Annotated in this window: 49 protein-coding genes (2 of these 49 running past the window's edge); 28 read left to right on the forward strand and 21 right to left on the reverse strand. The window is 65.4% G+C overall.

What is annotated here, in order from left to right; genetic code table 11:
* The 4 genes in view from AXYL_RS03145 to AXYL_RS03160 are tightly spaced (at most 16 nt apart) and all read left to right on the forward strand, a layout consistent with a single transcriptional unit that may run on beyond the window.
* Positions 1-753: the 3' portion of a D-alanyl-lipoteichoic acid biosynthesis protein DltD gene (locus AXYL_RS03145; RefSeq protein WP_013391383.1), read on the forward strand. The gene continues 435 nt to the left of window position 1, outside the view; 753 of the gene's 1,188 nt are visible here — the last part of the coding sequence; its start codon lies off the left edge, out of view; the stop codon is at positions 751-753.
* Complete coding sequence (locus AXYL_RS35140) at positions 750-959, forward strand: hypothetical protein (protein WP_013391384.1); 210 nt, start codon at positions 750-752, stop codon at positions 957-959. Before AXYL_RS03145 ends, AXYL_RS35140 begins: the two co-directional genes overlap by 4 nt.
* Positions 960-966: 7 nt before the next feature.
* Positions 967-2,094 carry a membrane-bound O-acyltransferase gene (locus AXYL_RS03155; protein ID WP_013391385.1) on the forward strand — a complete coding sequence of 376 codons (1,128 nt, stop codon included), beginning with the start codon at positions 967-969 and terminating at the stop codon, positions 2,092-2,094.
* A gap of 16 nt (positions 2,095-2,110) precedes the next feature.
* Complete coding sequence (locus tag AXYL_RS03160) at positions 2,111-3,556, forward strand: D-alanine--poly(phosphoribitol) ligase (protein ID WP_013391386.1); 1,446 nt, start codon at positions 2,111-2,113, stop codon at positions 3,554-3,556.
* Positions 3,557-3,588: 32 nt separating this feature from the next.
* Here the strand turns inward: AXYL_RS03160 and AXYL_RS03165 are convergent, their stop codons facing one another.
* The 5 genes from AXYL_RS03165 to AXYL_RS03185 form a co-directional block, all read right to left on the reverse strand.
* Positions 3,589-4,149 (reverse strand): YggT family protein, encoded by a 561-nt coding sequence (locus AXYL_RS03165; RefSeq protein ID WP_013391387.1) that lies wholly within the window; start codon positions 4,147-4,149, stop codon positions 3,589-3,591.
* Between the two features lie 182 nt (positions 4,150-4,331).
* Positions 4,332-4,997, reverse strand: coding sequence for a histone H1-like DNA-binding protein (locus AXYL_RS03170; RefSeq protein WP_013391388.1), 666 nt, complete (start codon positions 4,995-4,997; stop codon positions 4,332-4,334).
* Positions 4,998-5,417: 420 nt separating this feature from the next.
* Positions 5,418-6,617, reverse strand: coding sequence for a ribonucleotide-diphosphate reductase subunit beta (locus AXYL_RS03175; protein ID WP_013391389.1), 1,200 nt, complete (start codon positions 6,615-6,617; stop codon positions 5,418-5,420).
* 20 nt (positions 6,618-6,637) lie between these two features.
* On the reverse strand, positions 6,638-9,568 hold the full coding sequence (locus AXYL_RS03180) for a ribonucleoside-diphosphate reductase subunit alpha (RefSeq protein ID WP_013391390.1): 2,931 nt from the start codon (positions 9,566-9,568) through the stop codon (positions 6,638-6,640).
* A gap of 303 nt (positions 9,569-9,871) precedes the next feature.
* Positions 9,872-13,378, reverse strand: coding sequence for an indolepyruvate ferredoxin oxidoreductase family protein (locus AXYL_RS03185; RefSeq protein WP_013391391.1), 3,507 nt, complete (start codon positions 13,376-13,378; stop codon positions 9,872-9,874).
* 129 nt (positions 13,379-13,507) lie between these two features.
* On the opposite strand from AXYL_RS03185, the gene AXYL_RS03190 reads away from it, so the two are divergent.
* Positions 13,508-13,957, forward strand: coding sequence for an Lrp/AsnC family transcriptional regulator (locus AXYL_RS03190; protein ID WP_008159001.1), 450 nt, complete (start codon positions 13,508-13,510; stop codon positions 13,955-13,957).
* A gap of 45 nt (positions 13,958-14,002) precedes the next feature.
* Here AXYL_RS03190 and AXYL_RS03195 read toward each other — a convergent pair whose 3' ends face one another.
* Both AXYL_RS03195 and AXYL_RS03200 read right to left on the reverse strand, forming a co-directional pair.
* Positions 14,003-14,968 (reverse strand): Bug family tripartite tricarboxylate transporter substrate binding protein, encoded by a 966-nt coding sequence (locus AXYL_RS03195; RefSeq protein ID WP_013391392.1) that lies wholly within the window; start codon positions 14,966-14,968, stop codon positions 14,003-14,005.
* 60 nt (positions 14,969-15,028) lie between these two features.
* Entirely contained in the window at positions 15,029-15,874 is an 846-nt protein-coding gene (locus tag AXYL_RS03200; RefSeq protein ID WP_013391393.1) for an alpha/beta fold hydrolase, read from the reverse strand.
* Between the two features lie 85 nt (positions 15,875-15,959).
* On the opposite strand from AXYL_RS03200, the gene AXYL_RS03205 reads away from it, so the two are divergent.
* The 3 genes from AXYL_RS03205 to AXYL_RS03215 all read left to right on the forward strand — a co-directional run bounded on the left by AXYL_RS03205 (position 15,960) and on the right by AXYL_RS03215 (position 18,853).
* Positions 15,960-16,859: a LysR substrate-binding domain-containing protein gene (locus AXYL_RS03205; protein ID WP_413772866.1), complete on the forward strand. Its 900-nt coding sequence runs from the start codon at positions 15,960-15,962 to the stop codon at positions 16,857-16,859.
* A 189-nt stretch (positions 16,860-17,048) separates the two neighbouring features.
* A complete protein-coding gene (locus tag AXYL_RS03210; protein ID WP_013391395.1) occupies positions 17,049-17,555 on the forward strand; it encodes a hypothetical protein in 507 nt (168 codons plus the stop codon).
* Between the two features lie 98 nt (positions 17,556-17,653).
* The gene (locus tag AXYL_RS03215) at positions 17,654-18,853 is read left to right on the forward strand and encodes an MFS transporter (protein ID WP_013391396.1); all 1,200 of its coding nucleotides are present in this window, start codon (positions 17,654-17,656) and stop codon (positions 18,851-18,853) included.
* 105 nt (positions 18,854-18,958) lie between these two features.
* On the opposite strand, the gene gltX is transcribed toward AXYL_RS03215, so the two are convergent.
* Entirely contained in the window at positions 18,959-20,365 is a 1,407-nt protein-coding gene (gene gltX, locus AXYL_RS03220; RefSeq protein WP_013391397.1) for a glutamate--tRNA ligase, read from the reverse strand.
* Positions 20,366-20,485: 120 nt separating this feature from the next.
* Here gltX and AXYL_RS03225 point away from each other — a divergent pair, with 120 nt between their 5' ends.
* Positions 20,486-22,927: a GNAT family N-acetyltransferase gene (locus AXYL_RS03225; RefSeq protein WP_041652161.1), complete on the forward strand. Its 2,442-nt coding sequence runs from the start codon at positions 20,486-20,488 to the stop codon at positions 22,925-22,927.
* A 12-nt stretch (positions 22,928-22,939) separates the two neighbouring features.
* On the opposite strand, the gene AXYL_RS03230 is transcribed toward AXYL_RS03225, so the two are convergent.
* The 6 genes from AXYL_RS03230 to yjgA form a co-directional block, all read right to left on the reverse strand.
* Complete coding sequence (locus AXYL_RS03230) at positions 22,940-23,632, reverse strand: isochorismatase family cysteine hydrolase (RefSeq protein ID WP_013391399.1); 693 nt, start codon at positions 23,630-23,632, stop codon at positions 22,940-22,942.
* 9 nt (positions 23,633-23,641) lie between these two features.
* Positions 23,642-24,478: an ABC transporter permease gene (locus AXYL_RS03235; RefSeq protein WP_013391400.1), complete on the reverse strand. Its 837-nt coding sequence runs from the start codon at positions 24,476-24,478 to the stop codon at positions 23,642-23,644.
* Between the two features lie 3 nt (positions 24,479-24,481).
* Positions 24,482-25,294: an ABC transporter ATP-binding protein gene (locus AXYL_RS03240; protein ID WP_041654829.1), complete on the reverse strand. Its 813-nt coding sequence runs from the start codon at positions 25,292-25,294 to the stop codon at positions 24,482-24,484.
* The gene (locus AXYL_RS03245; protein WP_013391402.1) at positions 25,294-26,298 is read right to left on the reverse strand and encodes an ABC transporter substrate-binding protein; all 1,005 of its coding nucleotides are present in this window, start codon (positions 26,296-26,298) and stop codon (positions 25,294-25,296) included. The genes AXYL_RS03240 and AXYL_RS03245 overlap by 1 nt, the downstream gene beginning before the upstream one ends.
* A 335-nt stretch (positions 26,299-26,633) precedes the next feature.
* Entirely contained in the window at positions 26,634-27,311 is a 678-nt protein-coding gene (locus tag AXYL_RS03250) for an alpha/beta hydrolase (RefSeq protein WP_013391403.1), read from the reverse strand.
* A 19-nt stretch (positions 27,312-27,330) separates the two neighbouring features.
* Positions 27,331-27,882 carry a ribosome biogenesis factor YjgA gene (gene yjgA / locus AXYL_RS03255; protein ID WP_013391404.1) on the reverse strand — a complete coding sequence of 184 codons (552 nt, stop codon included), beginning with the start codon at positions 27,880-27,882 and terminating at the stop codon, positions 27,331-27,333.
* Between the two features lie 58 nt (positions 27,883-27,940).
* Here yjgA and pmbA point away from each other — a divergent pair, with 58 nt between their 5' ends.
* The 12 genes from pmbA (at position 27,941) to erpA (ending at position 39,056) form a co-directional block, all read left to right on the forward strand.
* Positions 27,941-29,305: a metalloprotease PmbA gene (pmbA, locus tag AXYL_RS03260; RefSeq protein WP_013391405.1), complete on the forward strand. Its 1,365-nt coding sequence runs from the start codon at positions 27,941-27,943 to the stop codon at positions 29,303-29,305.
* Between the two features lie 172 nt (positions 29,306-29,477).
* Positions 29,478-30,575 (forward strand): TRAP transporter substrate-binding protein, encoded by a 1,098-nt coding sequence (locus AXYL_RS03265; RefSeq protein WP_013391406.1) that lies wholly within the window; start codon positions 29,478-29,480, stop codon positions 30,573-30,575.
* Positions 30,576-30,830: 255 nt separating this feature from the next.
* Positions 30,831-31,985: an ABC transporter substrate-binding protein gene (locus AXYL_RS03270; RefSeq protein WP_013391407.1), complete on the forward strand. Its 1,155-nt coding sequence runs from the start codon at positions 30,831-30,833 to the stop codon at positions 31,983-31,985.
* A 169-nt stretch (positions 31,986-32,154) separates the two neighbouring features.
* A complete protein-coding gene (locus AXYL_RS03275; protein ID WP_041652165.1) occupies positions 32,155-33,036 on the forward strand; it encodes a branched-chain amino acid ABC transporter permease in 882 nt (293 codons plus the stop codon).
* 3 nt (positions 33,037-33,039) lie between these two features.
* Positions 33,040-33,915, forward strand: a complete 876-nt coding sequence (locus AXYL_RS03280; protein ID WP_013391409.1) for a branched-chain amino acid ABC transporter permease — start codon at positions 33,040-33,042, stop codon at positions 33,913-33,915.
* Positions 33,908-34,696, forward strand: a complete 789-nt coding sequence (locus tag AXYL_RS03285; protein ID WP_013391410.1) for an ABC transporter ATP-binding protein — start codon at positions 33,908-33,910, stop codon at positions 34,694-34,696. Before AXYL_RS03280 ends, AXYL_RS03285 begins: the two co-directional genes overlap by 8 nt.
* Positions 34,693-35,403 (forward strand): ABC transporter ATP-binding protein, encoded by a 711-nt coding sequence (locus AXYL_RS03290; protein ID WP_013391411.1) that lies wholly within the window; start codon positions 34,693-34,695, stop codon positions 35,401-35,403. Before AXYL_RS03285 ends, AXYL_RS03290 begins: the two co-directional genes overlap by 4 nt.
* Positions 35,404-35,702: 299 nt before the next feature.
* Positions 35,703-36,131, forward strand: a complete 429-nt coding sequence (gene rplM, locus AXYL_RS03295; protein ID WP_013391412.1) for a 50S ribosomal protein L13 — start codon at positions 35,703-35,705, stop codon at positions 36,129-36,131.
* 9 nt (positions 36,132-36,140) lie between these two features.
* A complete protein-coding gene (gene rpsI / locus AXYL_RS03300) occupies positions 36,141-36,533 on the forward strand; it encodes a 30S ribosomal protein S9 (RefSeq protein ID WP_006217310.1) in 393 nt (130 codons plus the stop codon).
* A gap of 210 nt (positions 36,534-36,743) precedes the next feature.
* Positions 36,744-37,808: an N-acetyl-gamma-glutamyl-phosphate reductase gene (gene argC / locus AXYL_RS03305; protein WP_013391413.1), complete on the forward strand. Its 1,065-nt coding sequence runs from the start codon at positions 36,744-36,746 to the stop codon at positions 37,806-37,808.
* Positions 37,809-37,851: 43 nt separating this feature from the next.
* Positions 37,852-38,598 carry a DUF6776 family protein gene (locus tag AXYL_RS03310; RefSeq protein ID WP_041654831.1) on the forward strand — a complete coding sequence of 249 codons (747 nt, stop codon included), beginning with the start codon at positions 37,852-37,854 and terminating at the stop codon, positions 38,596-38,598.
* Between the two features lie 86 nt (positions 38,599-38,684).
* The gene (erpA, locus tag AXYL_RS03315; RefSeq protein ID WP_013391415.1) at positions 38,685-39,056 is read left to right on the forward strand and encodes an iron-sulfur cluster insertion protein ErpA; all 372 of its coding nucleotides are present in this window, start codon (positions 38,685-38,687) and stop codon (positions 39,054-39,056) included.
* Positions 39,057-39,122: 66 nt separating this feature from the next.
* Here erpA and AXYL_RS03320 read toward each other — a convergent pair whose 3' ends face one another.
* Together AXYL_RS03320 and AXYL_RS03325 are read right to left on the reverse strand one after the other, a co-directional pair.
* Positions 39,123-40,202 carry an anhydro-N-acetylmuramic acid kinase gene (locus AXYL_RS03320; protein WP_237710013.1) on the reverse strand — a complete coding sequence of 360 codons (1,080 nt, stop codon included), beginning with the start codon at positions 40,200-40,202 and terminating at the stop codon, positions 39,123-39,125.
* A 128-nt stretch (positions 40,203-40,330) separates the two neighbouring features.
* Positions 40,331-41,740, reverse strand: a complete 1,410-nt coding sequence (locus tag AXYL_RS03325) for a M23 family metallopeptidase (RefSeq protein ID WP_013391417.1) — start codon at positions 41,738-41,740, stop codon at positions 40,331-40,333.
* Between the two features lie 257 nt (positions 41,741-41,997).
* Here AXYL_RS03325 and tyrS point away from each other — a divergent pair, with 257 nt between their 5' ends.
* Positions 41,998-43,227, forward strand: coding sequence for a tyrosine--tRNA ligase (gene tyrS, locus AXYL_RS03330; RefSeq protein WP_013391418.1), 1,230 nt, complete (start codon positions 41,998-42,000; stop codon positions 43,225-43,227).
* A gap of 72 nt (positions 43,228-43,299) precedes the next feature.
* Positions 43,300-43,953, forward strand: a complete 654-nt coding sequence (locus tag AXYL_RS03335) for a YbhB/YbcL family Raf kinase inhibitor-like protein (RefSeq protein ID WP_013391419.1) — start codon at positions 43,300-43,302, stop codon at positions 43,951-43,953.
* 63 nt (positions 43,954-44,016) lie between these two features.
* On the opposite strand, the gene AXYL_RS03340 is transcribed toward AXYL_RS03335, so the two are convergent.
* On the reverse strand, positions 44,017-44,652 hold the full coding sequence (locus tag AXYL_RS03340) for a LysE family translocator (RefSeq protein WP_013391420.1): 636 nt from the start codon (positions 44,650-44,652) through the stop codon (positions 44,017-44,019).
* Between the two features lie 204 nt (positions 44,653-44,856).
* Here AXYL_RS03340 and glyA point away from each other — a divergent pair, with 204 nt between their 5' ends.
* Both glyA and nrdR read left to right on the forward strand, forming a co-directional pair.
* Positions 44,857-46,107: a serine hydroxymethyltransferase gene (glyA, locus tag AXYL_RS03345; protein WP_041652173.1), complete on the forward strand. Its 1,251-nt coding sequence runs from the start codon at positions 44,857-44,859 to the stop codon at positions 46,105-46,107.
* 197 nt (positions 46,108-46,304) lie between these two features.
* Positions 46,305-46,784, forward strand: coding sequence for a transcriptional regulator NrdR (nrdR, locus tag AXYL_RS03350; protein WP_013391422.1), 480 nt, complete (start codon positions 46,305-46,307; stop codon positions 46,782-46,784).
* A 73-nt stretch (positions 46,785-46,857) separates the two neighbouring features.
* On the opposite strand, the gene AXYL_RS03355 is transcribed toward nrdR, so the two are convergent.
* Positions 46,858-47,823: a GlxA family transcriptional regulator gene (locus AXYL_RS03355; RefSeq protein ID WP_013391423.1), complete on the reverse strand. Its 966-nt coding sequence runs from the start codon at positions 47,821-47,823 to the stop codon at positions 46,858-46,860.
* A 17-nt stretch (positions 47,824-47,840) separates the two neighbouring features.
* Entirely contained in the window at positions 47,841-48,404 is a 564-nt protein-coding gene (locus AXYL_RS03360) for a cysteine hydrolase family protein (RefSeq protein ID WP_013391424.1), read from the reverse strand.
* Positions 48,405-48,618: 214 nt separating this feature from the next.
* Between AXYL_RS03360 and ribD the strand changes: the two genes are divergently transcribed.
* The gene (gene ribD / locus AXYL_RS03365; RefSeq protein ID WP_085947830.1) at positions 48,619-49,734 is read left to right on the forward strand and encodes a bifunctional diaminohydroxyphosphoribosylaminopyrimidine deaminase/5-amino-6-(5-phosphoribosylamino)uracil reductase RibD; all 1,116 of its coding nucleotides are present in this window, start codon (positions 48,619-48,621) and stop codon (positions 49,732-49,734) included.
* A gap of 55 nt (positions 49,735-49,789) precedes the next feature.
* Here the strand turns inward: ribD and AXYL_RS03370 are convergent, their stop codons facing one another.
* Together AXYL_RS03370 and AXYL_RS03375 are read right to left on the reverse strand one after the other, a co-directional pair.
* Positions 49,790-52,261, reverse strand: a complete 2,472-nt coding sequence (locus AXYL_RS03370) for a hypothetical protein (RefSeq protein WP_013391426.1) — start codon at positions 52,259-52,261, stop codon at positions 49,790-49,792.
* On the reverse strand, positions 52,248-53,453 hold the full coding sequence (locus AXYL_RS03375; protein ID WP_148260576.1) for a DUF3142 domain-containing protein: 1,206 nt from the start codon (positions 53,451-53,453) through the stop codon (positions 52,248-52,250). Before AXYL_RS03375 ends, AXYL_RS03370 begins: the two co-directional genes overlap by 14 nt.
* A gap of 850 nt (positions 53,454-54,303) precedes the next feature.
* Here AXYL_RS03375 and AXYL_RS03380 point away from each other — a divergent pair.
* Positions 54,304-56,220, forward strand: coding sequence for a PrkA family serine protein kinase (locus tag AXYL_RS03380; protein WP_371819061.1), 1,917 nt, complete (start codon positions 54,304-54,306; stop codon positions 56,218-56,220).
* Positions 56,221-56,232: 12 nt separating this feature from the next.
* Positions 56,233-56,416, forward strand: partial view of a YeaH/YhbH family protein gene (locus AXYL_RS03385; protein WP_013391429.1) — the start only. Its footprint extends 1,076 nt past the window's final position; only the first 184 of its 1,260 coding nucleotides appear in the window; it begins with the start codon at positions 56,233-56,235; its stop codon lies beyond the right edge, outside the window.

Here is a 56,416-nt window from a genome sequence, read left to right on the forward strand (position 1 = left end):
CTGTCGCCGGCCTGGTTTGCCTCGGGCGGCCAGTTGCCGCGCAGCGCGTTCGCCGAGCACGTCACCGGACCGGTCTGGGACCGGCTTTGGGACCAGCCCAGCACGCGCGAGCAGATGCAGACCTGGATCAGCGACAACGCCAACTGGGGCCTGCTGTGGCTCATCGCCAATGGCCAGGTCGCGGAGCTGAAGGACAAGCTGGCGCTCTGGTGGCATGCGCGCAAGGAACCGGCGCCCGATCGTCCCCGCAGCAAGTTGTCCGTGCCCGCGCACCGCTATGTGTCCTGGCCGGCGGCCGCGCGCCTCGATCAGGGCCAGTGGGGGCGTCTGACGCATCAGGCGCGCGCGGTCGAGCAGGACCTGGGCGGGCACAATCCCTACGACGTGCGCGACGATTACTACAAGCAGTACCTGGCGCCGCTGTATTCGCCGGCCCGCAACGAATTCGCCGACGTCGATCCGATCACCCGCGCGGAACTCGGCGATCTGTCGCGCGTGATGGCCCTGCTGCAGAAGCGTAAGGTGCACGCCTACTTCGTCATCCAGCCCTTCAATCCCAAGCTCATTCTGGATGTAGAGCGCTTCGACCCGGTGGTGGCCGCCATCACCGGCATGTGCGAGCGCTACCAGATGGGCTGCCTGGATCTCTACAGCATCCCGTTCGAGCCGGGCATGCTGCGCGACGACATGCATCTGGCCGAACTCGGCTGGGCCATGGCCGATCAAGGCATTGCGGAGTACTTTTCCCGATGAACAAGACTCTTCCCGCGGCCGCGCCTGAAGCGGGCCGTGCCGACGACGCGCAGGATTCCCGCAAGGCGGCTGCCGCCTGGGGGCGCCGCTTCTTCTGGCATCTGTGCCTATATATCGGCTTGATCCTGGTGTTCGTGCTGCAGGCGCAGCCCACCACGGGCAGCGGCGGACCGATAAAAGTCGAATTCCAGTACCAACAGTTCTGAGCCCGCCATGGAATTGTTCGCAAGCTTGAGCTTTTTCGGCGGCGCCCTGTGCGGCGGCCTGGGCCTGCTGGCCTACCGCTCCTTCGGCATGCCGTTCCGCATCGGCTATCGCCACATCATCGGCGTGATCTGCCTTGGGGTGTGGATGGCGGTGTTCTGGGCGCGTCCCTACCAGCCCATCGCCTTGCTCGCCATTTCGGGCAGCGCGCTGTGGGCCATGCGCCGCAACTACATCCCCACCTGGCTGGCCGTGATCATCACCATGACGCCGCTGCTGCTGGTGAAGACGGGCGTTTCGCACCTGGGCGCCATGCTGGGGCTGTCCTTCGCCACGTTCCGCGCCATCGACGTGCTGCTGTTCGCGCAACGCAATGAACGCGTGTCGCCGCTGGACTACTTCATCTACCTGTTCTTTCCGCTCACGCTCCTGGCCGGTCCCATGTACCGCTGGCGCAATTTCCAGGCAGACCTGAAGCGCGGCTATGAAGGCGTGAACCTGAACACCTGGCTCAGCGGCCTGGAGCTCATCATGCTGGGCGTGATCCAGAAGTTCGGCGTGGCCGAACTGATCTGGCGCTACGGCCTGGCGACGCTGGACGCGCACGACTACTCCTTCACCGGGGTGGCGCTCAACGCCTCGCTCTACAGCGCTTATCTGTTCTTCGACTTTGCCGGCTATTCCACGATGGCGATCGGGATCGGCATGCTGTTCGGCTTCACCTTGCCGATCAACTTCCGCAATCCCCTGGCCACGCTCAACCCGCAGGATTTCTGGCGCCGCTGGCACATCAGCCTGTCGGAGTGGCTGCGCGACGTGGTGTTCATGCCCATCTATAAGGCGCTGAGCAAGACCAAGTTCTTCGGACGCCATCGCATGGCGGCGCAGAACATCGGCATCTTCGCGACTTTGCTGGCCATGGGCGTCTGGAACGGCCTGTCGCTGCACTACATCGTCAGCGGGCTTATGTTCGGCGCGTATTCGGTGGGCCACAACCTGCTGATCAACGCCGCCCGCACCCGTCCGGGCCTGCAGGCCGCGCTGGCGCAACCGGTCATGCGCTTTCTCGGGCGCGTGCTCACCCTGATTCTTGCTGCGCTGGCGCTTTACGTGTTCAGTGGCCGCAGCCCCATCTGACGCCGGGAGTTTCGGCATGCGTTTCGATCTGAAGTCTTTCCAGTTCATCGATTGCGAGCGCGCGCCCGATGCGCCCGCTGTCGTCGCCGCCGACCGCAGCCTGAGCTGGGCGCAACTGCGCGACGAGGCCGGCGCCTGGGCTGAAGAGGCGCGCAGGCATGGCGCGGCGCCGGATGTGCCGGTGACCATCTACGGTCACAAGGAAGCCTCGTTCTTCGTCGCCATGGTCGGCGCCCTGTTGATCGGGGCGCCGTTCGTGCCGGTGGACACGATCTATCCGCAGGAGCGCCTGCGCCGCATTGTCGAGATCGTGCGTGCCGCCGCCGTGTTCGATGCCGCCAGCGGCAGCTTCACGCCGGGCGAGGGCGCCATGCTGGCCGAGCGCGGCCTGGCTTACGTCATGTTCACGTCCGGCAGCACCGGCGATCCGAAGGGCGTGCAGATCGGCCGCGAAAGCGTCGGCCTGCTGGGCGACTGGATGCTGGGCAGCTTCGGCTTGGGCGAGGCGCCCGTGTTCATGAACCAGGCGCCGTTCAGCTTCGACCTGTCCATGTACGAAGTGTTCGCCACCCTGGCCGCAGGAGGCTGCTGCGTGCTGAATGCGCGTGAGCAGATCGCCGCGCCGGCAACCTGGATGGCCCGCCTGGCCGAGCACGGCGTTACCGCCTGGGTGTCCACGCCGTCATTCGCGCACCAGCAACTGGCCAACCGCGATTTCTCGCCAGCCGCCTTGCCCACGCTGCGCACCTTCCTGTTTTGCGGCGAACCGTTGCCGTCGGCGCTGGCCAAGAAACTGCGCCAGCGCTTCCCGGAGGCCGTCATTCTGAATACCTACGGCCCCACGGAAGCCACCGTGGCGACCACCTGGATCGAGGTCACCGACGCGGTCCTGGCCGCGCACGATCCGCTGCCGGTGGGGCATGCCAAGCCCGACAGCGTGCTGATCGTGGACGAGGGCGAGATCTGCATCGTGGGCGACCACGTCATGCGCGGCTATCTGAACCGCCCCGACCTGAACCAGGCCAAGCTCTACACCTACGCCGACGGCCGTCGCGCTTTTCGCACGGGGGACCTGGGCCAGATGGAGGGCGACGGCCTGCTGTTCTGCCGCGGCCGCATGGATGACCAGATCAAGCTGAACGGCTATCGCATCGAACTGGCCGAGATCGATGAAGCGCTGCACGGTCTGCCGGGCGTGGAGGGCGGCGCCTGCGCGGTGCTGCGCAGGCCTGACGGCACGGCGGTGCGATTGATCGGATTCGTGGCGGGGGTGGAGGCCGGGCAGGCGCCGTGCATGCTGGCGCCGGACGCGTTGGCGGGCTGGAAGGAGCGGCTGGCGCAGCGTCTGCCGCCTTACATGGTGCCGTCCGAGCTGGTGGCTTGTCCGGCGCTTCCCATGTCGAACAACCACAAGATCGACCGCAAGAAACTGGTCGAGATCTACGCCGGCATTTCGGCGTAAGCGCTTGCGGGGCCGCGTGCGGCCCCGCTGCTTTACAGGCCCATCATGCGCTGGCTGATGTTGGACAGCACCATCAGCAGCACCTGCGCGACGATCAGCAGCACCAGCGGCGAAAAGTCGATCGCGGTGCGCGGCAGCAGGCGGCGGATGGGGTCCAGCATGGGCGCGGTCAGCGCCTGCAGCAGCGGCATCATGGGCGCCATCGGGTTGACCCACGACAGCACGGCCTGGATCAGCGTCAGCCACACCACCAGATTCAGCGCCCATTTGATGGCCATGATCAAGGCCGAGCCCATGGCCTTGGGCAGGTATTCCACCGGAATCAGCGCGCCGATCGCCACCAGCCAGACCAGCACCAGATAGATCAGCGCGGACAGCCACACGGCGACCAGGCTGGTCCAGTCGATCTTGTTGCTGGCGGGAATGATCTTGCGCAGGGGCAGCACCAGCCAGTTGGTGACCTGGTAGATGAAGCGCGACAAGGGGTTGAAGGGGTGCAGCCGTATCGCGTGCATCCAGGCGCGGGCAATCAGCGCCGCGCCGAACAGCGTGAACACGATTTCGAGAAGGAAGCGCAAGATTTCATCGAGCATGGACACGGTCACCCTGAAAAAGAGGAGTCAATTGTCGCACGCCCAAGCGAAAAATCGCCGGCAGGCAGCGCGTGCTCGACGTCTGGGGGAGAGGCTGGCCGATTGCGGACCGGGCGGACATGAAAAAGCCGCCCGGCCTAGGCCAGGCGGCTCTGCGAAGCTAGCGCTTCGAACCGTCCGGATTAGGGACGGCCACCCGTCGGGAACGGCCACGACGCGGCGGGGTTCAGCGCGGTCTTCGCGCCCGGAGCGGCAGCCGTGGACGGCGGCGTTACGGGCTTCTTCGGAGCGGCTTTCTTCGCAGCGGGCTTCTTGGCGGCGGCAGGCTTCTTGGCAGCAGCAGGCTTGGCAGCAGCGGGAGCCTTCTTGGCAGCAGGCGCCTTCTTGGCGACGGCCTTCTTGGCAACCGCCTTCTTGGCAGCAGGCGCCTTCTTGGCGACGGCCTTCTTGGCTACCGCTTTCTTGGCGACGGCCTTCTTGGCGACGACTTTCTTGGCTACGGCTTTCTTGGCGACGGCCTTCTTGGCAACCGCCTTCTTGGCGACGGCTTTCTTGGCCACGGCCTTCTTGGCGACAACCTTCTTGGCTACCGCTTTCTTGGCCACGGCCTTCTTGGCGACGGCCTTCTTGGCTACCGCTTTCTTGGCTACCGCTTTCTTGGCGGCGACCTTCTTGACTGCCGGCTTCTTGGCGGCAACCTTCTTCACTGCCTGCTTCTTGGCAGCGACTTTCTTGACGGCTACCTTCTTGACGGCAGCTTTCTTGGCCGGTGCGGCCTTCTTCGCTACTGCCTTCTTGGCGGCGGGCTTCTTCACCGCTTTCTTTACGGCTTTCTTGGCTGTTGCCATGGTCATGCTCCTTAGGTTCAGGGGTCCCAGAACTTAAACCCGTGCCCCGATCCGCCAACGGCGCATCGTGCCCGGGCTATTCATCGGCGCAAGCCGCTGTTCTGTGCGAGCAACAGCTACTACGGTTTGCGCTAATGAATTCGGCACAGCCATTTGATATGGCCCCCGCTCCTATGGCGCGAGCCATTTCAAATGGCGCCGGCAGGCGACCTGATCACAGGCCGCCGACCGCTTGTTCTACGTGTTCGAAATGCCTCCACGCCGCGCCTTCGGCTCGCTGCCCCCGAGGGGGTGCGCTTTTCCTTGAGACGGCCCGGCGGCAAAACACCCTGACCAGGGAGAGCGTCATCAAGCCTGTTGCGAACGCGACGCTCCTTGCTTCTGGAGCGTGCCCGCGCCGGGCCTGATGACGTACTGCTTTTACTCCCAGCTCAGCGTGCCACCGGTTTGGTATTCGATCACGCGAGTTTCAAAAAAGTTGCGTTCCTTTTTAAGATCGATCATTTCCGCCATCCACGGGAAGGGGTTTTCTTCCTGGGGGTACAGCGGTTCGATACCGATTTGCTGGCAACGACGGTTGGCGATGAAGCGCAGATAGGATTTGAACATAGGTGCGTTCAAGCCCAACACGCCGCGCGGCATCGTGTCTTCGGCGTAAGCGTATTCGAGTTCGACCGCTTTGCGGAAGAGTTCTCGAATTTCTTCGCGGAATTCCGGCGTCCACAGATGCGGATTTTCCAGTTTGACGGTGTTGATCAGGTCGATGCCGAAATTGCAGTGCATGGATTCATCGCGCAGGATGTACATGTACTGTTCGGCGGCGCCGGTCATCTTGTTCTGGCGGCCCAGCGCCAGGATCTGCGTGAAGCCAACGTAGAAGAACAGGCCTTCCATCAGGCAAGCGAAGACGATCAGCGACTTCAGCAGCGTCTGGTCGGCTTCGGGAGTGCCCGTCTTGAAGTTGGGGTCCGCGATCGCGTCGATGAACGGGATCAGGAACTCGTCCTTGGCGCGGATGGACGGCACTTCGTTGTAAGCGTTGAAGATCTCCGCTTCGTCCAGGTCCAGGCTTTCGACGATGTATTGATAGGCGTGCGTGTGGATCGCTTCTTCAAACGCCTGGCGCAGCAGGAACTGGCGGCACTCGGGCGCCGTGATGTGGCGGTAGGTGCCCAGCACGATGTTGTTCGCGGCCAGCGAGTCGGCGGTGACGAAGAAACCCAGGTTGCGCTTGACGATGCGGCGCTCGTCCTCGGTGAGCCCGTTCGGGTTCTTCCAGAGGGCGATGTCGCGCGACATGTTGATCTCTTGCGGCATCCAGTGGTTGGCGCAAGTGGCCAGGTACTTTTCCCACGCCCACTTGTACTTGAACGGTACGAGCTGGTTGACGTCGGTCTGGCCGTTGATGATGCGCTTGTCGGCAACCTTCACGCGTTGCGAGGTGGCGGCGCCGCTGGCGGCCAGGCCGGCCGCGTGTTCAGGCGCGGCGGGCGTGGGCATGGCGGTGTCGCCGAAAACACCGGTCGCCGCCCGGACTTCGGGCGCAGCCTGCCCACCGGCCGCGGGTGCGGGCGATTGAGCAGCTTGCGTGGCGATGGTGTCGTCTTCCCAATTAATCATGATTCATTCTCCGGAGGCGGTTATTGGCAGGCTTCGCACTCTTCGAAGCCGGGGTCGCCCGGCCGCATGGTGCAAACCGCCCCGAGAACTTCGGGTTCCGGCAAAACAGGTGCAGCAGCGACAGCGGCGGACGTGGACTGGCCTCCTGCGGAAACGGCGTTCAATTCGCCGCCGCGTCCCGTGGACTTCTCGGCGCTGGTGGCGCCCAGGGTACGCAGGTAGTAGGTCGTCTTCAGGCCGCGCTTCCAAGCCAGCTTGTAGGTGTCGTCCAGTTTCTTGCCCGACGCGCCGGCCATGTAGATGTTCAGCGACTGTGCTTGATCGATCCACTTCTGGCGGCGCGACGCGCATTCAACCAGCCAGCTCGGTTCGACTTCGAACGCAGTGGCGTAGAGGTCGCGGAGTTCGGAAGGTACGCGATCGATGCGGGACAGGCTGCCGTCGAAGTACTTGAGGTCGGCGACCATGACTTCGTCCCAGAGACCGAGTTTCTTCAGGTCACGCACGAGGTAATCGTTAACGACCGTGAACTCGCCGGAGAGATTCGATTTGACGTACAAGTTCTGGAAAGTGGGTTCGATGCACGCAGATACGCCAATGATATTGGAAATAGTCGCGGTTGGGGCGATTGCGATGCAATTGGAGTTGCGCATGCCATGTTTTTTGATGCGCGCGCGCAACGTATCCCAATCGAGCGTGCTCGACTCATCAACTTCAACATGACCACCGCGTTCATCGCGCAGCATCTTCAACGTGTCTTGCGGCAAGATGCCGCGCGACCACAGCGAGCCTTCATACGATTGATAGCGGCCGCGCTCTTCAGCGAGCAGGCTCGAGGCCCAGTACGCGTGATAGCACACGGCTTCCATCGAACGGTCGGCGAATTCGACGGCGGACTGCGATGCGTAAGGCACGCGCATCATCTGCAGGCAATCCTGGAAGCCCATGATGCCCATGCCCACCGGACGATGGCGCGCGTTGGAATTGCGAGCCTTGTCGACGGCGTAGTAGTTGATGTCGATCACGTTGTCGAGCATGCGCATGGCGATGCTGACGGTGCGCTTGATCTTGTCGTGGTCGAGTTCGAAACCGCCGCCGGCAGCCGGCTTCATGTGCGCGACCAGGTTCACGGAACCCAGGTTGCACACCGCGATTTCGGATTCGTTGGTGTTCAGCGTGATCTCGGTGCACAGGTTCGAGCTGTGGACCACGCCCACGTGCTGCTGCGGCGAACGGATGTTGCAAGGATCCTTGAACGTGATCCAGGGGTGGCCGGTTTCGAACAGCATCGACAGCATCTTGCGCCACAGGTTCAGCGCCGGCATCTTCTTGAAGAGCTTGAGCTCGCCGCTGGCCACGCGCGCTTCGTAGCCCACGTAGGCTTCTTCAAAGGCGCGGCCGTACTTGTCGTGCAGGTCGGGGCAGTCGGACGGCGAGAACAGCGTCCACTCGCCGCCTTCCATGACGCGCTTCATGAACAGGTCGGGAATCCAGTTCGCCGTGTTCATGTCGTGCGTGCGGCGGCGCTCGTCGCCGGTGTTCTTGCGCAGTTCCAGGAATTCTTCGATGTCCAGGTGCCACGATTCCAGGTACGTGCAGACAGCGCCCTTGCGCTTGCCGCCCTGGTTGACCGCGACGGCGGTGTCGTTGACGACCTTCAGGAACGGCACGACGCCTTGGCTTTCGCCGTTGGTGCCCTTGATGTGGCTGCGCAGCGCGCGCACCGGGGTCCAGTCGTTGCCCAGGCCGCCGGCGTACTTGGCCAGCAGCGCGTTTTCCTTGATGGCGTCGTAGATGCCTTCCAGGTCGTCGGAGACGGTGGTGAGGTAGCACGACGACAGCTGCGAGTGCAGGGTGCCGGAGTTGAACAGCGTCGGCGTCGAGCTCATGAAGTCGAACGAGGACAGGATCTCGTAGAACTCGATGGCGCGGGTTTCGCGGTCGGCTTCGCGCAGCGCCAGGCCCATGGCCACGCGCATGAAGAACACCTGCGGCAGTTCGATGCGGGTGCCGCGGATGTGCAGGAAGTAGCGGTCGTACAGGGTCTGCAGGCCGAGGTAGCCGAATTGCAGATCGCGCTTGGCGTTCAGGGCGTGGCCCAGCTTGGTCAGGTCATAGCTGGCCAGGTCGGGCGACAGCAGGCCGCCTTCGATGCCGCGGGCGATGAAGGTGGGGAAGTATTCGGCGTAGCGGGCGGCCATGCCGTCCTGCGAGACTTCCTCGCCCAGCACTTCCTTGCGGATCGTGTGCAGCAGCAGACGTGCGGTGACCTGGCTGTAGGCCGGGTCCTTTTCGACCAGCGCGCGCGCGGACAGGATGGCGGACTTGAACACTTCGTCGACGGGAATGCCGTCGTACAGGTTCTTGACCGTTTCCTTCAGGATCGCTTCCGTGTCGATGAATTCGGCCAGGCCTTCGCCGGCGGCTTCGATGGTGGCGCGCAGTTCAGCCAGGTCCAGCGGGCGGCGCACGCCGGCGTCGGTCACGTTCAGCACGTGCTCCTGCGGGGCGGCGGCCTTCTCCTGGGTGTCGGCGGCGGCGGCGGCTGCGGCGCGTTCCTGCGTGCGCTTTTCGCGGTACAGCACGTAGGCGCGGGCAACGTCGTGTTCGCCCGAGCGCATCAGGGCCAGTTCGACCTGGTCCTGGATGTCTTCAATATGGAAGGTGCCGCCGTTGGGGCGGTTGCGCACCAGCGCATTGACGGCCTGGCCGGTCAGGTTCTCGACCAGCTCACGCACGCGCGCCGAGGCCGCGCCCTGGCCGCCGTTGACGGCCAGGAAGGCCTTGGTCATGGCGATGGCGATCTTGTTGGGTTCGAACCCGACCACCGAGCCATTGCGGCGAATGATGTTGTAGCTGGCCCATTGCCCGCCATTGGCGTCGGCAGGGGAATCGGTTTGCGAGGGCGGCACGGCCGTAGGCCGGGTCACAGAGGCGATCGTAGTCTGCATGGAAGCTCCTGTGCGAAAAGCGCGTAGATAGCGACATGACGACGTCATGTCAGGTACGAAATTGGATCTTTTGAGGGGGTCGCAACGTTCTGGACGGGCTAGTCCAAAAGGCGTGGCCGACGGGAATCAGCGCTTAGGCGACCACAACATGTAGTGTAGCACCCCTCGTTGGACACTAATTCTAGTGATCGAGTACGACAGGGACAAGAAGAAGATAAGACGAAGTTCACAAAAGATTGTTACCAAATGCACTAGGCGCGCCCAGCAAGGCGCGCCCAGGAAGGTGCCGCTCAGAGCGAATGTTTATGCGGTTTTCCGCAGGGGCATATCTTGCGGGGCAGGCGCCGTATAGGTTTGCATCAAGCGGCCTAACTCCGTCCGATACTTCTCGACGTTTGCAGCCTTCACGTGACCGAAGCCGCGGATGGTTTCTGCAAGGCCGGCGATTGTAGCCGCTTGGGCCAGCTTGTCGCGGGTCAACCCTGCGAGCAACTGGTCTATGGTCTGGCGGTACTCGCGCACCAGCGACCGTTCCATCTTGCGTTCAGCGGTGTGGCCGAAGGGATCGAACCAGGTGCCGCGCAAGCCCTTCAGGCGCGTCAGCATTTTCAGCGCGGTCATGGTGCGCGGGCCCAGCGTCATCTTGCGCGGCACGCCGGTGCGCGGATCCTTGCGCGCGAAGATGGGCGGCGCCATGTGGAAGCGCAGGCTGTAGTCGCCTTCGAACTGGCCCTTCAGCTGTGCCTGGAACGACTCGCCGGTGTAGAGCCGCGCGACTTCGTATTCGTCCTTGTAGGCCATGAGCTTGAACAGGCCGCGCGCGACCGCCAGCGCCAGGCGCGGGGTCTTGGCCTCGGGCGCGAGTTCGCGTTCGCGCGCCGCGACGGCTTCGACCACGTCCTGGAACTGGCGGGCATAGCCGGCGTCCTGGTAGGCGGTGAGGTCGTCGATGCGGCGGGCGACGGCGCGTTCGAACGACTCGGGCACATGCAGCTGCACCACCTGGGCGCGCGGCCGCAGCGCGCCTTCCAGCGCGTCGGGCTGGTGCGCCGCGAGGCGGCCGCTGTCGAATGCGGCCCGGTTGGCGGCCACCGCCACGCCGTTGAGTTCGATGGCGCGGTTGATGGCCGCTTGCGATAGCGGCACGCCGCCGCGCTGCCAGGCATAGCCCAGCATGAACATATTGGACAGGATGCTGTCGCCGAACAGGGCCAGCGCCGCTTCATGCGCGTCGATCGCGGCGGTGTTGGATTCGCCCGCCGCGTGGCGGATCTTGGCCAGCAGCGCTTCGGGCTGCATGGCCGCGTCCGGGTTGCGGGTGAAATCGGAGACCGGCGCGACGTAGCTGTTGACCGTGACCTGGGTATGGCCGCGGCGCAGCGCGCCCAGCGAGTCCGGCGCCACGGAGGCGACCGGGTCGCACAGGATCGCGGCGTCGGCCTGCTGCCAGTCCAGGCGCACCGGGCCTGCCGGCGCGCCGGCAGGCGCCAGACGGATGTGGCTGACCACCGTGCCGCCTTTCTGCGCCAGGCCGGTCAGGTCGAGCACCGCGGCGGACAGGCCTTCCAGATGCGCCGCCATCGACACGATGGCGCCGATGGTGATGACGCCGGTGCCGCCCATGCCGGCCACCAGCAGGCGGTAGGGATGGTCCAGCGCGGGCATGGCGGGCAGGGGCAATTGCGCGATCAGCTTCTGCAGGCGTTCCTGGTCGGCCTTGGGCGCCGCGCTTTTCTTGGGCTTGCCGCCCATCACGGAGACGAAGCTGGGGCAGAAGCCTTCGGCGCAGGAGTAGTCCTTGTTGCAGCTGGATTGGTCGATGGCGCGCTTGCGGCCATAGGGCGTTTCCAGCGGCACCACCGACAGGCAGTTCGATTGCACGCCGCAGTCGCCGCAGCCTTCGCAGACGGCGCTGTTGATCTGCATGCGGCGTGCCGGGTCGGGGAACTGGTTCTTCTTGCGGCGACGGCGCTTTTCGGCGGCGCAGGTCTGGTCGTGGATCAGCACGGTCACGCCGGGGATCTCGCGCAGCTCGCGCTGCAGCGCGTCGAGTTCGCGGCGGTGGTGCACCTTGATGCCGGCGCCCAGGTCCACGCCTTGGTACTTTTCGGGCTCGTCGGTGGTGACGACGATGCGCGTCACGTTCTCGCCGCGCAGCTGCTGGCAGATGCTGGGCACCGAGATCGGGCCGTCGATGGGCTGGCCGCCCGTCATGGCCGTGGCGTCGTTGAACAGGATCTTGTAGGTGATGTTGGCCTTGGCGGCCACGGCCTGGCGGATGGCGAGATAGCCGGAGTGGTAATAAGTGCCTTCTCCCATGTTCTGGAAGATGTGCGGCATCTTGGTGTAGCGCGACAGGCCGATCCAGTCCACGCCTTCGCCGCCCATCTGCGTCAGGCCGCCGGTGTCGCGGTCCATCCAGGCGGCCATGTAGTGGCAGCCCACGCCCGACAGGGCCTGGCTGCCTTCCGGCACCTTGGTCGAGGTGCTGTGCGGGCAGCCCGAACAGAAGTAGGGGCGGCGGCGCATGCCGTCGGCGTCGTTGGACAGCGGCGCCTGGCAGGCGAACGCGGACAGGTCCGCGGCCAGCGGCAGGCCGGCGGCGCGGCTGAGCCAGCTGGCCAGCGGCTGCGCCAGCAGCGAGGGGCGCAACTGGCCGGCCGAGGGCACCAGCGCTTCGCCGTCGAAGCCCTTTTTGCCGATGACCGAGGGGCGGTCCGGCAGGTTGAACAGCAGGTCCTTGATCTGGCTTTCGACCACCGCGCCCTTTTCCTCGATCACGAGAATGTGCGACAGGCCGCGCGCGAATTCCAGCAGGCGTTCGCTATCCAGCGGCCAGGTCAGGCCCGGCTTGTAGATGCGCACCGGCGCGTTGGCGGTGACGGTGTCCACGCCCAGGCGCGACAGCGCTTCCATGGTGTCCAGGTGCGCCTTGCCCACCGTGACGATGCCGACAGCGGCCTTGGGCGCCGGACAGGTCAGGCGGTCGATGCTGTGGCGGCGCGCGAACGCGGCCACGGCCTTCATGCGCAGGTTCATGCGCGTTTCGATCGCCAGCGACAGGAAGTCGCGCGCGGAGTATTCGAGCGATTCGGGCGGCATGTCCGGGTCCGCCGGCATGTCGTAGCGCTGGGCGGGGGCGGGGACGAAGGAATGCCCGCATTCGATGGTTTCAGACACGGCCTTGAAGGCGACCCAGGTGCCCGAGTAGCGTGACAGGGCCCAGCCCCAGAGCGCGAAGGTCTCGTATTCGTCGATGGAGGCGGGATGCACGATGGGCATCTGCCAGCCGATCAGCGAGGCCTCGCTGGCATGCGGGATCGAGGACGAGACGGCGGTGTGGTCGTCGCCCACCACCACCAGCACGCCACCGTTGCGCGATGCGCCCGCGGCGTTGCCGTGATGCAGCGCGTCGCCGGCGCGATCCACGCCCGGGCCCTTGCCGTACCACATGGCGTAGACGCCATCGACGTTGCGGTCGGCGCGCACGCCGGCCTGCTGCGTGCCCATGACGGCGGTGGCCGCCATGTCTTCATTGATGGCGGGCAGGAAGGTGATCTGGTTGGCGTCCAGCGCCTTTTGCGCCTTCCACATGGCCATGTCCACGCCGCCCAGCGGCGAGCCGCGGTAGCCCGAGACGAAGCCGGCCGTGTTCAGGCCGCGCTCGCGGTCCATCCGGGCCTGGGTGAGCATGATGCGCACCAGCGCCTGGGTGCCGGTCAGAAAGATGCGGCCGGAGCTGCGGGTGAGGTTGTCGGCGAGCTGGTACTCGAGGTCCAGCTGGGGTTCGGCGGCGGGGGTACCGTCCATGGTGAATACTCCTGGTTTCGGCACCATGATAGGTTCGCGAGCCATCAGGTTTATTGCGTTTTTGGATCGTGCTATCCCTATAATTCGCAATGAACATTTCGTGTACGACAAAAACCAGGAGACTAAGCGATGGACAAGACCGATATCGGCATCCTCAAGGCCTTGCAGGAGGACGGCCGGGCCTCGGCGCAGCAGCTTTCAGAGAAGGTGGGCCTGTCGGCCGCGCCGGTGTGGCGGCGGGTGAAAGCGATGGAAGCCAGCGGGGTGATCCAGGGCTATAGCGCCCAGGTGGACCGCAGCAAGGTGGGGCTGGGCTGCATGTTCGCGCAGATCAGCCTGGAGCGGCATTCTGCCAATACGGTCGAGAACTTCGAGCGCTCGGTGCGCGACGCGCCCGAGATCCTTGAGTGCTATGCGGTCACGGGGGATTCGGACTTCCTGCTGAAGATCCTGGTGGAAAGCCCGGAAGCCTACGACCGGTTCCTGCACCGTTTCCTGTTCAACATGCCGGGCATACGCCAGACGCGCACCATCGTCGCGCTGCGTGAAATCAAGCACGAGCAGCGCCTGCCGCTGTAGGCGCCGCGGTGCCCTCTCTATATAGATATAGGGAGGGCCGCGAGTTTATTGGGGTTGGATGCCGGAAATCCGGATCCATTCCTTCCAGCGCGCCGTGTCTTCCTTCACGAAGGCGTCGAAGCGGGCCACGTCCATCGATTCCGGCGTCAGGCCCAGGGCGCGCAGCTTCTTCGCGGTGGCTTCGTCCTTGACCGCCGCCTGCATGTGGGCGTTCATCTTTTCCACGATCTCGGGCGGCGTGCCCGCCGGCGCCGACAGGCCCAGCCAGCCGGCGACGACGAAATCCGGATAGTAGGTGGTCATGGTCGGCACGCTGGGCCAGGCCGCTTGCGGCTGGGCGCCGGTGACGGCGATGGGGACCAGCCCCTTGCCGTCGATCTGGCCCATCGCGGTGAGGTAGTCGACGAAGGCGAAGTTGATCTGCTTGCCGCGCAGGTCGGTGATGATCTGCGTGATGTTCTTGTAGGCCGCGCCGGTGATCTCGATGCCGGCGCGCTGCTTCAGGAGCTCGGACGGCACTTGCGAGGACGAGCTGTAGTAGCCGAAGAAGACCTGTCCGGGATGCTTCTTGGCGTAGTCGACCAGATCCGGCACCGTGCGGTACGGGCTGTCGGGAGAGACCACGCCGACCGTGCCGAAGGTGCCCAGCATGCCGACCTGGCGGAAGTCCTTCTGCGCGTCGTAGGGCAGGCTCTTGTACAGGAACTGGTTGGCGGAGTGGGTGGAATTGGTGGACAGCAGGAAGGTGTAGCCGTCGGCCGCCGCGTTCTTGGCGGCGTTGGTGCCGACGATGCCGCCGGCGCCGGGACGGTCCTCGACCACCACGGTCTGGCCGGTCTTCTCGCCCAGGTATTGCGCCAGCGTGCGCGCGGTGAGGTCGGCCGCGCCGCCCGCGGCGGACGGCACGATAAGGGTCACGGGCTTCTCGGGCCAGCCGGCGGCGTGCGCCGTTGCGGCCAGCAGCAGGCCGGCGCCGATCAGGGCTGGACGGATATAGCGGGGTATGGACATGGTTGTCTCCTGATGGCGCGGTTGCGCGTCGTTGTCGTTGTTGTGGTTGATCTGCGGGGCTCAGCCGAACTGGCCGCGGTGCCAATCCAGGATGGCGGCGGCGCTGACTTGCCACTGGTCCGCGTACATCATGCAATGCGGCTGCCCGGCAAGCACGGCGTGGGAAAAGCCGAAGCGGCGCGCGATCGCCAGGTCCTGGCCGGGCGGGTGGCGGTCATGCGTGTCCAGCCCGGCTTCCAGGCACAGGCCGGGCGCGCCGATGGCGGCGGCGTCGACAGGCACGCGCAACAGGTAGCGGTCGTTGAGCACTTGCGGGCTTTCGGCGCACAGGCGCTGCGATACCGGCGCGACGTCGCGGTCGGGCGAAGTCGCCAGAAAGCGGGCGCGGATTTCAGCGTCGTTCGGCGCGCGGCGAAGCATGCCCACGGGGACCGGCGGCAACGCTTGCGCGCCAGTCAGGTCGCCGGGCGGCGACGGCGCCAGCAGGATCACGCCAGCCACCGCGCGCTGGCTGGCGGCCAGCAGCGCCGGCAGCGCGCCCATGCTGTGGCCGACGACGACCGTGGGGCGCGCCAGCGCGTCCAGCGCGCTGATGACATCCTGGCCCAGGTCGGCGATGCCTGCCGACGTAAACGCGTCATCCTGCGGCAGGGCTCCATGGCCGCGCAAGTCCAGCGCCGCGCAGGCCAGGCCGGCGCGGGCGAAATAATCCAGGTAGTGCGCGTAGCACCAGGCGCCGTGGTAGGCGCCGGGCACCAACAGCAGGCCGGGCCTGCCGTCTTGCGGGGCGGCGCCGAGGATCAGGCGGCCCTGGCCGGCGGGGCGGTCGGGCAGCCGGTCGATCAGGCTGAAATCCAGCGGGTCGGTGCAGGCGTGCGGTGGGAACAGCAAGGAGTCGGCATTCATGATGCGGTCATCTTAGGGGGGGCGATTCGATCAGAAAACTTTATTTTTCATATGATTGGATAAGTTTGACTAATCGATGCCAGCCATGCGCCCCTTGCCTGAGATTTCCATCACGCACTATCGCCACTTCCTGCTGGTGGCCGAGCTGCGCAGTTTCCGCGCGGCGGCAGCCCGGGCCTTCCGCTCGCAGCCGGCGTTGTCGCTGTCCATCCGCGAAATGGAACAGCGCCTGGGGCAGCCGCTGTTCGAGCCGGGCAACCGCGGCACGCTCACGCGTTTCGGGCAGGACTGCCTGCCGCTGGCGCGCGAGCTGGTGCAGCACCACGACCGCGTGGCGGGGGCGCTGTCGGGACTGGCCAGTAACGAGGCCGGCACCTTGACCATGGCGTCGGTGGCTACCGTGGCCACGCATTGGCTGCCGGAACTGGTAGCTGTGTACCGCGAGCGCTATCCGGCGGTGGCGCTGCGCCTGTTCGACGACAACTCGGAAGGCGTGGAGCGCATGGTGCTGGCGGGCGAGGCGGAGCTGGGCGTATGCAGCCCGGTGTCGCAGGATCGGCGGCTGTCGTTCGAGCCCTTGCTGCGCGACGCTTTCGGCCTGGTGTGCCATCGCGGCCACTCGCTGGCCAGGCGCAAGTCGGTGACCTGGCGCGAGATCGAGGACCTGCCCCTGGTCGGCACCATCGCGCACCGCCAGCTTGCCGGCTATCCGCAGGCGGCCTTCATGCTGGACCGGCAGGTCTTCGTGTCCAACATGATGTCGCTGCTGGCCATGCTGGAACGCGGCGTCGGCGTCACGGTGTTGGCGCGGCTGGGCGTGCCGCCGGACTCGCGCGGCCTGGCCTTTGTGCCGCTGTCCGGACCGCGCATCGAGCGTGAATTGGGCATCACCCGGCTGGCCGGCCGCAGCCTGTCTCCGGCCGCCGCGCGCATGGAGGAAATGCTGCGCGCGAAGGCTGCCAAACGCGGCCGCACTGTCGCTTGAAACCAACGCATTTTTGCGATTTGCGGCCATAAAACAGGCCAATTCCGGGGGCGACTGTTGCGCAATTGCACGCGCTGCGGATCGCCGTTGATTCTTCGCAAACGGCTCTTTAGAGTGCGTGATGTTTGCTGCGCGAGGGATGTGCCGGGATGATCGGCGCGGCGCGTCGACAGACGTGTTGAGGAAGTCATGAGCAGTGTGTATTTGCGTACGGCGGGCATCGCCTGCGCCGTTCTGATCCTGGCCGGTTGCGCCGCCAGGAAACCCGCCACCATCACCGAGGCCCAGCCCGCGGAACCGCCCAAGCCGGTGGCCTGCGTGCCCGCCAAGGCCGGCGATCCGATGATAGGCACGTGGTTGTCGAACACCCGCCCGCGCGACGTCAGCGGCGATCTGCAATCGCTGATCGTGCTGTCCCCCGACGGCACCATGGCCTATGAATCCCTGCTGAAGATCGGCCGCAAGACGCGTCCCGCGCTGCGCGAGACCGGCTGCTGGAGCGTGGCGGACGGCATCTACACGATGCAGACCACCAAGTCCGCCGGTGAACTCGTGGACGCCAACGATCCTATCTACCTGAACCGCTACCGCGTCGAAAAGGTCGAGAAGACCCGCCTGACGATGCGCGAGCTGAAAAACGGCGGCCAGGTCATGACCGCGCGCCGCATGCCTGCGGGCTACCGCCTGCCTTACTGAGCGTTGCGCCGGGCGGACATTCTGCCCGGCGGCAAAGCCAGGATGGCCGGGCTGGGGTAAGGTGCGGTCTTCAGCCACCGCCCCGTCGCCGGTCATCCATGCCCGCCCTTTCCTCCGAAGCGCGCGCCATCGCGCTGCTTGCCCTGGCCGCCTTCGTCAGCGCCAGCGCGTTCCGCATCTGTGATCCCATGTTGCCGCAGCTCGCGGCGGAATTCGGCACCACCACGGGGCAGGCCGCGCGCGCGGTGACCGCGTTCGCCGTGGCCTATGGCGTGCTGCAGATGTTCTTCGGCCCCCTGGGCGACCGCTACGGCAAGTACCGCGTCGTCAGCATCGCGACCTTTGCCTGCGCCCTGGGCAGCGCCGGCGCCGTGATGGCCGGCTCGCTGGACGTGCTGGTGTTCTGCCGCGTCCTGTCCGGCGCCGCGGGGGCGGGCATCGTGCCGCTGTCCATGGCCTGGATCGGCGACAACGTTCCATATGAACGCCGCCAGGCGACCCTGGCGCGCTTCCTGACCGGCACCATCCTCGGCATGTCGGCCGGCCAGCTGGCTGGTGGCCTGTTCGCCGACACGGTGGGTTGGCGCTGGGCGTTCGCCGCGCTGGTCGGCGGCTACCTGATAGTGGGCGTGCTGCTATTGCTGGAAGTGCGGCGCCAGCAGGTCTCGGGCTTGGGCCGGGTGGACCCGGGCGCGGTGCGCCAGGGTTTCGTGGCGCAGGCGCGGCTGGTGCTGGGCACGCCCTGGGCCCGCATCGTGCTGGCGACCGTGTTCGTCGAAGGGTTGCTGGTCTTCGGCGCCTTGGCCTTCGCGCCTTCCTATCTGCATGAACGCTTCGATATTTCCTTGACCGCCGCGGGCGCGCTGGTGGCCGTGTACGCCGTGGGCGGCCTGATCTATACGGTGGTGGCCGGCCGCATCCTGAAGCGCCTGGGCGAACGCGGCCTGGCGATCGCCGGCGGGCTGGTGCTGGGCGTGGCGTTCCTGTCCTATCTGCTGGGGCCGGTCTGGATGTGGAGCTTGCTGGCCAGCGTGTTGGCGGGCTTCGGCTATTACTTGCTGCACGCCACCTTGCAGACCAACGCGACCCAGATGGTGCCCTCGGCACGCGGCACGGCGGTGGCGTGGTTCGCATCCTGCCTGTTCATGGGTCAGGCGGCTGGCGTGGCGCTGGCGGGCGCGGTGGTCGACGAGATCGGCCCCGGCGCGCTGTTCGGCGGTTCGGCCGCGCTGCTGCCCTTGCTGGGGGCGTTCTTCGCGCGTGCGTTGAAGGCGCGCGCGGCGATCCAGCAGGCCTGAGGGGTTGTCGCAAGCAAACAGGCAAACAGGCAGGCAGGCTGAAAACACCGCGGGCCTTGCTCATCCTGGAATGAGCAAGGCCCGCGGTGTTTTCGGCAGATGCGTTTAGATCGCTGCCAGGCGCTTGAGCACCGTCTGCTTGCCCAGCAGGGCCAGCACCGCGTCCACGGCCGGGGTCTGGGTCTGGCCGGTGACGGCGACGCGCAGCGGGATGGCCAGTTGCGGCATCTTCATGCCGCGATCGGCCAGCACGGCCTTGATCAGGGCGGACAGGGCTTCGCGAGTCCAGTCCGTGTCCTGGGCGCGCTGGGCGAAGTCGGCCAGCGCTTCGCGCGCGGGGGCGGTCAGGTGCTGCTCGGTCAGCTCGGCGGGCGCGCCCTTGAACTCGGCGCAGAACAGCATGGCGCCGTCGGCCAGTTGCTCCAGCGTTTCCGCGCGGTCCTTCAACAGGCCCATGACGCCCGGCAGGTCGATCTTTTCCGGATGGCCGCCGCGGTTCGCCACGCGCGGCGCCACGCGCTCGGCCAGTTCGGCGTTGTCCATCTGCTTGATGTAGTGGGCGTTGACCCAGTTCAGCTTCTTCGGATCCCACTGCGAGGCCGACTTGGACAGGTGCTTGGTGTCGAACCAAGACACCAGTTGTTCGCGCGAGAAGAGTTCGTCGTCGCCGTGGCTCCAGCCCAGGCGCGCCAGGTAGTTGACCATGGCCTCGGGCAGATAGCCCTCGTTGTCGTACTCCATGACGTTGACGGCGCCGTGGCGCTTGGACAGCTTTTCGCCGTCCGGGCCCAGGATCATGGGCACGTGGCCGTACTCGGGCAGGGCGGCGCCCAGCGCGCGCAGGATGTTGATCTGGCGCGGGGTGTTGTTGACGTGGTCATCGCCGCGCAGCACATGGGTGATGCCCATGTCCCAGTCGTCGACCACGACGCAGAAGTTGTAGGTGGGGGTGCCGTCCGGGCGCGCGATGATCAGGTCGTCGAGTTCGGTGTTGTCGAAGCTGATCGTGCCCTTGACCATGTCGTTCCAGGAGGTCGCGCCTTCCTGCGGGTTCTTGAAGCGCACCACGGGTTTGCGGCCTTCGGGGATGGCCGGCAGGGTCTTGCCGGGCTCGGGGCGCCAGGTGCCGTCGTAGCGCGGCTTGTCGCCGCGCGCGCGGGCGGCTTCGCGCATGGCTTCCACTTCCTCGGGCGAGCTATAGCAATGGTAGGCGGTGCCGGCGGCCAGCATCTGCGCGACCACTTCGCGGTAGCGGTCCATGCGCTGCATCTGATAGAAGGGGCCTTCATCGGGCTGCATGCCCAGCCAGTCCATGCTGTCCAGGATGGCCTGCACCGCTTCCGGCGTGGAGCGTTCGACGTCCGTGTCTTCGATGCGCAGCACGAAGGTGCCCTGATGGTGGCGCGCGAAGGCCCAGGAGAACAGCGCGGTGCGTGCGCCGCCCAGATGCAGGAAACCCGTGGGCGAAGGCGCGAAACGGGTACGAATGGGGGTAGAGGCGTTGGAAGTCATAGGTGGCAATGATAGCGGCTGCGGCGCCACAAATCGGCGTCAGGCTGGGCCCAAGTCAAACGTAGGGCGGGGTTGTCTTGTTACGATGAAGGGTATTTTAGATTAGGGCCTGCTAACACCATGTTGCGACACGCTCTCGCCCCGATGTTCGAGCCCGCCTCGCTGGTGATCGTCGCTGACCGGCCGCTGCCGGCGGCGGCTTCGCTGCCGCCCACGCTCAAGGGCAAGACCACGGTGGTTGCCTGCGAAGTCGGCGCCGCGCCGGATCTGCCGGACACGCTGCAAGGCCTGGCCCCGGGCGAGCGGCCTGATCTGGCCCTGGTTTGCGTGTCGCCGGCGGTCCTGCCGGAAACGCTGCGGCGGCTGTCGCCTCTGGCGCCGCGCTCGGTGATTCTGCTGCCGCATGAACTTCCGGATCCCTATCCGCGCGGCACGCTGGCGCTGTGCCGCGCCTGGGCCGAGGAGAACCGCTGCGAACTGCTGGGTCCGCGCTCTTTCGGCGCCCAACGGCCGCACGCCGGCCTGAACCTGAGCCAGCACCCGGTGCTGGCGCGCGCCGGCCGCGTGGCGCTGCTGGCGCAGTCGCGCTCCATCATGGCCGCGGTCATGGATTGGGCCGAGGACGTGCACATCGGCTTTTCCACCGCCGTGTCGCTGGGCGACGAGGCGGTGGTGGGCCTGTCCAAGGTGCTGGACTACCTGGCCAGCGATCCGCGCACGGACAGCATCGTGCTCTATCTGGAAGACGTGGGTCCGGCCCGCGAGTTCATGAGCACCTTGCGCGCCGCGGCCTCGGTCAAGCCCGTGATCGTGCTGAAGGCGGGGCGCGCCGACACCGATAGCGCCGACGCCATCTTCGACGCGGCCCTGCGCCGCGCGGGCGCGGTCCGTGTGCGCTACTTCGTGCAGCTGTTCTCGGCGGTCAAGGTGCTGGGCTATACGCGCCGCCCCAAGGGCCGGCGCGTGGCGCTGATCTCCAACGGCAGCGGGCCTCCGCAACTGGCAATGGACCTGATCGGCCCCGACGCCGCCGTGCTACGCGCCGAACTCGCACCGGCGACCCAGCGCGCGCTGGTGGCCATGCTTGAGCCGGACGCGGCCACGGCGAATCCCGTCATCACCTTCACGCCGCTGACGCCGGAGCGCATCCGCGCCATGTTGGACGCGGTGCTGGATGACGCTGGTGTGGACGGCGTGCTGGTGCTGCTGGCGCCCGACGCGCTGGCGGACATGCCGGCGGTGGCGCGCGAGCTGGCGCAGATCGCGCCCAAGGCGAAAAAGCCGGTGGTGACCTGTTTCATGGGCGACGCCGGCATGCGGCCGCTGCGGCGCATGCTGGACGACGCGGGCACCTCGGCGTTCCGCACGCCCGAATCGGCCGCGGACGCTTTCGGCGTGCTGGCGACCCATCACTACAACCAGCAACTGCTGCTGCAGACGCAGCCGCCGGAACCGGCCACCCACGTGCCGGACCTGACGGCCGCGCGCGAGATCCTGGCGCGCGTGCGCGCCGAGTGCCGGCGCGAGCTCAATACTTCCGAAATCCGCAGCCTGCTGGCCCTGTTCTACGTGCCGCTGCGCGACACGCCGATGGACGTGGCGGCCGCCGAGCCGGAATCCCGCCCCATGGCGATCCGGGTGCGGCGCGATCCGCAGTTCGGCCCGGTCATCCGTTTCGGCGCGGGCGGTCCCGACGCTGTGTTGTCCCAGTCCGACCGCGGCGTCGATTTGCCGCCGCTCAACGGCTTCCTGGCCCGCCAGCTGATCGAGCGCAGCCGGCTATGGCGCCGCGTGCTGGCGCCGCGCATCGGCCACATGGCCGCCGAGGCCTTGCAGCAGGCGGTGGTGCTGGTGTCCGAGCTGGTGTCGGAACTGCCCGATATCGAGTCCCTGGACATCGACCCGCTATATGCCGGCGAAACGCATCTGCGCGCCGGCGGACTGCGCATGACGCTGACCGAGAAGCCGGGTTGCGCAACCCCGCAAACTGCCGGCTATCCGCACATGGCGATCCACCCGTATCCGGCGCGGCTGGTGCAGGTGCGGCGCTTCGCGGACGGCATTCCCTGGGTGCTGCGTCCCATCCGTCCCGAGGACGCCGACCCGCTGCAGGAGTTCATCCGCGGCCTGTCCGAGCGTTCGCGCTACATGCGCTTCGTCTCCATGATGCGCGAGCTGACGCCGCGCATGGTGTCGCGCTACACGCAGGTGGACTACCACCGCGAGCTGGCCCTGGTGGCCGCCACGCAGGTGCCGAACCCGGCCAACCGCGGCCATCCGCGAGAGGTGCTGGTGGGTTTCGCGCATTACCTGCGCAATCCGGACGGCCGGGGGGCGGAATACGCCCTGGTGATCGGCGACGACTGGCAGCGGCGCGGCCTGGGCCGCCAGCTCATGACGGCGCTGATCGATGCGGCGCGCGAGCAGGGGCTGGAATACATCGACGGCCTGGTGCTGTCGACCAACCGGCCCATGCTGGCGCTGATGACCAGCCTGGGCTTCACCAACGACGCGGATCCGGAAGACCCGACCATGCGCCGGGTGTGGCTGGACCTGGCCTGATATCAGGCTCGTTCAGGCGGTCTTCCGGACCGTCTGGGCGGGCTTGAGCCGCGCGATCGATTCGTCCACCGACAGCACGTCGCCGAAGAACAGCATCCAGCCGTGCAGCGCGTGCTCGTGCTCGGCCGGCGTGACCGCGGCCAGCGCGTCGTCCACCATGATGGTGCGGAAGTCGCGCATCATGGCATCGCGGGCGGTGGATTCGCAGCACACGTTGGTGACCGTGCCGGCGATCAGCAGTGTATCCACGCCGCGCCCGCGCAAGAGCGGCTCCAGTTCGGAAGAGCCTGGCGCCATCGCACTGTAGAAGCGCTTGGTCACCCGCAGATCGCTGTCTTGCGCATGCAAGTCCGGGTGCAGTGCATAGCCGGGCGCGTCGCGGCGCAGCGTTTCCAGGCGCCGGGCGCTGCGCTCCGGCGTCAGCATCACGCGGTGGTGGTGCGACCAGAACAAGTCGGCATTGTCAGAGGCGGTCTGCACCCAGACGATGGTGCCGCCCGCGGCGCGCACTGCGTCGCACAGGCGGTTGATGGGCGCGATGATCTCGCGCGCCGGTGCGCATTCGCCCTGGTAGCCGGGCAGGGTGAAATACTGCTGCATGTCCACCACCACCACCGCCAGGCGCGCGGCCGGCAGTTCGTCATAGGGGTGCAGGCGGCCCTGGCGGGCGATCACGCGGTCCTGCACCCATTGCGGGAATTCCATGGCGGCTCCTTATCCGTAGCGCCGCGCGATGGCGGCTTCGATGCGGTAGACGATCAGGTACATCACGCTGGAGATCAGGGCCAGTATGGCGATGGCGGTCATGACGATGTTCAGCTTGAACACCTGGCTGCCGTTCATGATGAGAAAGCCCAGGCCGGAATCCGCAGACTGGAACTCGCCCACGATCACCCCCACCAGCGCCAGGCCGATGTTCATCTTCACGGCCGCGATCAGCGTGGGCACGCTGCCCGGCAGCACCACCTTGGTCAGCACCTGCCAGCGGCTGGCGCCGAAGGTATGGGCCAGCTTGACCTTGTTCAGGTCTATGCCGCGAAAGCCCGCATAGATCACCATGATGGTCACGAATACCGCGATCGCCACGGCCATGCCGTACACCGCGTAGTCCGAACCCAGCCAAAGATAGAAGATCGGCACGAAGGCGATCTTGGGCATGGCATTGGCCACCACCAGAAAGGGGTCCAGCACCTTGTAGAGGAAGTCCGACCACCACAGTGCGGCGGCCACCACGATGCCGATCGCCATGCTCAGGCCGAAGCCCACCAGCGTGGCGCTCAGCGTGGTCATGATGTGCTTGCCCAGTTGGCCGTTGTTCCAGAGCTCGATAAACGTCGGCCACAGCGCGCTGGGATAGCTGGTCAGGAGCGGGTTGAGGATATGCATGCGCGGCAGGATTTCCCAGGCGCACAGGAAGACCGCCAGTAGCAGCGCCTGCGCAATGCGGATATGCCTGCGCCGCGCGCGGTCGCGTTGCAGGTAGTTCAGGTATTTCTCGCTGGGTGCGCGTACGGCGCGCAGCGGAACGGTATTGGCGACGGGCGCGTTCATGGGTCAACCCTCCACGTGGACGTCCAGCTCGTCCCACAGCTGTTTGAAGTAGGTATTGAATTCAGGCCGCGAGCGCGCTTGGAACGGCGTCGGCCGGGTCCCGTCGCCATAGTGGATGCGGTACTGGCTCTTCAGGCGGCCGGGCCGGCGCGACAGCACGATGACGCGGTCCGTCATGGCGATGGCTTCGCCGATGTCGTGCGTGACCAGCACCACGGTCTTGCCTTCGCGCCGCAGGATGTCCACCACTTCATCGGAGATCGCCAGCCGCGTCTGCGAATCCAGCGCGGAGAAGGGCTCGTCCAGCAGGATCACATCGGGCTCGGTGACCAGGGTGCGGGCCAGCGCGGCGCGCTGCCGCATGCCGCCCGACAGCTGGCGCGGCGTGTGCGACAGGAAGGCGCCCAGCCCGCATTTTTCCAGCAGGTGCACGGCTCGCGCCTCGCTGCGCGCGTCGCGGCGGCCCTGGATTTCCGCGCCCAGCATGACGTTGTCCAGGATGGTGCGCCACTCGAACAGGTAGTCCTGCTGCAGCATGTAGCCGATACGCGGATTGGGCTTGGTCACGGCCTGGCCGTCTATCATCACCGCGCCCGAGGTGGGTGGAATCAGCCCGGCGATCAGGGACAGCAGCGTGCTCTTGCCGCAGCCGCTTTGCCCGATCAGGCTGACGAATTCGCCCGCCGCCAGCGTGAACGACACGTTGGCCAGCGCCTCGGTCTCGCCTTCCTGGGTGAAGTAGGAAAGACAGACCTCGCGCAGTTCGATCTTGGCCGTGGCGGGATCCGGCTTCAGGTTGTGGATGACGGCGCCCATCATTGGGCCTTCTTGGCGAAGTCGGTCACCACCACGTCCTCATATTTGACGCGGGCGTTGTCCTTCATGACCGCGCTGGCGATCAGCATGTCCTGCAGCTGGTTCATGGCCTCGGCCGTCACCAGCGGCGTGGTCTTCCAGATCTGGTATTGCTTGTAGCGCTCGATGGCTTCGGTCACCGCGGCCTGGTCCATGCCGGGGAAGTAAGTCATGATCTGCGGCGTCAGCGTGGCGGCGGGCGTGTCTTTCACATACTTTTCGGCCCGCGCCACCACATTGGTCCAGGCCTGGATGACCTTGGGGTTGTCGCGGATGTATTTGTCGGTGGCCGTGAATACGGTGTAGTCCACCTGGCCGACTTCATGACCCACCGAGGCGACGATGTAGCCCTTGCCGTTGCGCACCAGTTCGCCGGCCTCGGGTTCAAGAAAGATGCCGTATTCGCCCTGGCCGGCCATCCATGCCCCGGCGCGCGCCGGGATGCCGATGTTGTTCAGCAGCTTCACGTCCTTTTGCGGATCCACGCCATGCTTGCGCAGCGCCGTTTCCAGGAACACGATGGGATTGGACCCGGGCCGGAAGCCGATGACCTCCTTGCCTTTGAGCATGGACCAGTCGAACTTCTCCACCGGCTTGCGCGCCAGCAGGAAGAAGCCGTCGGTGGCGGTCAGTCCGGCGAAGATCTTGGGTTTGACCGGCGATTCGCTGTTGTGGACATAGATGGACGCCTCGGGGCCGATCAGCACGATGTCGGCGCTGCCGGACAGCAGGGCGGTCATGCCCTTGTCCGTGCCCTGCGAAGTCTTCATGGACACGTCCAGGCCGGCGTCCTTGAAGTAGCCCTGCGACAGGGCCACGTATTTCGGCACGTAAAGAATGGACCGCACCACTTCTTCGTAGCGGACCTTCACGGGGGGATTGAGGGCTTCGGCCTGGGCGGCCAGGGGGGCGAGCAGCGCGAGCAGCGCCGCAGCCGCCAGACGGGGCGATGGCAAGGATTTCACGGGACTTTCTCCTGCGTCTTGAATGCCACGCCGAAACCCGGCGCAACACGGCCAATGGAATGGATCGACAACAACAACAGGGAAGCCCGAACTGGTCGCCCGGGCCGGTAAGGCTTGGATCGAATACTATATTCAATAGAAAGAGGCGACAAGCATTTTGCAGTTGGCGTTTTTCTCTATGGACGAGAGAAGCTCAGCCCGCTAAAAATTCAGGCTGGAATGCCAATTGGTATACAAAATGAAATCGCAGGCCGCCAGGGCCTGCGATGGACCGGCAGGGCGCGCAGCGCCCATCCGCCGGGATCAGGGCCGCCGCGCGCGGCCCTGCGTGGTTTTCAGACCAGGACTTGGTTCAAGAACTTGGAGACGTCGGCCACTTCCTCGGCGCAAACCGAGTGCGGCATCGGGTAGGTGTGCCATTGCACGTCGTAGCCCAGCCGCTGCAGTTCGGCCAGCGAGGCCTGGGCGCGCGGCAGCGACACCACCGGATCGTACTGGCCGTGGGCCAGGAAGATGGGCGTGTCCTGGTTGGCGCCGTGGCGCTCGGCCTCGGCCGTATCCAGTAGCGGCAGGTAGCCCGACAAACCCATCATGCCCGCCAGCTTTTCCGGCAGGCGGATGCCGGTATGCAGGGTCATGGCGCAGCCCTGCGAAAAGCCCGCCAGCACGATCCTGGAAGTAGGAATGCCGCGGGCGTTCTCGCGCGCGATCAGCTTGTGGATGGCGGCTTCCGAGGCGCGGATGCCGTGGGCGTCCTCGACGCGCACCAGGTCCATGACCAGGATGTCGTACCAGGAGCGCATCGCCATGCCGTTATTGATCGTCACGCGCTGCACCGGCGCGTTCGGGAACACGAAGCGCACCGAAGCGCCGGCCGGCAGGTCCAGCTCCGGCACGATGGGCGCGAAGTCGTTGCCGTCGGCGCCCAGGCCGTGCAGCCAGATCACGGCATGCGTGGGATTGGGGGCGGTTTCGATTTCGATGCAATCGAGTAGGTCGGTCGGAGCGTTCATGGACGGCGGACGGTGAAAATCAAAGGGTGAGGGTCTTCAGGGCCTGGAACAGCGCGCGGTAGTGCTTTTTTTGCGGCTCCTGGCCTTGCAGCAGGGCGGCGTTGGCCTGCTTTTCCTTGCGGGCGGCGCGGATCAGTGCGCGCAGTTGCTGGACGTCGGCTTGCGGATTGCTGTTGAGCAACTTGGTCAAGGCCTCGTCGTCGTCCAGCAGGCGGTCGCGCAGCGTTTCCAGCCGGTGCATGGCGGCGGTTTCCTCGCGCGAGCCGTTTTCCCAGATGTCGAGCTGGGTGCGGATCTCGTCGGCCGGCGCGTCGCGCATCAGCTTGCCCACGAAGTGAACCTGGCGCCGCTTGCCCTCGCGCCCGGTGGTGCGCTGCGCCGTACGGATGGCCTCATAGAGGCGTTCCGCCAGGGGTAATTGCTTGAGGCGTTCAGGGGACAGTTCGATCAGCTGCTTGCCCAGGTCCAGCAGGGCGTGCATTTCGCGCTTGACCTGGGACTTGCTGGGACGGTCGTAGCCGTTCTCGTCGTAACCGTCGTCGACGGATTCTTCTTCAGTATGGGAATTCATGGAAAACTGCGCAATGACAGACTTGGCTATGATAACCGTCTCTGCAAATTGGACTGCAATGGTTAAAACCTCCTCATCCTTGCCGCTGGCGGCGAATCACGCGCGTTTTTCCGAACTCGTCGAACAAACCCTCGCCTATGCGCGCCAGATCGGCGCCTCCGACGCCGCGGCGGAAGTCTCGGAAAGCCTGGGCCTGTCGGTGTCCGTACGCAAGAACGACATCGAAACCGTCGAACAGACCCGCGACCGCTCCCTGGACCTGACGGTCTACGCCGGCCAGAGCCGCGGTTCCGCCTCCACCTCCGACTTTTCCGAAGCCGCGCTGCGCCAGACAGTCGAAGCCGCCTGGCATATCGCGCGCCACACCGCCGCCGATCCGGCCGCCGGCCTGCCCGACGCCGACCAGCTGGCCACCGAATTCCCCGACCTGGACCTGCACCGTGCCTGGAGCGTGTCCACCGAAGAGGCCGCCGAGCTGGCGCTGCGCGCCGAGCGCGCCGCCCGCGAGGTCGATGCGCGCATCACCAATACCGATGGCGCCACCGTGGGCACCTACGAAGGCCAATTCGTGATGGGCAACACGCGCGGTTTCCTGGGCGGCTATCCGTACTCCCGCCACAGCCTGTCGGTCGCGCCCATCGCCGGCCGTGGCAACGGCATGCAGCGCGACTACTGGTACAGCTCCGAGCGCGATCCGGCCAAGCTGGCATCGCCCGAAGCCATCGGCCGCTACGCCGCCGAGCGCACGCTGTCGCGCCTGTCGGCCCGCCGCATCCGCACCGGCAAGTTCCCGGTCCTGTTCGAAGCGCCGTTGGCGCTGGGGCTGGTGGGCGCGCTGACCCAGGCCGCCAACGGCGGCGCGCTGTATCGCAAGGCCAGCTTCCTGCTGGACGCGTTGGGCAAGCCCATCTTCCCTGACCACATCAACCTCACCGAAGACCCGCACATCCGCGGCGCCATGGGCAGCTCGCCCTTCGACGACGAAGGCGTGCGCACGCGTCGCCGCAACGTGGTGTCGGCCGGGGTGCTGGAAGGCTACTTCCTGTCTTCCTACACCGCCCGCAAACTGGGCATGGTCACCACCGGCAATGCCGGCGGCTCGCACAACCTGGTGTTCAGCTCCACCCGCACCCGCCGCGGCGACGACTTCGAAGCCATGCTCAAGAAGATGGGCACGGGCTTTCTCGTCACCGAACTGATCGGGCAGGGCGTCAACTACGTCACCGGTGACTACTCGCGCGGCGCGTTCGGCTACTGGGTGGAAAACGGCCAGATCCAGCACGCGGTGCAGGAAATCACCATTGCCGGCAATCTGGCCGACATGTTCAAGCAGATCGTGGCAATCGGCGCCGACACGATTTCGCGCGGCACCAAGACCACCGGTTCGATCCTGATCGAACAGATGGCCATTGCCGGAACCTGATCTCTCGGATGCAGCCGCGGCGCCATGCGCCGCGGCTGCCTTGAGATCCCCGCAGTCGTTCCGGTCTTTGCAATCCCTTACCTGATAGTGTGGCCAGGCAGGCCGATATCAGCGTGTAATATCCGCCGGGTATCGCTTGATGTCCCAGGTGTTGCTGTAAAGGAGCAAAGAGATGCAACGACGTTCGTTCTTGAAGCACGCCGGTCTCGGCGCCGTCGCTACCGGAGCCGCCGTCAGCGCGCCCGCGTTCGCGCAGGACATGCCGTCATTGAGCTGGCGCCTGTCGTCCGGCTTCCCCAGCATCCTGGATCTGCGCATCGGCGCCGGCGAAAGCTTCTGCAAGTTCGTCTCGGAAGCCACTGGCGGCAAATTCAACATCCGCCACTTTCCCGAAGGCGAGATCGTGCCCGCCGCGGACCTGATGGAAGCGGTATCCACCAAGAAGGTGGAGTGCGGTCACGCGTCGTCCCGCGCCTACTACGCCAAGAACCCCGTCTTCTGCTTCGACGCCGCCGTGCCCTTCGGGCTGAACGCCAGGCAGATGAATGCCTGGATGAACGAGGGCGGTGGCCTGCGGCTGACCCGCGAACTCTTCAAGCCCGAAAAAATCATCAACTTTCCGCTGGGCAATACCGGCGCCCAGATGGGTGGTTGGTACACCAAGGAAATCAAGCGTGCGGGCGACCTGAAAGACCTGAAAATGCGCGTCGGCGGCCTGGCCGGCGACGTGCTGGCCAAGCTGGGCGTGGCGCCGCAGCAGGCCGATCCCGCCAAGCTGGCCGAAGCCTTCGAGAAAGACGGTCTGCAGGCGGTGGCGGGCGCGGGTCCCTACGATGACGACAAGCTCGGGCTGAATAAGGTTGCTAAGTATTACTACGCACCCGGCTGGTGGGCGCCCGGCGAGCAGCTGTCGCTCTATATCAATGACGAGGCCTGGAACGCGCTCCCCAAGAACTACCAGGCCGTGGTCGACGCCGCTGCCCAGGCCGCACACGCCGCCACCATCGCCCGCTATGACGCCCGCAACGCGGCCGCGCTGGCCCAATTGACCGCAAACGGCGCCCAAATCCGGACATTCCCGAGGTCCATCATGGACCTGGCGTTCGAGGCCACGCAGCAGGTCTATAAGGACTTGGGCGCTAAAGACCCCAGATTCAAGGCGATGCACGATAGTTACATGGGTTTTCGCGACAGCGAAATGCCATGGTTCCGCCTGACCGAAAGCGCCTACGACCAGTACTTGGGCGTAGCGTTATCGGCCAGAACGTAGGACACTTACGCCTGCCGAATAACATTCGGCGAGTGTTAGGGTTTTTGCTAGTAACCACACGTTTTTTACAAAAAAATGGGCGGTTTGTAGGCTTTTGTTGAATGGCGTTCGAGTAGCCGCCTGATACAAAGGAGTAATATCCCGGGTCTTGACGCGCAAACATGACGCCTTTAGGCGCCATCCGACGTCAATCCGGCAGGATTACATCAGCCCGGATACCAATATTCCGAGACAGACTTTAAGGTGGTAACAACCATGCAATCCAAGACCAAGAAGCTGCTGGCCGCGCTGATCGCTGCCGGTATCGTCCCGGCTGCCCATGCGGCCGACATCAAGATCGGCGTGGCCGAAGCCCTGTCGGGCGGCGCCGCCCAGTACGGCGTGTCGATCCGCAACGGTTTCCAGCTGGCCGCTGATGAAATCAACGCCGCCGGCGGTATCAACGGCAACAAGATCGTGCTCGTGGTCGAGGACGAACAAGGCAAGAAAGAAGAAGCGATCAACGTCTTCAAGAAACTGATCTTCAAGGACAACGTCCTGATGGTCTTCGGCCCGACGCTGTCGAACTCGGCCCAGGCCGCCGACCCGATCGCCCAGGCTGCCAAGACGGTCGCCTTCGGCACCTCCAACACCGCCGACGGCATCACCTCCATCGGCAACTACGTGTTCCGCAACTCGGTTACCGAAGCCGACGTGCTGCCGGCCACCATCTCCACCGTCAAGGCCAAGACCGGCCTGAAGAACGTGGCGGTGCTCTACGGCAACGACGACGTCTTCACCAAGAGCGGCTACGACAACTTCAAGAAGGCCCTGGAAGACCAGAAGATCCCGGTCACCACGACCGAAACGTTCGCCAAGGGCGACGTGGACTTCAAGGCCCAGCTGACCAAGATCAAGGGCACCAACCCCGACGCCATCGTGCTGTCCGCACTGTTGGCCGAAGGCGCTCCGATCATGGTGCAGGCCCGTCAACTGGGCCTGAATGTGCCCGTCATCGGCGGCAATGGCATGAACTCGGTCAAGATTTTCGACCTGGCCCCCGGTGGCGCGTCGAACAATCTGTGGATCGGCAGCCCGTGGTCGATCGAGAACAAGGCGGCCGAGAACGTCAAGTTCATCGACGCCTACAAGGCCAAGTTCAACGGCGCGCCCGACCAGTTCGCGGCCCAGTCGTATGACGCCATGTACATCGCCGCCCAGGCGCTGAAGAACGTCAAGCTCTCTGGCGATCTGCCCAAGGATCGCACGGCCCTGCGCGACGCGCTGCCCTCCGTGACCTGGACCGGCGCTACCGGCCCGTTCAAGTTCCGCCAGGCCAATGACCGCGCCGGCAAGCCGGCCGGTTACGACGCCGACCAAGCCCCCATCGTCAGCGTGACGAAGGACGGCAAGTACGTCATCGAGAAGTAAGCGCTACGCATCCCCGCGCGGGGGGATGCGCCTTGCGGACGGCGCGGCTGTCCGCAAGGCGCTTTTTATCGCAGGGCCGTCACCCTAGAAAAAATGCCTCCCCGCCGGGAGGCTCAAGGCCATGCAGTGGGCGCTGCATGGGGCCCTCACAGCTTTGGAAAGTCCCATCATGTTCGAACAACAATTCGTCAATGCCTTGTCGCTGGGCTGTGTGTATGCACTGTTCGCGCTGGGCTTCACGCTGATCTTCGGCGTGCTCGGGGTGATCAACCTGGCGCATGGCGCCGTCTTCATGGTTGGCGCCTACGCGGCACTGTTCGTCGTGCAGCAATTCAGCCTGCCCCTGTGGGCCGGGCTGATGGCCGCGTTCTTCGTCGCCGGCTTCACCGGGGTCATCATCGACTACCTGGTGCTCAAGCCGCTGCGCAAGCGCAACGCGCCCCACCTGATCCCCATGATCGCCACCATTGGCGTAGGCATCATCCTGAACAACGGCGCCCAGAGCATCTTCGGCGCCAGCAACCTGCGCTTCCCGCACGGCACCGTGCCCGAGGAAGTGATCGAGGTCGCCGGTCTGCACCTGACCGTGATCGAGCTGGGCATCATCTTCCTGTCTTTCGCGCTGATGGCCGTGCTGATGTACGTCATGCGCCGCACGCAATTCGGTCGCGCCCTGCGCGCCATCGCCGAATCGCCCAAGGCCGCCTGGCTGCTGGGCATCAACGTCGAAAAGCTGTTCGTCACCACCTCGTTTGCCGCGGCTGCCCTGGGCGGCGTGGCCGGCGTGCTGATCGGCCTGTACTCCAATGCGCTGTTCCCCCTGATGGGCCAGCCGATGCTGCACAAGGGCATCGCGGTCATCATCCTGGGCGGCATGGGCGACATCCGCGGCGCCATGCTGGGCGGCCTGTTCCTGGGCTTCGCCGAGGTGCTGTCGGTGGCCTACATCGGCTCCACCATGCGCGATGCGGTGGCTTTCGGCCTGCTGTTCCTGATCCTGCTGGTGCGCCCGCAAGGTCTGTTCGGCAAAGTGGTTCAACGCAAGGCTTAAAGAATGAGCGGATTCGAAAACTTCTGGGCCATCTACGGCAACCTGGTGCTCACGCTGGGCACCAACGCCTTGCTGGCCCTCTCCATCTGGCTGACCCTGGCTTGCGGCATGCTGGCCATGGCCAACGCAGCCTTCATGGGCATCGGGGCGTACACCGCCGCGCTGCTCACCATGAACTATGACGCGCCGTTCTCGGTCGCGCTCGCCGGCGGCATGGCGGCGCCCGCGCTGGTGGCCGCCCTGATCGGCTTGCCGACCTTGCGGCTGTCCGGGGTCTACCTCGCCATGGCCACGCTGGGCTTTGGCGAAGTGGTCCGCGTGACCATCCTCAACACCGAATCCATCACCGGCGGCGCGCTGGGCCTCAATGGCATCCCGCAGCTGACGCAGTGGTGGCACGTGGTGTTGGCCGTGGTCATTGTGCTGTTCGTGCTGTGGCGCGTGCGCGCCTCCAAGATCGGGCGTTCGTTCGACGCCATCCGCGGCGACGAAACCGCGGCCGGCCTGATGGGCATCGACGTGCGCGCCAACAAGATGCTGGCCTTCGTGGCCGGCGCGATGATCGCGGGCCTGGCCGGCGCCTTGAATGCGCACCTGACCTTCTTCATCGGTCCCAACGAATACGGTTTCGACCGTGGCGTGGAAATCCTGACCATGGCGATCCTGGGCGGCATCGGCGGCCTGGCCGGTCCCGTGCTGGGCAGCTTCATCATTACCGTGCTGCCCGAAATGCTGCGCGGTTTTGCCGATCTGCGCCTGGTCGCGAACGGAGTGATTCTGGTGGTGATTGTGTTGTTCCTGCCGCAAGGCATCTGGGATCCGGCGCGCTTCAAGCGCTGGATGCGCCAAGGACGCCAGGGAGGCAAGCGCCATGCTTGAGCTTTCTTCCGTCTCCAAGAGCTTCGGCGGCCTGCATGTGTTGCATGACGTCAGCCTGTCCGTGCCCGAAGGCGCCATCTTCGGCTTGATCGGCCCCAACGGCGCCGGCAAGACCACGGTGTTCAACCTCATCACCGGCCTGTTGCCGCCCAGCGGCGGCACCATCACGTTCAACGGCCAGAGCGTCCTGGACAAGAAGCCGCACCGCATCACGCGCATGGGCATCGCCCGCACGTTCCAGAACATCCGTCTCTTCAAAGAGATGACGCTGCTGGAAAACGTGGTGGTCGGCGCCTATCGCCATATGAACTATGGCTTCCCCAGCCTGCTGCTGGGCCTGCCGGGCTACCGCGAGCACGAAAAGCGCGCCCGCGAGCGTGCGCACGAGTTGCTCACCTGGATGCGCCTGGATCACAAGGCCAACGACCTGGCCGACAACCTGTCCTACGGCGAGCAGCGCCGCCTGGAGCTGGCGCGCGCGCTGGCCACAGAGCCCAAGCTGCTGCTGCTGGACGAGCCGGTCGCGGGCATGAACACCGGCGAACGCGCCGAACTCATGCGCGAGATCCTGGCCATCCGCGACCGCGGCTACACCATCCTGATGATCGAGCACGACATGCGCTTCGTCATGGGCCTGTGCGAACGCATCGCGGTGCTGAACTTCGGCAAGATCATCGCTTGCGGCGGACCCGACGAGATCCGCAACAACGAACAGGTCATCGAAGCCTATCTGGGCCGCGAAGACGACGAAGACACCGAACAAGCGGAGGCCGCACAATGAGCGTCATGCTGGAAGTCCGCGGACTCGAGGTCAATTACGGCCACATCGAAGCCGTCCGCGGCATCGACCTGGACCTGAACGCCAAGGAAATCACCGCCCTGGTCGGCGCCAACGGCGCCGGCAAATCGACCACGCTGCTGGCGCTGTCGGGCCTGTTGCCCAAGGCGCGCGGCAAGATCACCTTCGAAGGCGAGGACATCACCAACCTGGCGCCGCACCAACTGGTGGCGCGCGGCATCGTCCAGGTGCCGGAAGGGCGGGCCATCCTCACCACCATGACCGTGCTCGAAAACCTGGAGCTGGGCGCCTACCGCCGCGGCCTCAAGAACGTCGACTCGGACCTGGAATACGTGTTCAACCTGTTCCCGCGCCTGAAGGAACGGATCACTGGCATCGCCGGCAACCTGTCCGGCGGCGAGCAACAGATGCTGGCGATCGGCCGGGCCCTGATGGCCAAGCCGCGCCTGCTGCTGCTGGATGAGCCCTCGATGGGCCTGGCGCCCATCGTGGTGCAGGAGATCTTCCGTTCGCTGCGCGCGATCAACGCCGACGGCCTGACCCTGTTCCTGGTCGAGCAGAACGTGCGCCAGGCGCTCAAGATCGCCCAGCACGGCTATGTGCTGGAAAATGGCGCCATGGCGCTGACCGGCACCGGCCGCGAACTGTTGGGTCATCCCCGCGTGCTGGAAGCCTATCTGGGCGCCTGACCGGCGGGCAGGCGGGGTTGCGTCCCCTGTTATTGGCATGGCTGGGCGGCGCCTTGGGGCGCCGCCTCTTCATTTCCTGCGGCCAATCAGTTGCCCACTTTTTGAGCAGCTGTGTTAGAATCGCAGGCTTTCCCTCGTTTTGGCTATTGCACGGGCGGGTAATAACGCTTAGGCGGGACGCTGATATCGGCTGAAGTCTGCTGGAAACCCAATAGGTTTTTCCGCAATTTCGGCCCAGTTCGGGGAAAGGAACTGGCTGGATGGTCCAGCCAGGGAAATTTTTATTCTTAGGAACCATCATGAAGACCTTTGTGGCCAAGCCGCATGAAGTCCAACGTGACTGGTTTGTGATCGACGCCAAGGGCAAAGTCCTCGGTCGTGTGGCCAGCGAAGTCGCACGTCGTCTGCGTGGCAAGCACAAACCTGAATTCACGCCGCACGTTGATACCGGTGACTACATCGTCATCGTCAACGCTGCCGATATCGTTGTTACGGGCGCCAAGGCGAAGGACAAGAAGTACTTCCGCCACACGACGTACCCGGGCGGTATCCGTGAAACGAACTTCGAGAAAATGCAAGAGCGTTTTCCCGGCCGCGCCATTCAGAAGGCTGTCAAGGGCATGCTGCCCAAGGGTCCTCTGGGCTACGCCATGATCAAGAAACTGAAGGTGTACGCCGGTGCCGAGCACCCGCACACCGCCCAGCAGCCCAAGACGCTGGATATCTAAGGAAACGCCATGATCGGTAACTGGAATTACGGAACCGGCCGTCGCAAAACCTCGGTGGCTCGCGTTTTCATCAAGAAGGGCACGGGTAAGATCGTTGTCAACGGCAAGCCCGTCGACGATTTCTTCGCCCGCGAAACTGGCCGCATGATCGTGCGCCAGCCGCTGGAACTGACCGGCCACCTGGAATCGTTCGACATCAAGGTCAACGTGCACGGCGGCGGTGAAACCGGCCAGGCCGGCGCAGTCCGTCACGGCATCACGCGTGCCCTGATCGACTACGACGCGACCCTGAAGCCCGCACTGTCGCAAGCTGGTTTTGTCACCCGCGATGCCCGCGAAGTCGAACGCAAGAAGGTCGGCTTCCGCAAGGCACGTCGGCGCAAGCAGTTCAGCAAGCGTTAATACGCTGCTCAAAAAGCCCGCTTCGGCGGGCTTTTTTTCGCACCTTTGGTTCCAGCGCCGGCGCTGCCCGGTTGCTGCGCGCCGCGCGCGGAACTCCGCGCATTCCGTCCGGTCGGAAAGAAGGACTGCGGTGCCATTTCGGGCTCTTAGCCGCAACACCCGCTTTCCCGAGCGATACAATCGATCCTCGTTCTACGAAGAGCACACATCATGGCCCAAGCATCGAACACCCGCATCAAGGTTGGTATCGTCGGCGGCACCGGTTACACCGGCGTCGAGCTGCTGCGCTTGCTGTCGCAGCATCCCAATGTGGAGTTGACCGCCATCACGTCCCGCAAGGAAGACGGGCTGCCGGTGGCTGACATGTATCCCAACCTGCGCGGCCGCGTGAACCTCGCGTTCTCGGCGCCGGAAAAGGCCTCGCTGACGGATTGCGACGTCGTGTTCTTCGCGACGCCCCACGGCGTGGCCATGGCCCAGGCCCAGGAACTGATCGCCGCGGGCACCCGCGTCATCGACCTGGCCGCGGACTTCCGCCTGCAAGACATCCCCACCTTCGAACGCTGGTACAAGATTCCCCATACCTGCCCGGACATCCTGGCCGAGTCCCAGTATGGCCTGGTGGAACTGAACCGCGAGGCCATCTCCAAGGCCCGCGTCATCGGTAACCCCGGCTGCTATCCCACCACCGTGCTGCTGGGCCTGGCGCCGCTGCTGGAAGGCGGCAAGAAGCTGGTCGACGCGCAAACCCTGATCGCCGACTGCAAGTCGGGCGTGTCGGGCGCCGGCCGCAAGGCCGAAGTGGGCTCGCTGTTCTCCGAAGCCTCCGACAACTTCAAGGCCTACGGCGTGGCCGGCCACCGCCACCACCCCGAAATCGTCGCGCAACTGGAAAAGATCGCCGGCGGCAAGGTCGGCCTGACCTTTGTGCCTCATCTCGTGCCGATGATCCGCGGCATGTTCTCCACGATCTACGCCCGCATCCTGCCCGAGGCCCGCGATACCGACTTCCAGGCCCTGTTCGAACAGCGCTACGCCGACGAACCCTTCGTCGATGTGATGCCTGCCGGCAGCCTGCCGGAAACCCGTTCGGTGCGCGCCTCGAACAACCTGCGCATCGCGCTCAGCCGCCCCGGCAATGGCGACCAGCTGATCGTCCTGGTGGTCCAGGACAACCTGGTCAAGGGCGCCGCCGGTCAGGCCGTCCAGAACATGAACCTGATGTTCGGCATCCCTGAATCGACCGGCCTGGATCAGGTCGCGATCCTGCCTTGATGTTTGCAGGCTTGCGGCCATGGGCCGCAAGCCGCTGCTCTTTATGCCCGCTGATTCCTCCATCACACCCAAACCTAGCCCTGCGGGCGGGCTGATGCGCGTATTCGCGGGCTTGCTGATCGGTGTGCTGCTGGGCGGTTCGGCCAGCTTTTTCTACGCCCGCAAGCTCTACCGGCCGCAGGACGCAGTAGTGATCAGCGCCCGGCAGGCCGAGGTCCAGGAAGAGGCGATGCGCCAACAGTCGACGCAGCTGCGCTATACGCAAGGTCAGCTCGACACCGCCGATGGCGAGCTGGTCATCGAACGCGCCGCGCGCCAGGAACTGGAAACGCAGTTGCGGACCGTCCAGGCCGAGGTCGGCAGGGTGCGCGATCAACTGGCGTTCTACGAACAATTGCTGCCGCCAGGGCCCGAGGGCTCGGTGGACATCCGCGGCGTCGAGATTGATCGCAGCGGCGGCGGCCTGCGCTACAAGGTCCTGCTGATGCGCAGCGGCCGTAATGGCAGTGCGCCGTTTTCGGGCGCACTGCGTTTCCAGGCCACCGGCGTCCTGAAGGGCGAGACCGTGAAGGTGGATCTGGCGCCCATGCAGGTCAAGGCCGAGTCCGGCTCGGTCGCCATCCCTGGCGACAACGTGCAGACCTCGCCCCTGGCCCTGCAGTTCGATCAATACCAGCGCAGCCAGGGCATCCTGGCGCTGCCCGAGGGATTTGTCCCCGAAAGCGTGACGGTCAGCGTCCTGGAGGGCGATACCGTCCGGGCGTCAAGAAGCGTCAAGCTCGAACTTTGAGTCTGCGCAAGCCCTGAGCTATAGTGACACCATGCGAGCGCCGTTGCCGCTCACCGAAATATGGCCGAACCGGCCAGGAGTGAACCATGAATGCAGTGACTGAAACCGTCGACCTGCAGGCCGCCCCGCCTGCTCCCCTGGTGTTTACCGATTCGGCTGCGGCCAAGGTGAAGGATCTGTTGGCCGAAGAAGGCAATCCCGAACTGAAGCTGCGCGTTTTCGTGCAGGGCGGAGGCTGTTCGGGTTTCCAGTACGGCTTCACCTTCGACGAAGTCGTGAACGATGACGACACCGTGCTGGACAAGGCTGGCGTGCAACTGCTCGTCGATCCGATGAGCTTCCAGTACCTGGTCGGCGCAGAGATCGACTACAAGGAAGACCTGGAAGGCGCGCAGTTCGTCATCCGCAATCCCAACGCCAGCACCACCTGCGGCTGCGGTTCCTCGTTCTCGGTGTAATCGCCCCGGCAGGAAATAAAAAGCCCTTCGGCGCGCCGAAGGGCTTTTTGCATTGGGGCACGGGCTTCAGGCGGGATACAGCGCGCCCAGGATACGGGGGCCGCGCGCGCCGGTGACGGCGGGCAGGCCCGCCGGCCTGCGCTGCACGAACGCCTGCGCCAGCCAGGCGAACGCCAGGGCCTCGACTTCCTGCGCTGGCACGCCTAGCGCATCCGTGGCGCGAACGGGGCGCTGCAAGCAATACGCCAGCTCGCGCATCAGGCCCGGGTTGCGCGCGCCGCCTCCGCACACGAACACTTCCTGCGTGCCCGCCGCGGCGGCGTCGACCGCATTGGCGACCGTGCGGGCGGTCAGGCGCTGCAAGGTGGCCTGCACGTCTTGCGGCGCGGGCTTGGGGCCGTCGAACGCCGCCAGGCGCTCATCCAGCCATTGCATATTGAACAGGTCGCGTCCGGTGGACTTGGGCGGCGGCAGGGCGAACCAGGGCTCGCTGGCGATTAATTGTTCCAGCAGCGCGGCCAGCACCTGACCGCTGGCGGCCCAGCGGCCGTCGGCGTCATAGGGCTGGCCCAGGTGGCGCTGGCACCAACCGTCCAGCAGAACGTTGGCGGGTCCGGTGTCGAAGCCGCGGGGCGCCTGTCCGGGCGTAAGCAGCGTCACGTTGGCGATGCCGCCCAGATTGAGTACGGCGCGGCCTTGCGGCGCACCGAAGATGGCGGCATGGAAGGGCGGCACCAGCGGCGCGCCCTGGCCGCCCGCCGCCACGTCGCGGCTACGGAAATCCGCCACCACGTCGATGCCGGTCAGTTCCGCCAGCAGGGCGGGGGCGTTGAGCTGCACGGTATAGCCCAGGTCCGGCCGGTGCCGCACGGTCTGGCCATGCGCGCCGATGGCGGTCACCTCGCCGGCCTGGACGCCGGCTTGCCGGAGCAGGGCGGCCACGGCCTGGGCGTACAGGCGGGCGAGCCCGTTCGCGGCCAGGGCGGCGCGGGCCAGCTCGTCGTCGCCGGACAGATTCAGCGCCAGCAATTCGCGTCGCAGGTCGGCCGGCATGGGCAGGCTGGCACTGGCCAGCACGGCCGGCGCCTGGCCGTCGTCCAGGCGCACCAGCACGCCGTCCACGCCGTCGACGCTGGTGCCCGACATCAGTCCGATGTAGAGCTGCGAGTCCTGGTGTTGCAAGGGGGCGGAGGAATTCACGAGAGCCTCGGCAAAGAAAAAGCGGCCGCGCAGCAGAACCTGCGGGGCCGCTTTGCGGGAGCGTTCGACCGGCTTTAGCGGCTGGCCACGTTGGTCAGCGCGTCGGGCAGGGTCTGCTGGAATTCGGTCAGCAACTGGATCTGCGCCTTGTACGGCGCCACGGCCTGGTTGAAGGCACGGACTTCGGCGGGCTCCAGGCTGCGGGCGACCGGCAGATCCACCGACAGCGGATCGATGGGCTGGTTGTCCACGCGGAATTCGTAGTGCAGGTGCGGGCCGGTGGCCCAGCCGGTGGCGCCAACATAGCCCAGCAGCTGGCCTTGCGAGATCTTCGAGCCCTTGGTGACGCCTTCGGCGATGCGGCTCTGGTGAGCGTACAGCGTCGAGTATTTGCCGTGGTGCTTGACGATGACGACGTTGCCGTAGCCGTTCTGCCAGCCGGAGAATTCCACAGTGCCATCGGCGGTGGAATGGATCGGCGTGCCCGAGGGCGCCGCGTAGTCCACGCCCTTGTGTCCCGTCCAGGTCTTATGGATGGGATGCATGCGCATGCCGAAGGTGGAGCTGATGCGGCTGAACTTCAGGGCGGTGCGCAGGAACGCGCCGCGCAGGCTGGTGCCGTCGAAGTCGTAGTACGAACCGCTCTTTTCGTCGGGGCTGAACCAGACCGCGTTGTAGGTCTTGTCGCCGTTGATGAATTCCAGGGCCAGCACGCGGCCGGCGCCGGCGTAGCGGCCGTCGTGCGAACGCACTTCGTAGACCACGCGGAATTTATCGCCCTGGCGCAGGTCGCGCAGGAAGTCGATCTTGGCGCTGAGGATGTCGGCCATTTGCATGGTGACCGAGTCCGGGATGCCGGCGGCGTCGGTGGCGCCGAACAGCGACGAGCGGATCGTGCCCACGGCGACGCGGGTCTGGCGCTCGGTGCTTTCGGTGATTTCCTCGGCCTTGTAGCTGTCGCCCGCGGGCGCGACGTGCAGCATGCGCGTCACGACCTGGCCATCCGCCTCGTTGCCGGGGGTGTGGATGTAACGCAGCCAGATCAGGTTGCCGGCCTCGTCCGTCGCGGCCTGTACCGAGCGGCCCGGGTACAGCTTGTAGATGCTGCGGGCGCTGGCTTCATGCGTCAGGAAGGTCTGCAGGCTGGGCGCGTCCAGTTCCAGGCGCTGCAGCACCGCGGCCAGCGTGTCGCCGGCGCGGATCCGGGTTTCGCTGATATAGGGCGCGGCGCTGGGCGTGCTGACTTCGACTTGCTCGGCGCTTAACGGCAGGACGCTGCTGATGATGCGCGAAGGGGGGAGTTCGGTGCGGTCGGGTTGCTGCACCATGCCGAGGGCGGCGGCGCCTGCGAACAGACCAATGGCGGTGACGAGAATAGTGCGGCGGAAAAGTCCCGAGCGCTGGGGCTTGGGCTCAACGGGCGCAAACAGGGCAGCAACTTTGCGCTTGATGCTACTCGCCAGTTCGTGGAGGCCACGATTCATCGTGAAGTTACCCTCTCAGGTGGCTTGAGCTCGCAGGGTGCGTGACACGAACTGCCCTCGCGCGCACATTTTCGGGGCAAGGGCTGGGCGCGGGGCGCATCTTGTGAACGACGGGGTGTAAACCGGACCGCAACTGCGTATATATGACAATTGCGTATGATTAGGGCGGTATCCTAGCTGATTCGGCTAGAATTTTCGATAGTTTTCGTCACTTTTTACACCTTTTTATCGGCTGAAGCCGAGTTGGTCCCCCTGCCATGTCATCCACAGAAGCCCCGATTACCCCCGAAGTCGAAGCAGACCTGCGTATAGCGAAGCGCGGCTGCGATGAGTTGCTGGTCGAGTCCGAATTCGCTCGCAAGCTTGCCAGGAGCCGCGCCACGGGCGTGCCCCTGCGCATCAAATTGGGGCTGGATCCGACCGCGCCGGACATCCACCTGGGCCATACCGTAGTGCTGAACAAGATGCGCCAGCTGCAGGACATGGGGCACAACGTCATCTTCCTGATCGGCGATTTCACCTCCACCATCGGCGATCCCAGCGGCCGCAACAACACCCGCCCGCCGCTCACGCGTGAGCAGATCGAGTCCAATGCCAAGACCTATTACGCCCAGGCCAGCCTGGTGCTGGACCCGGCCCGTACCGAGATCCGCTACAACTCCGAGTGGTGCGATCCGCTGGGCGCGCGCGGCATGATCCAGCTTGCGTCCCGTTATACGGTCGCACGCATGATGGAGCGCGAGGACTTCACCAAGCGCTTCAAGGGCGGCATTCCGATCTCGGTGCATGAATTCCTGTATCCGCTGATGCAGGGCTATGACTCGGTGGCGCTGAAGTCCGATCTGGAGCTGGGGGGCACCGATCAGAAGTTCAACCTGCTGGTCGGGCGCGAGCTGCAAAAGGAGTATGGCCAGGAGCCGCAGTGCATCTTGACGATGCCCTTGCTGGTGGGGACGGACGGCGTAGAGAAGATGTCCAAGTCCAAGGGCAACTACATCGGTATTTCGGAGTCGCCCGATTCGATGTTCGGCAAGCTCATGTCGATTTCCGACACGCTGATGTGGCGCTACTTCGAGCTGCTGTCGTTCCGCACGCTGGAAGATATTGCCGCGCTCAAGCAGGAGATCGACGGCGGCCGCAACCCGCGCGACGCCAAGGTCATGCTGGCCCAGGAAATCATCACGCGCTTCCATTCCGCCAAGGCCGCCGACGAGGCGCTGGCCTCGTTCGAGGCTCGTTTCCGCGACGGCGCGATCCCCGAGGACATGCCCGAGGTCAACATCGGCGGCGCGCCGGTAGGCATCCTCAAGCTGCTGCGCGAAGCCGGTCTGGTGGCTTCGGGTTCGGAAGCGCAGCGCAACGTGGAGCAGGGCGGCGTGCGCGTCAACGGCGACCGGGTGGAAGACAAATCGTTGCAATTGCCGGCGGGGACTTACGTCGTTCAGGTGGGCAAGCGCAAATTTGCGCGTGTTAACTTGAACCCATGATTGCGAAGTTTTGATACGCTGAGGGTACAGTCAGGGGCAGTGGGGCCTTTGCGGCACATCTAGGAGCACGACATGAAACTTTCGAGTTTGTCCTTTTCCGATAACGAGTCGATTCCCGAACGCTACGCCTTCGGCCGGATCGATGCGCAATCGCACGTCGCGCTGGCAGATAACTTCAACCCGCAGTTTTCCTGGGACGACGTTCCGGCGGGCACGCAGTCGTTTGCGCTGATCTGCCACGACCCCGATGTGCCCTCCGAGCCCGACGACGTCAACCAGGAAGGCCGCGAGGTGCCGGCCAGCCTGCCGCGCGTGGACTTCTTCCACTGGGTGCTGGTCGACCTGCCGGCCGACCTGCGCGACATCGAGGAAGGCACCTTTTCCAGCGGCATCACGCCGCGCGGCAAGGGCGGCCCGCTGGCGCCGATGGACGCGCGCCAGGGCATCAACTCGTACTCGTCATGGTTTGCCAACGACCACGACATGAGCGGCGACTACTTCGGCTATGACGGCCCATGCCCGCCCTGGAACGACGCGATCGTGCACCGCTACGTGTTCACCCTGTACGCGCTGGACGTACCCACGCTGAACCTGCAGGGTTCCTTCACGGGCGAGGACGCGCTGCGCGCCATCCAGAAGCACGTGCTGGCGCAGGCGTCGTTGACGGGCACCTATACGCTCAATCCCAAGCTGGCTCCCAAGCAGATCGGCGCCACCTCGGCCTGATCCGTCACGCCGCAGAAAGGCCGCAGTCTCGCAAACTGCGGCCTTTTCCATTTCCGAAAAGGTTCAGCCCATTGTGCGCTTGAGCCGCAACAACGCCAATCCGAAGGTAATGAAAATGGCGCCGACCAGGCGGTTGATCCAGGCCACGATGCGGGGCCGGCGCAGCAGGCGCCGGGCGCGGTGAGCCAGGGTGCCGTAGGCCAACAGAGACATCAGCGACATGGCCGTGAAGATGCCCGTCAGGATGAAGAACTGCGGCAGCAGCGGTTCGGCGGCGTTCAGGAACTGGGGAAACAGCGCCGTGAAGAACAGGATGGGTTTGGGGTTCAGCGTGGCGACCAGGGCGGCTTCCGAATAGAGCCGGCCAGCGCTGCGCGGCGCCAATGCGGCGGGGTCGGAAGGCGGTGCGATGTTCGAGCGGCCCAGCAAGTGGCGCAGGCCGATGTAGAGCAGGTAGGCGGCGCCTGCCACCTTGAGCAGCATGAACAGCATGGCGGACGATTGCAGTACCACGCCTAGCCCCAGCATGGCGGCGGCCGACAGCAGGAACAGGCCTGTCACATTGCCCAGGGTGGACGGCAGCACGGCCCGCAAGCCGCCTGCCGCGCCGTTGCGGATCGCCAGCATGGTGGCGGGCCCGGGGCTGACGACGCTGACCGCAGCTACCAGCGAGTAGGTTATGAGCGTGGCGCTTTGCATGAAAGTTTCTCAAGTCGGGTTGAGACGGGTTTTCGGCCGATGAAGGATGGCGTGGTTTTCACGCTCATCGAGGCAATTTTGCCCGGGTTCCAGGTATTTTGGGAGCAATTGATCCTCCCCGACGCGGTAAACTATCCGTCATTCTCCGGGTTTACCCACCCGGGCGCAGTTTTCTCCTCTCTTACCGCCTCAGGAACTCCCGTCATGTTTGACCGCAACCTCACCTTGTCCAAGGCTGACCCGGACGTTTGGGCCGCCATCCAGAAGGAAGACGTCCGCCAGGAACAGCATATCGAGCTGATCGCCTCGGAGAACTACGCCAGCCCGGCCGTCATGGAAGCCCAGGGCACGCAGCTCACCAACAAGTACGCCGAAGGCTATCCGGGCAAGCGCTACTACGGCGGTTGCGAGTACGTGGACGTGGTCGAGCAACTGGCCATCGACCGCCTGAAGCAGATCTTCGGCGCCGAAGCCGCCAACGTGCAGCCCAACTCGGGTTCGCAGGCCAACCAGGGCGTGTACATGGCCGTCCTGAAGCCGGGCGACACCGTGCTGGGCATGAGCCTGGCCGAAGGCGGCCACCTGACGCACGGCGCGTCGGTCAACGCCTCGGGCAAGCTGTACAACTTCATCTCCTACGGCCTGGACGCAAACGAAGTCCTGAACTACGACCAGGTCGAGCAACTGGCCAAAGAGCACAAGCCCAAGCTGATCGTGGCTGGCGCTTCCGCCTACGCCCTGCACATCGACTTCGAGCGCATGGCCCGCATCGCCCGTGAAAACGGCGCGCTGTTCATGGTCGACATCGCCCACTACGCCGGCCTGGTCGCCGGTGGCGCCTATCCCAACCCGGTCCCGCACGCCGACTTCGTCACCTCGACCACGCACAAGTCGCTGCGCGGCCCGCGCGGCGGCGTCATCATGATGAAGGCCGAGCACGAGAAGATCATCAACTCGGCGATCTTCCCCGGCATCCAGGGCGGTCCGCTGATGCATGTCATCGCCGGCAAGGCCGTGGCCTTCAAGGAAGCGCTGGAGCCCGGCTTCAAGGACTACGCGCAGCAAGTGGTCAAGAACGCCAAGGTGCTGGCCGACACGCTGGTCAAGCGCGGCCTGCGCATCGTTTCCGGCCGTACCGAAAGCCACGTCATGCTGGTGGACCTGCGTTCCAAGGGCATCACGGGCAAGGAAGCGGAAGCCGTGCTGGGCCAGGCCCACATCACGGTCAACAAGAACGCCATCCCGAACGATCCGGAAAAGCCTTTCGTGACCAGCGGCATCCGCCTGGGCACGCCGGCCATGACCACGCGCGGCTTCACCGAAGCGGAAGCCGAGCTGACCGCCAACCTGATCGCCGACGTGCTGGACAATCCGCGCGACGAAGCCAACATCGCCGCCGTGCGTGCCCGCGTCAATGAACTGACCTCGCGCCTGCCGGTCTACGGCAAGAAGTAAGCGAGCATCCCTGCGGCGGGCTGCGGCCCGGCCGTAGCGCTCCATGAGGGACGGCCCCGCAAGGCGCCGTCCCTTTGCTTTCGGGGCGGTACCCTGGCAAAAAATACGGGGGCGGATTAGCCCGTATTGGCGCTGGCGGCCCGGCGCCTCGTTACAATATGCTTAACTATTGCCCTCAGCGCCTTTAGGGATCACACATGCGGTGTCCATTTTGCGGCAATGCCGAAACGCAGGTCGTCGACAGCCGGGTCTCCGAAGAAGGCGACGCCATACGCCGTCGCCGCCGCTGCCTGTCCTGTGACAAGCGCTTCACGACCTATGAACGGGTGGAGCTGGCCATGCCTTCCATCGTGAAGCGCAACGGCAGCCGCAGCGACTACGATCCCGGCAAGCTGCGCGCCAGCCTGAGCCTGGCGCTGCGCAAGCGCCCCGTCAGCACGGAAGACGTGGACGCGGCGGTTGCCCGGATCGAAGAGCAGTTGCTGGCCAGCGGGCTGCGCGAAGTGCCCAGCGAACATATCGGCGAGCTGGTCATGAACGAACTGCGCAAGCTCGACAAGGTGGCGTACGTACGCTTCGCCTCGGTCTACAAGAGCTTCGAGGACATAGGCGAATTCGTCGAGGCCATCCGCGAGATGCAGGGCCCGCTGCTGCCGGGCAAGCTGCGCAAGGACTAGAGCAGGCTCCACGCCAACCGGTCCGAGGCCGCCCAGCGGCGCCGACGCAGAAAATGACGGCGCCGCGGCGCCGTCATTGCATGGTGGGCGCCGCGCGCGCTAGGCTGGGAGTAAGCGGTTGGAACTTGCGCCACACGCGGCGCATGTGCTGCGCCGAACCAAATCCCGATTTCTCGGCCACGCGCTCCAGATCCAGCCGGGTATCGCGCAGCAGGTCGCGCGCCAGCGCCACGCGTATCTGATAGAGGTAATCCATCGGCGTGCAGCCCGCGTGTTCGCGGAACAGCCGGGTCAGGTGGCGCGCGCTGGTATGCGCCTGGTCCGCCAACGATTGCGCCGACCAGGGCGCCGCCGGATCGCGAATGACCGCGTCCTGTACCCGGTGCACGCCCGGATGCAGGTGGCTGCGGTGGTCCAGCCAGGGCGATAGCGTCGAATCCGTGCCGGCGCGCCGCTGGTAGACGACCATGTCGCGTGCCGTTTCACTGGCCACCCGTGGTCCGCAATGGCGCGACACCATGTGCAGCGCCAGGTCGATGCCGGCGGTGATGCCCGCGCTGCTGACGAGCCTGCCGTCCTCGACAAAGATGCGGTTGTCATGCAGACGCGCGCTCGGGTCGATGCTGGCCAGCTGTGCCAGGCAGGTATGGTGAGTGGTGCAATCCCGTTGCCGTGTCAGGCCCGCGGCGGCGGCGAACAGCGCACCGGCGCATACCGTCATCAGCGTGAAGCCGTCCGCGGGATGGCGGACGGCCAGCCATTCGATGATGGCGCGCGAGTCTGGGTCTTCCAGGCGCGTGGGTTTGCCCACCACGCCGGAAATGATGACCAGGGCCTCGGGCGGCAGCGCGGCCGGCAGGGCCTGGATATGCGCCAGATGCAGGCCGGGCAGGCCGCTTTCGACCTCCCGCGACGGGCCGCAGAAATGCTGCTCGAAGGTGCCGGGACTCAGCTTGTTGGCCACGCGGAAGGCCTCCGCCGGACCCGCCACGTCCAGCAGCACGATGCCGCGCGTCAGCACGAAATAGACCGGGACCATACAGCCCTCCGCCAGCGCTAGGCCGCTAGCGCGTCGGCGGCGCGCGCGATGCGGGCGAAGCGTCCTTGCAGCACCAGCTCGGTCCGGTCGCGGATTTCGGCCGGGGTGTAATGCTGGCCGGACGGGCTCTGCATGGCGAAGGTCAGGGTGGCATCGGTGGGGAACACCACCTTGTAGCCGGCGTCGCTGGCGTGGCGCGAGGTGGTTTCGCAGCATTGTTCCGTGCGGATGCCGCTGACGATGATGCCTTCGATGCCATGCTTCACCAGCCAGTCCTGCAGGCTGGCGCCGTCCGCGTCCTTGGCATAGAGCGAGGAATGCACGGTCTTGTGGAACACGGCGGTGGGCGCGATGCGCAATTCCTTGAGCGTCTTGACGTGCCCGGAGGCCATCGAGAAGGGGTTGGCGGGGTCGTTCGACACGCTGGTGTGAAACACCTGCAGTACCGGAATGTCCTGGGCCTCGGCCGTGTCGATCAGGGACTGGATCTGTTCCACAAAGGCCGGATACTCGGTTTCATCCCAAAACGGACGTTGCCGGAAAGAGTCTTGTACATCGATGACGATCAGTGCTTGTTTCATGGTCCGGGCTCCTGGAGCGGAAATTGTAGAGGCGTGACGTCATTTTTACTGCAATCCAGCGCCGGGGTGAGCGCGGCGAAAGACGGCTGTCGGCCCAAAACGGACATGCGCGGCCGATGCCGCCGAGAGCCTGCGCCGGACCGTCTGCCCGCCGCGTGGCGGACATACAATCCTGATCATGATGATTCCCAGCGACAACGACGACATTTTCTGGATGCGGCGCGCCCTGGCGCTGGCGCAGACCGTCATGTACTCCACCGCGCCCAACCCCCGGGTCGGCTGCGTGATCGTGCGCGACGGCAGGGTGCTGGGCGAAGGCGCCACGCAGCCGCCGGGCGGCCCGCACGCGGAAGTCTGCGCCTTGCGCGACGTCCAGGCGCGCGGTGAGTCCGTGGAAGGCGCCACGCTCTATGTCACATTGGAGCCTTGCAGCCATTTCGGCCGCACGCCGCCCTGCGTGGACGCGGTGCTTGCGGCCCGGCCGGCGCGGGTGGTGGTGGCGATCGGCGATCCCAACCCGCTGGTCAATGGCCAGGGTCTGGCGCGTCTGCGCCTGGCGGGCATCGAGGTGACCACGGGCGTCTGCGGCGCAGAGGCGCTGGCCGTCAATGCGGGGTTCATCTCGCGCATGAGCCGCGGCTTGCCATGGGTGTGGCTGAAGATGGCGGCCTCGCTGGATGGGCGCAGCGCACTGCATAACGGTGTATCGCAATGGATCACCGGGCCCGAGGCCCGGGCTGACGGCCACCGCTGGCGCGCCCGCGCCTGCGTGGTCCTGACCGGCATGGGCACCGTGCTGAAGGACGATCCGCAGCTCAATGTCAGGGGCGTGGACACGCCGCGCCAGCCGCGCAAGGCCGTGGTGGACGGCCGTTTCGAGATCCCGGAAGACGCGAGGCTGTTCGACGGCGCCGAAGTCATCATCTTCACTGCCCGCGAAGATGCCGCCAAGACCGCGCGCCTGCAGGCCAAGAACGCCCGCGTGGTGCTGCTGCCGGGCGAGGCGGCCGGCCGGGTCGACCTGCCGGCGATGATCCGCTGGCTGGCCCAGGAACAATTCAACGAGGTCCACGTGGAGGCCGGCGCGGGCCTGAGCGGCGCGTTGGTGGCGGCGGGCTGCGTGGACGAACTGCTGCTGTATCTGGCGCCGGTGCTGCTGGGCGACGCGGCCGGCATGGTGCGCCTGCCCATGCTGGAACACCTGGACGGCGCCCGGCGCTATGAATTTATCGAGACCGCGCCCGTGGGCGCGGACCTGCGCGTGCGCACCAGGGTGGCGGAAACCTGGCGCCAACTGATGCAGCGGGTGGCGCTGCCAGAGTTGCCCTAGGGCCGGCTCCGGTCTTCTATTGGTCAGCGTGCACAGATCCTGACATTGCGCCGCGTCAGCTCCGCCTCTCGGTCCGGTTCGGACGCGCCGCGGTATAGCGCCAGGCCAGGACCGCGGCGCCGCCGCCGACCAGGGCCAGCAACGCGGCCGCAAGCAGCAGGCCCGGATGGTTGCGGCGCAGGCGCTCCCAGGATTTCTCGGCTTGCGTGTAGTGGAACCAGGCCGCTGCCTGGAAGTCCGGCGCGGCGCATTCGCGGCCGAAAGAGCCGCTGAACGGCACCTGCGCGCCTTGTTCTATATAGCGCCGGTAGATGGCGGAGGCCTGTTCGGGCGAGTCGTCGATGATGTAGCGGGTGCCCTGGCACAGCACCGCGGCGAATGCTTGGGAGCGGCGCGGCAACTCATCTGCGGCGCGCAACGCATGATTGGCCGCGATCTGGCGGTAATGGAAGCGGGTATAGGGCTGCGCTTCGCTTGCGGCGTAGCGCCGGCGTTCCTCTTCGGTGACGAAGGGGCCCGGCAGCGCGGCCGCGGCGCGCAGCGCTGGCGTGTCGGGCGGATCGGTGCCGTCAGCGGCCGTCGAGCCGGGGACCGCGCTGCGTCCCGCGCCATAGGCCGTGTTGCCGCCATAGGTCGCGAAATCCGGCTCCTGCTCGTAGCCCATGATCTCCATGCCGTCACGCCGCGCCAGCCGGGAGGCTCCGAACCAGGCTTCGGCCCGTGTCGTGCGGCCCCACGCGCTGCCGGCCTTGCGCAACGCGGCGCCGTACTCGGCGGCGAGCTGGCGGCTTCGTTGCTGCCGCAACTCCAATTTGCCGTCGACATAGTCCAGCGTGACGTAGCGGGCGTCCGAATCGGCGGGGAAATAGGGCAGCGCCTGCGCGATCGAGCCCTCGCGCACCAGGCGCCGCGCCAGCAGGAGGCGCAGGCGATCGGATGCGGTGACGGGATGCTCCTCTAGCCATTTGTAGAAATGCTGGGGATCTGGCGGCGCCGATCCGACGGCCGCGGCTGCGGCGGGAGCGTGCCGGTCCACATAAGCCTTGAGTTCGGGGGTCGTCAGCACGCGTTCAGCCACGTAGGCCGCGTCGTTCCAATACGGAGTGGATTGCCAGAAGCCTCCGACCGACCTGTCAGGCACGGTGGCGTGCAGCAGCTGGTCCAGCGCCTCGACGTACTGGCCTCGCGACAGCGTCAGCACGCCTTGTTCCCCCAGCAGGCGCGCCGCGCTCGGCCCTTCCACGCTGCCGTCGGCGCGCGGAAAGGCGCTGGCCGCCTGGGCATAGGCCTGGGCCGCCGCTTGCGTGTCGCCTTGCCGCAGCGCCAGTTTCGCGCGCACCCACCACGCCAGGCCCGTGTCCAGCCGCGCGGCCAGCGTTTGCGCCAGGTCATAACGGCCGATGCGGTAGGCCAGCGCCGCCACGCGGTCGGCGTCCAGCACCTGCTTCAGGTCCTGGGTTTCCAGCGCCGCAACCAGCGATTGCAGCGCTGGATTCGGCGTGACCTCATGTCCCTGTGCGGCGTCGGCAAACCCGGCCTGGCCGGTCGTGTCGTACGCGGCGTAGGGGTCGGTGGCGCTGTCGGGCCTGCCGTCCACGATGTCGCCGACCCGGGCCAGCGCGTAAGCCACCAGCAACCGTTGCGCGACTGGATCGTCGATCAGCTTGCGCGTGCGCGCCGGGTCGTCCAGGGCCCATTGCGCCAGCATGCGCAGCGAGGCATTGCCGCTGGCAGAGTCGCGCGCGGCCTGTTCGGCATACCGGCGCAGCGCATGCTTGAGCGAGGCGGCGGGGATGGCGTCCATGCAGGGCTCGGCGTTGACCAGTTCCATATAGCTGCATTGCCCCTGCGGTCCGGCCAGGAACAAGCGGGCCTCCTGACCGTAGCTGGCCACCGCCAGACCCAATGGATCCGGCGCGCCGTCGCGCGCCAGTTGCCGTGCACGGGCATAGGCCTGCGCTGCGGCCTGTCGCTGCGCGTCCGCGTCGCTGGCCGCCAGTTCTGCCTCGTCCCCGATTTCAGCCAGCATGTAGGCGGCCCATACGCTGCGCGCCGCCGCCTGTTGCGGCGGCAACTGGAGGATGGCGCGATAGCGCGCGCGCGCCTGCTCCAGCAGGCGGTCGGTATCCGCCCCGCGGGCGGCATGCGTGTCGACCGCGGCCGCGGTGTAAAGCCGCAGGGCTTCCGGCAAACCGGCGCCCAGGGCATAGGCCTGCTCGCCGTCGGGCTGCGCCCGCATCGCGCGCGTCGTGACCCGTTGTGCCGGCGTGAGCGCGGGATCACGGTCTTCCGGCAAGGCGTTCTGCTGATAGCTGCCGTCCGGCAATTCATAGGCTTCCTGGGCCTGCAGCGTATCGCTGGCGCCGACAAGGCGGGCAGCTTCGTAGCCGAAAGAGTTGGCCGGCGTGGCGCGCAGCGTGGCCGCGCGGTCGTCCAGCAATTGGGCGGGGAACTCCGGTCCGCAGGCGATGACGATGCCGGCGCCTGTCAACAGCAGCAGCGCCGCCAGCGATTTACGGTTGTACATGGAAGCTCGAAGGCCCATTTTCACAGCGTATCCAGCCTATATTGCGTTGGCCGCCGGCGTGCAGCAGGCCGTCTTGGGAGCGGCGCAGGAACGCGCCGCCGGAATCATGTTCGAGGGTATAGCCGTTGATGCCGTCGGCCGCGCGGCAGGCGCCGTCCCAGCGGATCGCGAAGGGCAGGGCCGCGTCGGCGTTGCCGCCGTTGGACAGTATCAGGTCCTGTGCGCCGTTGCCGCCCGTCGCGCGCGCCGTGACGGACAGCGTCGGCAGCAGGGGCTGGCGTGTCAGCACGGCGCGCCATGTGGTCGGGCTCCAGGCGCGTTCGTCGCGCGCGGTGGGCAGGCGGAACCAGACGATGCCCGCCAACCCAGGCGGGCGGGAACGGTGGATTTCGTCGACGAAAGCCGCCATCGACGCGGGCGTGGCTACCAGTTCGCTGGCGCGTCCGCCCGGCAGCAGCGCGGAACGCTCGCTTTCGACCGCGGCGATGCTGCCGTCGTCGTTCCAGCTCACGCGACTGCCGTAAGTCGCCAACGCCACACGCCACGGCCGCTGGGTTCGGTCAGCGAAAGCCGTCAGCCAGGCGCTTGCGCGCTTGGCGTTGAACAAACCCTGTTCCGGGCTCAGCACGGCATGGACTTGCAACACGGCTTCATCGGGAATCCGGAGCAGCTCATCGAGTCCGGAGCCGTTCAGCCATGTTGGCAGCGCGGTTATCGACAATGGCAGATCCGGACCCAGCCCTGGCTTCAAGGCCGCAAGGAATGCCGCGTAGGCGGGTAGTTTGGAGGTGGGACAGTCGTAGTCGATTTCGATGCCGGCCAAGGCGACGCCCGCGTCTCTCCATGCGCTGCGCGCGGCCGCAATCCGCGCCAGCACCTCCGCGGACGGCAGCGCATCGGCGCGGCCGTCCAGGCGCAGAACCATGATGACGGGACGCTTGGCCGCGGCCAACGCGGCCAGATCCGGCGCAGCAGTGAACCATCGCCCGTCCGGGTTCATCTCCCCCATCAGCACGCGCCATGCCCGCACGATGTCTGCGCTGTCGGCCAGCGCCTGGCTGACGGGCGGCGTCCATACCCGTTGCCAGACATAAGCGTCGCCGGGCAGATCGGCCTGCTTGCCGCAAGCGGCCAGGAGCAGCAGCAAGACGCTGAAAATCGCTGCGGAACAGCGTTTGGCAAGGGCATTCATGCGGCTGGCCAGGATCGGAAAAGCATGACGCGGCGGCGACGATGGGCGGATGGAATGAAGCGCAATGAATGCGCGGCGCATTGCGGATGCGTGATTCTATCGCTGCGCGCAGGGGTACTAGCACTCTGTGCTTGCGGCTGCCAATCGCGAACACGCCCGTAATCCGCGGCCTGCGGGCCAATGCGATGCGCAAGTGCTATCGATATGCCATCAAGTTTGCGCATGTCTGCTGCACGAATCTGGACGCGTGCGGCGTGACTATTTTTGGCATTGCGCTAAATGAATTGCCACAAAAACGTCAATTGGCTTTAGCATAGGCACATGACTTGGCGCCACGCACTGATGGACTACACCGTGCAATGCCACGCGCCCTCGTCACCACGGATCCTCGTGCCGCGTTATCGGCGTTTTTCACCACCGAACCGGCGCGCTGCTGAACGAAGACGCCATGCGCCGTTCAGACCGTCCGCTGCCATCGCACAGCGGGCGCATCGGGTTTTTACCCGCATCATAAAAATCCCTGGGACATCGCTCTTCCCTTCAAATCATTGCTGAGCATTTCACGTGCGACTGCATCATGCACGCGCGCATACAGCGATATGCTGAAACCGGACGAGTGAACTTATTCACTTAAGTTGCATTCCCTGACGGAACTTGTATCCGAAGAGTGCAGCCTAATTGGAAAGGGCCTGATCATGCCTTTGGTTGATGTGTGGCGAAAGCAACATACCATCCGGCCGACAGTGCTTATCGCGAGATTGTCTAGTAATGCGCGAGCGCTGAGGCACAATGGGGGCAGGTAGGGACGTATTGGATTTTTCGCGTGTTGTAGGAGGTTTCCGTGCAAAACATCGTCGAAGGCTTCAAGTCGCAGTATGCAAAAGAGCAGGAATCGGAACTCTCTCTCGAGGAGTACCTCAACCTGGCCAAAAGCGATCCCATGGCGTACGCCAGCCCCGCAGAGCGCATGCTGGCGGCGATAGGCGAACCCGAAATCGTGGACACGCGCAACGACCCACGTCTTTCCCGTTTGTTTTCCAACCGGACCATCCGACGCTATCCGGCGTTCCAGGAGTTCTACGGCATGGAGGACGTGATCGGACAGATCGTCGCGTTCTTCAAACACGCCGCGCAGGGACTGGAAGAGCGCAAGCAAATCCTCTATCTGCTGGGTCCCGTGGGCGGCGGCAAGTCGTCCATCGCGGAACGCCTCAAATCGCTGATGGAGGCCTATCCCATCTACGCGTTGAAGGGTTCGCCGGTGAACGAATCGCCGCTCGGGCTGTTCCATCCGGAACGCTTCGGCGACACGCTCGAAAAGGAATATGGCATTCCGCGGCGCTACCTGAGCGGCATCATGTCGCCGTGGGCCGTGAAGCGCCTGAAGGAATTCGACGGCGACATCTCGAAGTTCCGCGTCGTGCGCCTGAACCCCTCGGTGCTGCGCCAGATCGCCATCGCCAAGACCGAACCGGGCGACGAGAACAACCAGGACATCTCCTCGCTGGTGGGCAAGGTCGACATCCGCATGCTCGACCGCCACTCGCAGGACGACCCGGACGCCTACAGCTACTCCGGCGGCTTGTGCCTGGCCAATCAGGGGCTGCTGGAATTCGTGGAGATGTTCAAGGCCCCGATCAAGATGCTGCACCCCTTGCTGACGGCGACCCAGGAAGGCAACTTCAAGGGCACCGAGGGCTTTTCCGCGATCCCGTTCAATGGCGCCATCCTGGCCCACTCGAACGAATCGGAATGGCAGACCTTCCGCAACAACAAGCACAACGAGGCGTTCCTCGACCGTATCTATATCGTCAAGGTGCCTTACTGCCTGCAGGTGTCGGAAGAAGTCCGCATCTATGAAAAGCTGCTGCACCACAGTTCGCTGTCCACGGCGCCGTGCGCGCCGGGAACGCTGGACATGATGGCGCAGTTCTCGGTTCTGACGCGCCTGAAGGAACCCGAGAACTCCAGCATCTATTCGAAGCTGCGCGTCTACGACGGCGAAAGCCTGAAGGACGTGGATCCCAAGGCCAAGGCCTTGCAGGAATACAAGGACTATGCCGGCACGGACGAAGGCATGACTGGGGTGTCGACGCGTTTCGCGTACAAGATCCTGTCCAGCGTCTTCAACTACGACCAGACCGAAGTGGCCGCCAACCCGGTGCACCTGATGTACGTGCTCGAGCAGCGCATCGGCCGCGAGGACTATCCCGAGGAAATCCGCCGGCGCTATCTTGAATTCATCAAGGGCTTCCTGGCGCCGCGCTATGCCGAATTCATCGGCAAGGAAATCCAGACCGCCTACCTGGAGTCGTACTCGGAATACGGCCAGAACATCTTCGACCGTTACGTGACCTTTGCCGATTGCTGGATCCAGGACGAGGAATTCCGCGACCCGGAAACCGGCGAAAGCTTCGACCGCAGCGCGCTCAACGATGAACTGGAAAAAATCGAGAAGCCGGCCGGCATCGCCAACCCGAAGGACTTCCGCAACGAGATCGTCAACTTCGTGCTGCGGGCGCGCGCCAACAACAATGGCCGCAACCCGACCTGGACCAGCTATGAAAAGCTGCGCGAAGTGATCGAGAAGAAGATGTTCTCGAACACCGAAGACCTGCTGCCGGTGATCTCGTTCAACGCCAAGGCCTCGGCCGAGGACAAGTCCAAGCACCAAAGCTTCGTTGATCGCATGGTTGAAAAGGGCTACACGGAAAAGCAGGTCAGGCTGCTGTGCGAGTGGTATCTCCGTGTGAGGAAGTCTTCCTGAGCGAGGTGAATCATGAATTCACTTATCGATCGCCGTCTTAACGGGCGTAACAAAAGCGCCGTCAACCGGGAGCGTTTTCTCCGGCGTTACAAGGACCAGATCCGCAAGGCGGTACACGGGATGATCCGTGACCGCTCCATCCAGGACATGGACCAGGGCGGCGAGATCAACCTGCCTGCCCGCGACATTTCCGAGC

Origin of the sequence: Achromobacter xylosoxidans A8, assembly GCF_000165835.1 — a bacterium.
GTDB classification, from domain to species: Bacteria; Pseudomonadota; Gammaproteobacteria; order Burkholderiales; family Burkholderiaceae_B; genus Achromobacter; species Achromobacter xylosoxidans_B.

What these genes read in the sequence shown, in the direction of transcription:
- AXYL_RS03200 (WP_013391393.1), bottom strand. Translation starts at nt 15,874, where the DNA reads ATGAATGCCGACTCCTTGCTGTTCCCACCGCACGCCTGCACCGACCCG.
- AXYL_RS03375 (WP_148260576.1), bottom strand. Translation starts at nt 53,453, where the DNA reads ATGAATGCCCTTGCCAAACGCTGTTCCGCAGCGATTTTCAGCGTCTTG.
- AXYL_RS03275 (WP_041652165.1), top strand. Translation starts at nt 32,155, where the DNA reads ATGTTCGAACAACAATTCGTCAATGCCTTGTCGCTGGGCTGTGTGTAT.
- AXYL_RS03195 (WP_013391392.1), bottom strand. Translation starts at nt 14,968, where the DNA reads ATGTCCATACCCCGCTATATCCGTCCAGCCCTGATCGGCGCCGGCCTG.
- AXYL_RS03180 (WP_013391390.1), bottom strand. Translation starts at nt 9,568, where the DNA reads ATGCAGACTACGATCGCCTCTGTGACCCGGCCTACGGCCGTGCCGCCC.
- AXYL_RS03190 (WP_008159001.1), top strand. Translation starts at nt 13,508, where the DNA reads ATGGACAAGACCGATATCGGCATCCTCAAGGCCTTGCAGGAGGACGGC.
- AXYL_RS03325 (WP_013391417.1), bottom strand. Translation starts at nt 41,740, where the DNA reads ATGAATCGTGGCCTCCACGAACTGGCGAGTAGCATCAAGCGCAAAGTT.
- AXYL_RS03290 (WP_013391411.1), top strand. Translation starts at nt 34,693, where the DNA reads ATGAGCGTCATGCTGGAAGTCCGCGGACTCGAGGTCAATTACGGCCAC.
- yjgA (WP_013391404.1), bottom strand. Translation starts at nt 27,882, where the DNA reads ATGAATTCCCATACTGAAGAAGAATCCGTCGACGACGGTTACGACGAG.
- AXYL_RS03230 (WP_013391399.1), bottom strand. Translation starts at nt 23,632, where the DNA reads ATGGAATTCCCGCAATGGGTGCAGGACCGCGTGATCGCCCGCCAGGGC.
- AXYL_RS03335 (WP_013391419.1), top strand. Translation starts at nt 43,300, where the DNA reads ATGAAACTTTCGAGTTTGTCCTTTTCCGATAACGAGTCGATTCCCGAA.
- ribD (WP_085947830.1), top strand. Translation starts at nt 48,619, where the DNA reads ATGCGGCGCGCCCTGGCGCTGGCGCAGACCGTCATGTACTCCACCGCG.
- AXYL_RS03175 (WP_013391389.1), bottom strand. Translation starts at nt 6,617, where the DNA reads ATGATTAATTGGGAAGACGACACCATCGCCACGCAAGCTGCTCAATCG.
- AXYL_RS03225 (WP_041652161.1), top strand. Translation starts at nt 20,486, where the DNA reads ATGTTGCGACACGCTCTCGCCCCGATGTTCGAGCCCGCCTCGCTGGTG.
- erpA (WP_013391415.1), top strand. Translation starts at nt 38,685, where the DNA reads ATGAATGCAGTGACTGAAACCGTCGACCTGCAGGCCGCCCCGCCTGCT.
- AXYL_RS03170 (WP_013391388.1), bottom strand. Translation starts at nt 4,997, where the DNA reads ATGGCAACAGCCAAGAAAGCCGTAAAGAAAGCGGTGAAGAAGCCCGCC.
- AXYL_RS03165 (WP_013391387.1), bottom strand. Translation starts at nt 4,149, where the DNA reads ATGCTCGATGAAATCTTGCGCTTCCTTCTCGAAATCGTGTTCACGCTG.
- tyrS (WP_013391418.1), top strand. Translation starts at nt 41,998, where the DNA reads ATGTCATCCACAGAAGCCCCGATTACCCCCGAAGTCGAAGCAGACCTG.
- AXYL_RS03235 (WP_013391400.1), bottom strand. Translation starts at nt 24,478, where the DNA reads ATGAACGCGCCCGTCGCCAATACCGTTCCGCTGCGCGCCGTACGCGCA.
- argC (WP_013391413.1), top strand. Translation starts at nt 36,744, where the DNA reads ATGGCCCAAGCATCGAACACCCGCATCAAGGTTGGTATCGTCGGCGGC.
- AXYL_RS03210 (WP_013391395.1), top strand. Translation starts at nt 17,049, where the DNA reads ATGAGCAGTGTGTATTTGCGTACGGCGGGCATCGCCTGCGCCGTTCTG.
- glyA (WP_041652173.1), top strand. Translation starts at nt 44,857, where the DNA reads ATGTTTGACCGCAACCTCACCTTGTCCAAGGCTGACCCGGACGTTTGG.
- AXYL_RS03155 (WP_013391385.1), top strand. Translation starts at nt 967, where the DNA reads ATGGAATTGTTCGCAAGCTTGAGCTTTTTCGGCGGCGCCCTGTGCGGC.
- AXYL_RS03185 (WP_013391391.1), bottom strand. Translation starts at nt 13,378, where the DNA reads ATGGACGGTACCCCCGCCGCCGAACCCCAGCTGGACCTCGAGTACCAG.
- AXYL_RS03370 (WP_013391426.1), bottom strand. Translation starts at nt 52,261, where the DNA reads ATGTACAACCGTAAATCGCTGGCGGCGCTGCTGCTGTTGACAGGCGCC.
- AXYL_RS03360 (WP_013391424.1), bottom strand. Translation starts at nt 48,404, where the DNA reads ATGAAACAAGCACTGATCGTCATCGATGTACAAGACTCTTTCCGGCAA.
- AXYL_RS03270 (WP_013391407.1), top strand. Translation starts at nt 30,831, where the DNA reads ATGCAATCCAAGACCAAGAAGCTGCTGGCCGCGCTGATCGCTGCCGGT.
- AXYL_RS03250 (WP_013391403.1), bottom strand. Translation starts at nt 27,311, where the DNA reads ATGAACGCTCCGACCGACCTACTCGATTGCATCGAAATCGAAACCGCC.
- AXYL_RS03355 (WP_013391423.1), bottom strand. Translation starts at nt 47,823, where the DNA reads ATGGTCCCGGTCTATTTCGTGCTGACGCGCGGCATCGTGCTGCTGGAC.
- AXYL_RS03215 (WP_013391396.1), top strand. Translation starts at nt 17,654, where the DNA reads ATGCCCGCCCTTTCCTCCGAAGCGCGCGCCATCGCGCTGCTTGCCCTG.
- AXYL_RS03340 (WP_013391420.1), bottom strand. Translation starts at nt 44,652, where the DNA reads ATGCAAAGCGCCACGCTCATAACCTACTCGCTGGTAGCTGCGGTCAGC.
- pmbA (WP_013391405.1), top strand. Translation starts at nt 27,941, where the DNA reads ATGGTTAAAACCTCCTCATCCTTGCCGCTGGCGGCGAATCACGCGCGT.
- rplM (WP_013391412.1), top strand. Translation starts at nt 35,703, where the DNA reads ATGAAGACCTTTGTGGCCAAGCCGCATGAAGTCCAACGTGACTGGTTT.
- AXYL_RS03265 (WP_013391406.1), top strand. Translation starts at nt 29,478, where the DNA reads ATGCAACGACGTTCGTTCTTGAAGCACGCCGGTCTCGGCGCCGTCGCT.
- AXYL_RS03160 (WP_013391386.1), top strand. Translation starts at nt 2,111, where the DNA reads ATGCGTTTCGATCTGAAGTCTTTCCAGTTCATCGATTGCGAGCGCGCG.
- AXYL_RS03310 (WP_041654831.1), top strand. Translation starts at nt 37,852, where the DNA reads ATGCCCGCTGATTCCTCCATCACACCCAAACCTAGCCCTGCGGGCGGG.
- AXYL_RS03205 (WP_413772866.1), top strand. Translation starts at nt 15,960, where the DNA reads ATGCGCCCCTTGCCTGAGATTTCCATCACGCACTATCGCCACTTCCTG.
- AXYL_RS03240 (WP_041654829.1), bottom strand. Translation starts at nt 25,294, where the DNA reads ATGGGCGCCGTCATCCACAACCTGAAGCCGGATCCCGCCACGGCCAAG.
- AXYL_RS03280 (WP_013391409.1), top strand. Translation starts at nt 33,040, where the DNA reads ATGAGCGGATTCGAAAACTTCTGGGCCATCTACGGCAACCTGGTGCTC.
- gltX (WP_013391397.1), bottom strand. Translation starts at nt 20,365, where the DNA reads ATGACTTCCAACGCCTCTACCCCCATTCGTACCCGTTTCGCGCCTTCG.
- rpsI (WP_006217310.1), top strand. Translation starts at nt 36,141, where the DNA reads ATGATCGGTAACTGGAATTACGGAACCGGCCGTCGCAAAACCTCGGTG.
- AXYL_RS35140 (WP_013391384.1), top strand. Translation starts at nt 750, where the DNA reads ATGAACAAGACTCTTCCCGCGGCCGCGCCTGAAGCGGGCCGTGCCGAC.
- nrdR (WP_013391422.1), top strand. Translation starts at nt 46,305, where the DNA reads ATGCGGTGTCCATTTTGCGGCAATGCCGAAACGCAGGTCGTCGACAGC.
- AXYL_RS03320 (WP_237710013.1), bottom strand. Translation starts at nt 40,202, where the DNA reads ATGTCGGGCACCAGCGTCGACGGCGTGGACGGCGTGCTGGTGCGCCTG.
- AXYL_RS03285 (WP_013391410.1), top strand. Translation starts at nt 33,908, where the DNA reads ATGCTTGAGCTTTCTTCCGTCTCCAAGAGCTTCGGCGGCCTGCATGTG.